At 61.1% G+C, this 57140-nt stretch carries 48 protein-coding genes and 2 tRNA genes (1 of these 50 running past the window's edge); 38 read left to right on the forward strand and 12 right to left on the reverse strand.

The features are described from left to right. The 3 genes from E4633_RS15375 to E4633_RS15390 all read right to left on the reverse strand — a co-directional run. Positions 1 to 1428, reverse strand: the 5' portion of a protein-coding gene (locus tag E4633_RS15375) for a phospholipase D-like domain-containing protein (protein ID WP_135871491.1). 105 nt of this gene lie to the left of the window's left edge; 1428 of the gene's 1533 nt are visible here — the first part of the coding sequence; the start codon lies at positions 1426 to 1428; its stop codon lies beyond the left edge, outside the window. Continuing rightward, positions 1425 to 2165 carry an endonuclease/exonuclease/phosphatase family protein gene (locus E4633_RS15380; protein ID WP_135871493.1) on the reverse strand — a complete coding sequence of 247 codons (741 nt, stop codon included), beginning with the start codon at positions 2163 to 2165 and terminating at the stop codon, positions 1425 to 1427. Before E4633_RS15380 ends, E4633_RS15375 begins: the two co-directional genes overlap by 4 nt. Before the next feature lie 236 nt (positions 2166 to 2401). Next, on the reverse strand, positions 2402 to 3874 hold the full coding sequence (locus E4633_RS15390; RefSeq protein WP_135871496.1) for a leucyl aminopeptidase: 1473 nt from the start codon (positions 3872 to 3874) through the stop codon (positions 2402 to 2404). A gap of 268 nt (positions 3875 to 4142) precedes the next feature. Here E4633_RS15390 and E4633_RS15395 point away from each other — a divergent pair, with 268 nt between their 5' ends. Further along, positions 4143 to 6122 carry a tetratricopeptide repeat protein gene (locus tag E4633_RS15395; protein ID WP_135871498.1) on the forward strand — a complete coding sequence of 660 codons (1980 nt, stop codon included), beginning with the start codon at positions 4143 to 4145 and terminating at the stop codon, positions 6120 to 6122. A 39-nt stretch (positions 6123 to 6161) separates the two neighbouring features. On the opposite strand, the gene E4633_RS15400 is transcribed toward E4633_RS15395, so the two are convergent. Continuing rightward, positions 6162 to 7514: a class II 3-deoxy-7-phosphoheptulonate synthase gene (locus tag E4633_RS15400; RefSeq protein ID WP_135871500.1), complete on the reverse strand. Its 1353-nt coding sequence runs from the start codon at positions 7512 to 7514 to the stop codon at positions 6162 to 6164. A gap of 220 nt (positions 7515 to 7734) precedes the next feature. On the opposite strand from E4633_RS15400, the gene E4633_RS15405 reads away from it, so the two are divergent. After that, complete coding sequence (locus E4633_RS15405) at positions 7735 to 9213, forward strand: C13 family peptidase (RefSeq protein ID WP_135871502.1); 1479 nt, start codon at positions 7735 to 7737, stop codon at positions 9211 to 9213. Between the two features lie 38 nt (positions 9214 to 9251). On the opposite strand, the gene E4633_RS15410 is transcribed toward E4633_RS15405, so the two are convergent. Beyond that, positions 9252 to 10634: a TldD/PmbA family protein gene (locus tag E4633_RS15410; RefSeq protein WP_135871504.1), complete on the reverse strand. Its 1383-nt coding sequence runs from the start codon at positions 10632 to 10634 to the stop codon at positions 9252 to 9254. Further along, positions 10619 to 10858 carry a DUF4911 domain-containing protein gene (locus E4633_RS15415; RefSeq protein WP_129126343.1) on the reverse strand — a complete coding sequence of 80 codons (240 nt, stop codon included), beginning with the start codon at positions 10856 to 10858 and terminating at the stop codon, positions 10619 to 10621. Before E4633_RS15415 ends, E4633_RS15410 begins: the two co-directional genes overlap by 16 nt. Before the next feature lie 214 nt (positions 10859 to 11072). On the opposite strand from E4633_RS15415, the gene E4633_RS15420 reads away from it, so the two are divergent. Genes E4633_RS15420 through E4633_RS15440 form a run of 5 tightly spaced genes read left to right on the forward strand, consistent with a single transcriptional unit; the run spans position 11073 to position 22111 of the window. Next, positions 11073 to 12284 (forward strand): COG1361 family protein, encoded by a 1212-nt coding sequence (locus tag E4633_RS15420; protein WP_246038167.1) that lies wholly within the window; start codon positions 11073 to 11075, stop codon positions 12282 to 12284. A gap of 33 nt (positions 12285 to 12317) precedes the next feature. Continuing rightward, positions 12318 to 18077 (forward strand): OmpA family protein, encoded by a 5760-nt coding sequence (locus E4633_RS15425; protein WP_246038168.1) that lies wholly within the window; start codon positions 12318 to 12320, stop codon positions 18075 to 18077. Next, entirely contained in the window at positions 18074 to 19312 is a 1239-nt protein-coding gene (locus E4633_RS15430) for a hypothetical protein (protein ID WP_135871508.1), read from the forward strand. Before E4633_RS15425 ends, E4633_RS15430 begins: the two co-directional genes overlap by 4 nt. Beyond that, positions 19309 to 21186, forward strand: coding sequence for a sensor histidine kinase (locus E4633_RS15435; RefSeq protein WP_135871510.1), 1878 nt, complete (start codon positions 19309 to 19311; stop codon positions 21184 to 21186). The genes E4633_RS15430 and E4633_RS15435 overlap by 4 nt, the downstream gene beginning before the upstream one ends. Beyond that, positions 21167 to 22111 carry a GGDEF domain-containing response regulator gene (locus E4633_RS15440; RefSeq protein ID WP_135871512.1) on the forward strand — a complete coding sequence of 315 codons (945 nt, stop codon included), beginning with the start codon at positions 21167 to 21169 and terminating at the stop codon, positions 22109 to 22111. Before E4633_RS15435 ends, E4633_RS15440 begins: the two co-directional genes overlap by 20 nt. Here the strand turns inward: E4633_RS15440 and E4633_RS15445 are convergent. Beyond that, positions 22108 to 23346: a peptidase U32 family protein gene (locus E4633_RS15445; RefSeq protein WP_342791908.1), complete on the reverse strand. Its 1239-nt coding sequence runs from the start codon at positions 23344 to 23346 to the stop codon at positions 22108 to 22110. The genes E4633_RS15440 and E4633_RS15445 overlap by 4 nt on opposite strands. A 439-nt stretch (positions 23347 to 23785) precedes the next feature. Between E4633_RS15445 and E4633_RS15450 the strand changes: the two genes are divergently transcribed. From E4633_RS15450 to E4633_RS15485, 8 genes are all read left to right on the forward strand, one after another. Continuing rightward, positions 23786 to 24787 carry a LysM peptidoglycan-binding domain-containing protein gene (locus E4633_RS15450; RefSeq protein ID WP_135871514.1) on the forward strand — a complete coding sequence of 334 codons (1002 nt, stop codon included), beginning with the start codon at positions 23786 to 23788 and terminating at the stop codon, positions 24785 to 24787. Between the two features lie 19 nt (positions 24788 to 24806). After that, complete coding sequence (gene dprA, locus E4633_RS15455; protein WP_135871516.1) at positions 24807 to 25886, forward strand: DNA-processing protein DprA; 1080 nt, start codon at positions 24807 to 24809, stop codon at positions 25884 to 25886. 25 nt (positions 25887 to 25911) lie between these two features. Beyond that, positions 25912 to 28251: a type I DNA topoisomerase gene (topA, locus tag E4633_RS15460; RefSeq protein WP_135871518.1), complete on the forward strand. Its 2340-nt coding sequence runs from the start codon at positions 25912 to 25914 to the stop codon at positions 28249 to 28251. 247 nt (positions 28252 to 28498) lie between these two features. Continuing rightward, complete coding sequence (gene trmFO / locus E4633_RS15465) at positions 28499 to 29806, forward strand: methylenetetrahydrofolate--tRNA-(uracil(54)-C(5))-methyltransferase (FADH(2)-oxidizing) TrmFO (RefSeq protein WP_135871520.1); 1308 nt, start codon at positions 28499 to 28501, stop codon at positions 29804 to 29806. Between the two features lie 45 nt (positions 29807 to 29851). Then, entirely contained in the window at positions 29852 to 30052 is a 201-nt protein-coding gene (locus E4633_RS15470; RefSeq protein WP_135871522.1) for a hypothetical protein, read from the forward strand. Positions 30053 to 30389: 337 nt separating this feature from the next. Further along, positions 30390 to 30968 carry a Maf family nucleotide pyrophosphatase gene (locus tag E4633_RS15475; RefSeq protein WP_135871524.1) on the forward strand — a complete coding sequence of 193 codons (579 nt, stop codon included), beginning with the start codon at positions 30390 to 30392 and terminating at the stop codon, positions 30966 to 30968. A gap of 10 nt (positions 30969 to 30978) precedes the next feature. Continuing rightward, on the forward strand, positions 30979 to 31674 hold the full coding sequence (locus E4633_RS15480; RefSeq protein WP_135871526.1) for a YggS family pyridoxal phosphate-dependent enzyme: 696 nt from the start codon (positions 30979 to 30981) through the stop codon (positions 31672 to 31674). A 14-nt stretch (positions 31675 to 31688) separates the two neighbouring features. Further along, positions 31689 to 31928 (forward strand): hypothetical protein, encoded by a 240-nt coding sequence (locus E4633_RS15485; RefSeq protein WP_135871528.1) that lies wholly within the window; start codon positions 31689 to 31691, stop codon positions 31926 to 31928. Here the strand turns inward: E4633_RS15485 and E4633_RS15490 are convergent. Continuing rightward, the gene (locus E4633_RS15490; protein ID WP_135871530.1) at positions 31925 to 32302 is read right to left on the reverse strand and encodes a hypothetical protein; all 378 of its coding nucleotides are present in this window, start codon (positions 32300 to 32302) and stop codon (positions 31925 to 31927) included. The two genes, E4633_RS15485 and E4633_RS15490, sit on opposite strands and share 4 nt — an antisense overlap. A gap of 342 nt (positions 32303 to 32644) precedes the next feature. Here E4633_RS15490 and E4633_RS15495 point away from each other — a divergent pair, with 342 nt between their 5' ends. The 3 genes from E4633_RS15495 to E4633_RS15505 all read left to right on the forward strand — a co-directional run bounded on the left by E4633_RS15495 (position 32645) and on the right by E4633_RS15505 (position 36283). Further along, positions 32645 to 34276 (forward strand): ABC-F family ATP-binding cassette domain-containing protein, encoded by a 1632-nt coding sequence (locus E4633_RS15495; RefSeq protein ID WP_135871532.1) that lies wholly within the window; start codon positions 32645 to 32647, stop codon positions 34274 to 34276. 108 nt (positions 34277 to 34384) lie between these two features. Then, complete coding sequence (locus tag E4633_RS15500; protein ID WP_135871534.1) at positions 34385 to 34759, forward strand: hypothetical protein; 375 nt, start codon at positions 34385 to 34387, stop codon at positions 34757 to 34759. 315 nt (positions 34760 to 35074) lie between these two features. Further along, positions 35075 to 36283 (forward strand): class I SAM-dependent rRNA methyltransferase, encoded by a 1209-nt coding sequence (locus E4633_RS15505; RefSeq protein ID WP_135871536.1) that lies wholly within the window; start codon positions 35075 to 35077, stop codon positions 36281 to 36283. A 6-nt stretch (positions 36284 to 36289) separates the two neighbouring features. On the opposite strand, the gene E4633_RS15510 is transcribed toward E4633_RS15505, so the two are convergent. Beyond that, positions 36290 to 36697: a bacteriohemerythrin gene (locus tag E4633_RS15510; RefSeq protein ID WP_135871538.1), complete on the reverse strand. Its 408-nt coding sequence runs from the start codon at positions 36695 to 36697 to the stop codon at positions 36290 to 36292. 102 nt (positions 36698 to 36799) lie between these two features. Between E4633_RS15510 and E4633_RS15515 the strand changes: the two genes are divergently transcribed. Continuing rightward, positions 36800 to 37396 (forward strand): hypothetical protein, encoded by a 597-nt coding sequence (locus E4633_RS15515; RefSeq protein WP_135871540.1) that lies wholly within the window; start codon positions 36800 to 36802, stop codon positions 37394 to 37396. Between the two features lie 312 nt (positions 37397 to 37708). On the opposite strand, the gene E4633_RS15525 is transcribed toward E4633_RS15515, so the two are convergent. Then, a complete protein-coding gene (locus tag E4633_RS15525) occupies positions 37709 to 38524 on the reverse strand; it encodes a polysaccharide deacetylase family protein (protein WP_135871543.1) in 816 nt (271 codons plus the stop codon). A gap of 159 nt (positions 38525 to 38683) precedes the next feature. On the opposite strand from E4633_RS15525, the gene E4633_RS15530 reads away from it, so the two are divergent. The 6 genes from E4633_RS15530 to E4633_RS15550 all read left to right on the forward strand — a co-directional run bounded on the left by E4633_RS15530 (position 38684) and on the right by E4633_RS15550 (position 43311). Continuing rightward, positions 38684 to 39130, forward strand: a complete 447-nt coding sequence (locus E4633_RS15530) for a thioredoxin family protein (RefSeq protein WP_135871545.1) — start codon at positions 38684 to 38686, stop codon at positions 39128 to 39130. Between the two features lie 112 nt (positions 39131 to 39242). Beyond that, positions 39243 to 39389, forward strand: a complete 147-nt coding sequence (locus E4633_RS20635) for a hypothetical protein (RefSeq protein WP_198419456.1) — start codon at positions 39243 to 39245, stop codon at positions 39387 to 39389. 58 nt (positions 39390 to 39447) lie between these two features. Further along, the gene (locus tag E4633_RS15535; RefSeq protein WP_135871546.1) at positions 39448 to 41298 is read left to right on the forward strand and encodes a sensor histidine kinase; all 1851 of its coding nucleotides are present in this window, start codon (positions 39448 to 39450) and stop codon (positions 41296 to 41298) included. Between the two features lies 1 nt (position 41299). After that, on the forward strand, positions 41300 to 41692 hold the full coding sequence (locus E4633_RS15540) for a response regulator (RefSeq protein WP_135871548.1): 393 nt from the start codon (positions 41300 to 41302) through the stop codon (positions 41690 to 41692). A 157-nt stretch (positions 41693 to 41849) separates the two neighbouring features. Continuing rightward, on the forward strand, positions 41850 to 42503 hold the full coding sequence (locus E4633_RS15545; RefSeq protein ID WP_135871550.1) for an outer membrane protein: 654 nt from the start codon (positions 41850 to 41852) through the stop codon (positions 42501 to 42503). Positions 42504 to 42519: 16 nt separating this feature from the next. Then, positions 42520 to 43311, forward strand: a complete 792-nt coding sequence (locus tag E4633_RS15550; protein ID WP_135871551.1) for a PAS domain-containing protein — start codon at positions 42520 to 42522, stop codon at positions 43309 to 43311. 60 nt (positions 43312 to 43371) lie between these two features. Here the strand turns inward: E4633_RS15550 and E4633_RS15555 are convergent. After that, positions 43372 to 43446 (reverse strand) — tRNA-Val (locus tag E4633_RS15555). A gap of 465 nt (positions 43447 to 43911) precedes the next feature. On the opposite strand from E4633_RS15555, the gene cobO reads away from it, so the two are divergent. The 12 genes from cobO to E4633_RS15615 all read left to right on the forward strand — a co-directional run bounded on the left by cobO (position 43912) and on the right by E4633_RS15615 (position 52841). Beyond that, on the forward strand, positions 43912 to 44442 hold the full coding sequence (gene cobO / locus E4633_RS15560; protein ID WP_135871553.1) for a cob(I)yrinic acid a,c-diamide adenosyltransferase: 531 nt from the start codon (positions 43912 to 43914) through the stop codon (positions 44440 to 44442). Between the two features lie 35 nt (positions 44443 to 44477). After that, on the forward strand, positions 44478 to 44882 hold the full coding sequence (locus tag E4633_RS15565) for a cobalamin B12-binding domain-containing protein (protein ID WP_135871555.1): 405 nt from the start codon (positions 44478 to 44480) through the stop codon (positions 44880 to 44882). A 330-nt stretch (positions 44883 to 45212) separates the two neighbouring features. After that, a complete protein-coding gene (meaB, locus tag E4633_RS15570) occupies positions 45213 to 46157 on the forward strand; it encodes a methylmalonyl Co-A mutase-associated GTPase MeaB (RefSeq protein WP_135871557.1) in 945 nt (314 codons plus the stop codon). Positions 46158 to 46239: 82 nt separating this feature from the next. Next, a complete protein-coding gene (locus E4633_RS15575; RefSeq protein ID WP_135871559.1) occupies positions 46240 to 47076 on the forward strand; it encodes a L,D-transpeptidase in 837 nt (278 codons plus the stop codon). Positions 47077 to 47441: 365 nt separating this feature from the next. After that, positions 47442 to 48089 carry a DedA family protein gene (locus E4633_RS15580; RefSeq protein WP_135871561.1) on the forward strand — a complete coding sequence of 216 codons (648 nt, stop codon included), beginning with the start codon at positions 47442 to 47444 and terminating at the stop codon, positions 48087 to 48089. A 258-nt stretch (positions 48090 to 48347) separates the two neighbouring features. Continuing rightward, positions 48348 to 49088 (forward strand): RNA methyltransferase, encoded by a 741-nt coding sequence (locus E4633_RS15585; RefSeq protein WP_135871563.1) that lies wholly within the window; start codon positions 48348 to 48350, stop codon positions 49086 to 49088. A gap of 100 nt (positions 49089 to 49188) precedes the next feature. Beyond that, positions 49189 to 49935 carry a 5'/3'-nucleotidase SurE gene (gene surE / locus E4633_RS15590; RefSeq protein ID WP_135871565.1) on the forward strand — a complete coding sequence of 249 codons (747 nt, stop codon included), beginning with the start codon at positions 49189 to 49191 and terminating at the stop codon, positions 49933 to 49935. A 59-nt stretch (positions 49936 to 49994) separates the two neighbouring features. Further along, positions 49995 to 50642, forward strand: a complete 648-nt coding sequence (locus tag E4633_RS15595) for a protein-L-isoaspartate(D-aspartate) O-methyltransferase (protein ID WP_135871566.1) — start codon at positions 49995 to 49997, stop codon at positions 50640 to 50642. 44 nt (positions 50643 to 50686) lie between these two features. Beyond that, a complete protein-coding gene (locus tag E4633_RS15600; RefSeq protein ID WP_135871568.1) occupies positions 50687 to 51676 on the forward strand; it encodes a sigma-70 family RNA polymerase sigma factor in 990 nt (329 codons plus the stop codon). Between the two features lie 16 nt (positions 51677 to 51692). After that, positions 51693 to 52208 (forward strand): adenine phosphoribosyltransferase, encoded by a 516-nt coding sequence (locus E4633_RS15605; protein ID WP_135871570.1) that lies wholly within the window; start codon positions 51693 to 51695, stop codon positions 52206 to 52208. A gap of 51 nt (positions 52209 to 52259) precedes the next feature. After that, a tRNA-Arg gene (locus E4633_RS15610) sits at positions 52260 to 52336 on the forward strand. A gap of 142 nt (positions 52337 to 52478) precedes the next feature. Then, a complete protein-coding gene (locus tag E4633_RS15615) occupies positions 52479 to 52841 on the forward strand; it encodes a hypothetical protein (RefSeq protein ID WP_135871571.1) in 363 nt (120 codons plus the stop codon). Positions 52842 to 53063: 222 nt separating this feature from the next. Here the strand turns inward: E4633_RS15615 and E4633_RS15620 are convergent, their stop codons facing one another. Further along, a complete protein-coding gene (locus tag E4633_RS15620) occupies positions 53064 to 53372 on the reverse strand; it encodes a hypothetical protein (protein WP_135871573.1) in 309 nt (102 codons plus the stop codon). A 607-nt stretch (positions 53373 to 53979) separates the two neighbouring features. Between E4633_RS15620 and E4633_RS15625 the strand changes: the two genes are divergently transcribed. Continuing rightward, positions 53980 to 57140 (forward strand): right-handed parallel beta-helix repeat-containing protein (locus E4633_RS15625; protein WP_198419457.1); only part of this gene is annotated, 3161 nt, incomplete at its 3' end.

The raw sequence follows: 57140 nt of genomic DNA on the forward strand, positions 1-57140 counted from the left end.
CGCCGGATCGACCACGCGGGCGATTGGCTCCAGCGCTTCGGGAAGCTCGCTGTTTTCAAAGGTGGGATCGGGCTGGTAACGGCACAGCCTAGCTTCGTCGTCGTCGGCAAGGGATTCGAGATGTGCGGTCAGGTGTTCCATGTCCTCGAATTTTCTTTCCTTACCGCAGCCGAAGAGGCCGGCATGCTCGGCCAGCAGCGAGGAGCGCAGGGCGCGGATGGCGTGGGTCAGCTCTTCATCGCATGGCGCGGGCGAGGCCTCCCATGCGACGTTCAACTCGGTATCGAGCCCCATGCTGCGATTGGTGGCATTAGCAGAACCGATGGTGAGGAAGCGGTCGTCGATCAGGAGGAGCTTACTGTGAATGAAGGTCATCTGCCTGACGTCGTGGTCCGCCTGGGCGGAAGAGTAAACGCTCAGCATGTGGCCGGTCTTCTCCGCCACCCGCTGCAGTGACCGGATCATGCGTATCTGAGGAAGGCCGAGGAAAAGCTCCTCGGTGAGCGGGAGCCGGTCCGGGAGCATCAGGATGATCTGCAGGCGTGGGCGCTCCGGCATGCTCATGCGTGCGACCAGCGACCAGAAGATAGCCTGCGAACTGAAATACTGGTTTTCCAGGTAGATGAGGCTTTGTGCCGACATGATGGCGTCCACGAAGAGACGGCGGATCTCCTGGATCTCCGGGGGCGTGGTGGGCGGGGTGGGGGCCACAGTCCTGCTTATGGCCACCTTCGTCGTCGGCATCTTGAACGCCCCGGACGGGACGGTCGGGACGAGGGTTCCGGCCTCGGGCAGTTTCAGCTCACCGGCCCCGGAGTCGCGCCAGCGCTGCCGGAACAGGGCGAGGAGCACCTGCACCACCGGTCCGGTGTGGTAGGTCTGGATGTCGTGGTATGAACCGTACCGGTGGCCGTCGACGTCGATGCGCTCCGGGTTTTCCTTCATGTGGTGGCGGTCGTCCCAGCGCGAGGAACAGATGTCCATGCCACCCAGGTAGGCGAGGGCCCCGTCGGCGATGACGAACTTCTGGTGGTGTGTCGCCCCTGGCGCATGGCTGCTGTCGAAGCGGAAGTGAATTCTCTTGTTGGAGGTCCAGTTGAAGATGACGCCCTGGAACCACTCACGCTCGAGCGAGAAGACGGCACTGAAGTCCCAGGCGAGGATGTAGACCTGCAGGTCGGGATTTCGTTCGCACAGCCGATCGAGAAAGCGCAGGAACCTGCCTCCCCCGAGCGCGTCCTGTTCATCCGTCCCGCGCAGCAGGCGCACTTCCGAGTCGAACTGCCACCCCGCCATGAGCAGATAGCTCCGGGCGGCCAGAGCCGTATGGTAGAAGGCGCGGTAATAGTTCTCGGCGTCGACCAGGACACCTGTCTCGTCCGCGTCGTAGATACCCATGCAGTTCAGGCCCGGCTTCAAAATGTTCATGGCAGCTCCAGTGTGACCACGAGCGGCAGATGGTCCGAGGCGACCCTGCTGAGAGGGGTCTTCGGAACGGAGACGTTGCGTACCTTCAAGTCACGGGAGACGAACATGTGGTCGATGCGCATGAAGGGGAGTTGGGAAGGCCAGGTTCCTCTGGGGAAGCGCCCTTTCACCCCGCGTTGGACGTCGTGCATGTGTTGGGTCAACAGGCGATAGACATGGGAGCCGGCCATGGCGTTGAAATCGCCGCAGAGGATGGCGGGGTGACGGCACTCGGGGTGGGCGAGCCATTCGTGGCCGGTGATGCTGCGGGCCTGCCGGACGCGTTCGCCCCGGTTCAGCCCGAAATGGGTGGCCAGCACCTGCACGCTGTGGCCGCGTAACTCTATTTGGGCCCATATCGCACCGCGGCGTTCGAAGGAGGGGTGCAGCGGGTCGGTAGGGACCGGGGCCGCCTTGATCAGCTGAACGCTGCCCCGGCTGAGTATGGCGTTGCCGTAGCCCCCTTCCTGCAGGTGGATCGAGGAGTGGAAGTGAAAGGACATCTCCAGGGTCATGGCGATGAGGTGGGCCTGGTCGATCATCCGGGTGCGCTGCAGCCCCGCGTCAAGCTCCTGCAGGGCGACGATGTCCGCGTTGCACTGGTCGATCACCTCAGCGATGCGCAGTGGCGACAGCTTGCCGTCGGTACCGATGCAACTGTGGACGTTGTAGGTCAGTACCGAGATCGTTTTCGACATGGGGGCTCCTGGCTGGGTTCTGTGACCCCATGGTTAAAAACTTTTAAAGGCTACCCGGCGGGCAGGGGGATGTCAATTTTTGGCGGGAATGCCTAACTGTCCGACTGAATGGTCCGCCTGGCCCGACGGAGCACTGTTTGAGGCTGGTGGCTCGCTGGCTGGGGGCTGGGGCTGGGGCTGGGGCTGGGGCTGGGGCTGGGGCTGGGGGCGCCCGACAGGGCGCCCCATTGCTTTGCTTAGCGTGCTTGCAGAAACTCGATCAGGAGCCTTACGCCGACCCCGGTCGCACCCTTGGGGGCGTAGGGGCGGGGCTTGTCGTTCCAGGCGGTGCCGGCTATGTCCAGATGGGCCCAGCGGGTCTCCCCGACGAACTGCTTCAGGAACCACCCCGCCGTAATGCTCCCGCCGTCCCGGCTCCCGGCATTCTTCAGGTCGGCGATGTCGCTCTTCATGACTTCGCCATACTCCTCCCAAAGGGGAAGCGGCCATACCCTTTCTCCGCTTTCCTCGCCGGCACGCCTTAGGGAGTCGATTAGGCGCTGGTCGTTACCCATGAGCCCGCTCGCCTCGTGTCCCAGGGCGACCACGCAGGCACCGGTGAGCGTGGCGAGATCCACCATGGCGGCAGGCTTGAACTGTTGGGCGAAGTGGAGCGCGTCGCAAAGGATCAGGCGTCCCTCTGCGTCGGTGTTGGTGATTTCGATGGTGGTCCCGGAGAGGGAGGTGAGGACGTCGCCCGGCTTGAATGCGTTGCCATCGGGCATGTTCTCGGCGGTCGGGATGATACCGACCAGGTTCACGGGGAGCCTGAGCCGCGCGGCCGCCTCCATGGTCCCAAGTACCGCGGCGCTGCCTGCCATGTCGGTCTTCATCGCCTCCATTCCGGCGCCGGGCTTAATGGAAATCCCGCCGGAGTCGAAGGTGATCCCTTTGCCGACCAGCACCGTGGGACGCCCCTTGCCGCCGTGGTATTGCAGCACGATCAGGCGCGGCGCGATCGCCGCACCCTTGCCGACCCCGATGAGGGCGTTCATCCCCATCTGCTCCAGCTCGTCCTGCTCATAGATCCTGCACTCGAGCCCGTTTCGGTCGGCCAACTCCCTGGCGGTATCGGCAAGGTAGACGGGGGTCACCACGTTCCCCGGGTGGGAAACGAGGTCCCGCGCGAGCGCGACCGCCTCGCAGAGGATCTCGGCACGGCCGGCTGCCTGCCGCTGCTCATCCAACTCGGCTTCCGACGCTACCAGCACGGTCGCCGTGTCGAAACTGAAGCGCTGTTCTTTCTCCTTGGTCTTATAGAGATCAAAGCTGTAACTTCCCAACAGCATGCCGACGGCAACCGCCTCGATGCCGTCTGGAAGCTCCCCGGCACGATGCAGCGCGCTACCGAAAGAGGCGACACGCGCAGTCCGCAGCGCCTGAACCGCGTTCCCAGCGGCCTGGCGCAGGCGCTCCCTGCCAAGCTCCTTTTTCTTGCCCAAACCTACGAGCAGAAGCCGTTCGGCGGGGAACTTGCCCAGCGTGTGGATGAGGCGCGACGTCCCCTTCTTGCCGGAAAACTCGCGGCTCTCCGCAAGTCGCTGGAGCAGCCCCCCGAGCGCGGCATCAAGCTCAAGAAACAACTGGTCCTGCTCGTCCTCAAAACATCCGACGACCAGCGCCGGGGTCTCGTATTGCAACGGGTTAGCGACGGATACCTCAATTCTCATGTGATGACCTCATTTCTTGGAAAGTGGGCGCGATGATTTTAATGGGCACCTCGTGCTGAATTATAGCGTCTGAACTCCCGGCGTACACCAAAAACTTCCGCGACCGCACAAGCCGCCACGGCGACAGACGCCCCTGACTTCACAAGCGGTCCGCACGGCCTTAGTGAGGCCCGCCAATCTCCTCTCGCCGCGCATTTTCTTTGCAACTTGAGATGAAAAAGGTTAGACTCCGCCAACTTATGTTTAATGCGCATATGTAGAGGTGAATATGAAGCGGCAGAAGCTTGCCGGTGCGGCTGATCCCGCCCCCGAAACCCTTTACCACCGATTCCGCATCCCGGTGCACCTGTTGCTGATGATGCTCCTGGGCATCGCCGCCTACAGCAACACCCTGCATTCCCCGTTCGTCCTCGACGACATCCCCTCCATCATCGACAACGAGACCATCAGGGACCTCTCCCGTTTCCTGGGAGGCGAGGGGAGGGCATTCAATCCCCGCCGCGTCGTCGGATACTTCACCTTTGCCCTCAATTACCGGTGGGGGGGCCTTGATCCCTTCGGCTACCACCTCTTCAACATCGCCATCCACGTCCTTACCGCGTGGGTGCTCTACTTACTGCTGCGGGTGACCCTGCGGACCCCCTTCTTCGGGACCGGAAAAGTGCACCGGAGCCTGGAACTGCTGCCGCTTTTTGCCGCGCTTCTTTTCGTGGTCCACCCGGTACAGACGCAGGCGGTGACTTACATCGTGCAGCGGCTGGCCTCGCTGGTTACCCTTTTCTACCTGCTGACCCTGTTCTGCTACGCCCGGGGAAGGGTGCTCCTTACGCCGGGGGGGGGCGGGGTGACCGGGCAAAGAAAACCGCTGGTTTCCTTCATGTACTTCGCGGCGGCGCTTTTGTTCGCACTCCTCGCGGCACAGACCAAGGAGGTGGCGGCGACGCTGCCGCTGGCGCTGCTTCTCTATGACTTTTGTTTCTTCAAGCCGAGCCGGAAACGTAACCTCCTTCTCGGCGCCGGGGCGGCACTTTTCGTTCTCGCTGCGGCTATCGTCGTGCTGAAGGCCGGAAAGCCTCTCGGTGAGCTTCTCTCGGACGTGAACGAGCTCAGCCGCGAGACGGTCAACATCTTGCGCGGCGATTACCTGATCACCCAGTTCAGCGTCATCGCGACCTACCTGCGTCTGCTGGTCCTGCCGGTAAACCAGAACCTCGATTACGACTACCCGGTGTACCACTCACTGTTCGCGCCTCAGGTGTTCTTCTCATTCCTGCTGTTGGTAGGGCTCTTCGCGGTCGCCATGGTGCAGCTGCGCTCCTCCTCCGTTTCCGGCTTCGGAAAAGGAGATGAGTTGGACGAAGACCGGCAGGTGAAGGGGGAACTGGGGAGGATGATCGCCTTCGGGATCCTCTGGTTTTTCGTGACCCTCTCCGTCGAATCGAGCGTCATCCCCATCGCGGACGTCATCTTTGAGCACCGCGTCTACCTTCCCGCAGCGGGCGCCTTCACCGCCCTTGTCGCCGCCATCCTGCTCGCATGCCACAACCTCCCGACGCGCGCCGTCTATGGGGGGACGGCGCTCCTGGTAGGTGTATTTGCCGTAGTTACCTGGCAGCGAAACACGGTGTGGGAGAGCCAGCTCAGTCTGTGGGGGGACGTGATAGTCAAGTCGCCGGAGAAGTCCAGGGCGAACAACCACTACGGCGTCGCCCTCTCCAAGGAGGGGCGTGTTCCGGAGGCGATGGAGTACCTCAAAAAGGCGCTGCAGATAAACCCGCGCAACCCGGTCGCGCTGTACAACCTGGGGAGGCTTCTCGACGAGACCGGGAACATCGACGCCGCGGTCAGCTGCTACGAGGCGGCCGTAACCCTGCAGCCCGATCTGGACGCCGCGTACAACAACCTCGCCGTCGACTGTCTGCTGAAGGGGGACGACAGGCGCGCCATCGATTATTACCAGGTCGTGCTGAAACGGAAGCCGAACTTTGCCGAAGCGCGCAACAACCTGGGCTTTGCGCTGCTTAGAAACGGGAAGGTGGACGAGGCGGTGGCCGAGTTCAAGACAGCCATCTCGGTGCACCCCGGTTACGCGAAGGCGTACAGCAACCTGGGCGAGGCGTACCTGGCAAAGGGAGAGCTGGATGCGGCGATTGCGCAGTTCCAGGAAGCGGTGCGGCTGAAACCTGAGGACGCCGTGGCGCAGGAAAACCTCGCGCGGGCGTTGCAGAAAAAAGGGGGAGGGCGCTAGGAGAGGGGGCCGTTCCCGTACCCCCTCCCCGGTATTGCGCTACTTGCAGGGGTGCAGCATCTCGGCGAGCTCGAAGGCGAGCTCGACACTCTGTTCCGCGTTCAGGCGCGGGTCGCAGTTGGTCTGGTAGTTCTGGTGCAGGTGCTTGTCGAGGAGCTGCCGGCTGCCGCCGGTACACTCGGTGACGTGGTCGCCGGTGAGCTCCAAGTGCACGCCCCCAGCCACGGTCCCTTCGGACTTGTGGATCTCCCAGAAGGTCTTGATCTCCCGGATAATGTCCTCGAACTTCCTAGACTTCTGCCCGAACTCGTTCTGGTAGGTGTTGCCGTGCATCGGGTCGCAGCTCCAGACCACCTTGTACCCCTCGCGCTGCATCTTGCGCAAAAGCTTCGGGAGGTAATCGGAAACCTTGTCCGCCCCGAAACGGGTGATCAGGGTGAGGCGCCCCGCCTCGTTCTCCGGGTTCAGCCGCTCCACGATCGCCTTGATGTTGTCGATGTCGTAGTTCGGGCCGATCTTCATGCCGAGCGGGTTTTTTACGCCGCGCAGGAACTCGACGTGCGCCCCATCTAACTGCCGGGTCCGGTCGCCGATCCAGAGCATGTGCCCGCTGCAGTCGTACCAGCCGCCGGTGGTTGAATCCATGCGGGTGAGCGCCTCCTCGTAATCGAGCAGGAGCGCCTCGTGCGAGGTGTACAGGGTGACCTGGTTCAACTGCGGGGTGTGCTGCGGGTCGAGGCCGATCGCGGTCATGAAGTTGATGGTCTTCCAGATCTGGCGCACCAGGTCCTCGTACTTCTGCCCGGCGGGAAGGGCATCGAGCGAGGCGCGGTGCCACGCCTGCACGCGGTCCAGGGCGGCGTAGCCCCCCAGGGTGAAGGAGCGGACCAGGTTCAAGGTCGCCGCAGCGCGGTAGTAGCCTTCCAGCATGCGGCGCGGGTCGGGTGTGCGCGCCTCCAGCGTCGCGTCCGGGAGGTTCACCATGTCGCCGCGGTAGCTTGGGAGCTCCACACCGTTCACGAGCTCCGTGTCGGAAGAGCGGGGCTTCGCGTACTGTCCCGCCATCCTCCCGATCTTGAGGACGCGCTTCTCCCCCGCGTAGGCGACAACGACCGCCATCTGCAGGATGACCTTCAGAAGCTCCCTTATGTCCGGCCCGGTGCAGCGCGAGAAGTCCTCGGCGCAGTCGCCGCACTGCAGCACGAACGCCTTTCCCTCGACCGCTTCGGCGAGCCCCGCCCGGAGGGTCTGGCACTCCCCGGCGAAAACCAGCGGCGGGAGCTGGGACAGCGTCTTCAGCGTGTCGTCCAGGGTCGCATCTCCCGGCCATACCGGCTGCTGCTTGGCGGGAAAGGAACGCCAGCTCGACTTGGACCATTTGTTGATCGTCATGGTGGAAACCTCGCTAAAGCTGTGGGAAGTGGGTTGCCCGGCGCGGTTATACGTACAGGCAGACGGCAATGGTAGCAGGATTGGAGCGATTGAAAAACAAAAAAGTTAATAAAATCAAGTAAAGCCAGCTTAAACACTCTTCCAAAGCTGTGGCTTCATGATATGATGCTCGACCATGCCCAATGAACCTGACATGCATAAGGCACCCGAAGCAGCGCCTATGACGGAAACGGACCGTCCCGACGCCCCGGCCGAGGATGCCGCGGCGACTGCCTGCGGGGCGGAGGATACCGGCCTCCCGCTGCAACGTCCTGAGCCTGCGCCGCGTCGTGCGCTTTTCGTGCAGCTCGGCCGTGACCTCCTCGACGGGGGGCGCGGCGTGCTCTTTCTGCGCAGCGGACTCGAGACGTTAAGCGCCCTACCTGCCAACCTGGTCATGCTGGTTTTGGCCGACTTAGCATGCAACTTGCTGGTCTCCTTCCTGCTCGTCGGGAGAAGCGGCAGTTTCTACTCGAACTCGCTGCCGTACTTCCTCTTTTACCTGCCGCTCTTTCTCTTCTTCGGGGTCGCCGCACAGCGGCTTCTCGCGCCCAGGTCTGCGGTTGTCCCCCTCGCGGCGGCGCTGGTTGCTTTCAGCATCCCGGTTGAGCTCTGCCACGGCGCACTCGAGTGGCTCGCGCAGTGGCGGCGCTTCGAAGTCCTCTCCGATTACCTCTCCGCGCCGCATTACTACCGCTTCTTCGGGTGGTGGGTTGCGGCGTCGCTCGTTTTTCTCCTGCGCCTTAAAGCACGCAGCTTTTCGCGCCGCGTCGGGATCGCTTTGCTGTTTCTCGCCCTTGTGGCGACCCCTTTGTGGTTTTTCCAGCGCGGCGACCTCTGGGCGAGCGGCGAGGGGGGCAACGAGAGCGGCGCGCTCACCATCGACGATGAGGTGCTGAGCGCCCAGCCGAGGCTTTTGGAGGGTGAGCTTTCCCGCTTGCGGCACGGCCGCCCCGGCGTCACTGACCTTTACTTCGTGGGCTTTGCCGGCGACGCGTCGCAGGACGTTTTCCTGAAGGAGCTGACCGTGGCCCGGCAGACCTTCGACGGCCGCTTCGGCACGGCCGGACGATCGGTGCTCCTGGTGAACAACCCGCAGAGCGCTACTGCGCTTCCCTTCGCCACGGTCGGGAACCTCGCGCGTGCCCTTGCGCGGGTCGGCGAGGTGATGAACCGCGACGAGGACGTCCTTTTCCTTTACCTCAGCTCGCACGGCTCGCGTGACCACGAGCTTGCCGTTGCCAACTCCCCCCTCGAGTTGAAGCAGGTCACCCCTGAGCTCCTGAAGCGGCTGCTCGTCAAATCCGGCATCCGTTACAAGGTGGTTGTCGTTTCCGCCTGCTTCTCGGGGGGCTTCGTCGAACCGCTCAAGGACGCGGAGAGCCTCGTCATCACCGCGTCGGACGCGACTCACGAGTCGTTTGGTTGCGGCTTCGGGGAGAACTTCACCTGGTTCGGTGAGGCCTTCGTAGGCCAAGCGCTGAAGGAGACCTTCAGCTTCACCAAGGCCTTCGAGAAAAGCCGGGAGACCATCGGGAAGTGGGAAGAGGATAGGGGGGAGACCCCGTCGAACCCGCAGATATGGATCGGCGACCGGGTCCTGCCGGTTCTGGAGAGGCTGCAAAAGGAACTCGAGCATAGAGGGGGCAGCTCGAGGTAGGAACGGTCGGAGCCTGCGCTCCGGCCGCGACGGCGGCGCTAGCGCGCGCCGCCGACGGTGATGGCCGGGATGAGGAGGGTGGGTTGCGCATCGGCGACCGGTACCCCCTGACCGTCCTTGCCGCAGGTGCCGATGCCGAAACCGAGGTCGCTCCCCACCATCGCGATCTGCCCGAGGACCTCCGGGCCGTTACCCGCCAGCGTCGCACCGCGCACCGGTTCCCCTATCACACCGTTTTCCACCAGGTAACCTTCCGACACCTCGAAGACGAAGTCGCCGTTCACCGTGTTCACCTGACCGCCCCCCATCCGTTTGACGAAGAGACCCTTGGATACGCTTTTCACTATGTCGGCCGGATCGCTTTTCCCCGGTGCGATGAGGGTGTTCGTCATGCGCACGATGGGGCGGCAGCGGTACGACTCGCGCCGCCCGTTGCCGGTGGAGGCGCATCCTTCCTTCATCGCCGAGAGCCGGTCGTAGAGATAACCCTTGAGCACCCCGTCTTCCACCAGGACGGTGCGCTGCGCCGGCGTCCCTTCGCCGTCGAAGCCGAAGGTGCCGCGCGCGTAGGGGATGGTGGCGTCATCGACCACGGTGATGAGCTCGGAGGCGACCTTTTGCCCCACGCGACCGCGGTAGACCGAGGTGCCCGCCTGCACGAGGTCCGCCTCGAGGCCGTGCCCGATCGCCTCGTGCACCATGGTCCCGCCCGCCTCGCTGGAAAGGACCACCGGCAGTCGTCCGGCGGGGGACTTCTGTGCGCCGAGCATCATCACGCTGCGCCCTGCCGCCGTGAGCGCGAGCTCCTCCGGCGACACGGCGTCGAAGAGCTCGAAGCCGCGGCCACCGCCTACCGGCTCGTATCCGGTCTGGGTCTCTTTACCGTCCTGGGCCACCACCTGCACCATGAAGACGGAGGCGCAGGCGTCGTCCTCGTGGAACTCACCGAGGGAGTTCACCGACTGGGTCTTCACCCGGGAGTCGCGGTACACCGCCAGCACCTGGCGGACGCGCGCATCGAAGCCCCGCGCGGCGACGTCGGCCCGGTTCACCAGCTCGACCTTGCGTGCGAGCTCAACCTGCTCCGGCGGCAGCAAAACTACCTGTCCCGGCGCGCGACGCGGCGCACAGAGGTTGAAATCGGGGGCGGGGAGCCCGGAACGGACACCGTGGCTCACCGTCTCGGCCAGCTGCAGGAGCGAGCGGTAGTCGAGCTGGTTCGTGTAGGCGTAGGCGGTGGAGAAGCCGGAGATGACCCTGATGCCGACGCCGCGATCCGCCGCGGCCAGCACGCGCTCCACCTTGCCGTCCTCGCAGGCGATATTTGTGTAGGCGCCGTCCTCGTAGTAGATGTCGGCGAACTCGCCACCGGCGGCGAGGGCACGTTTGAGAAGCGCCGCGCAGTCTATCCCTTCGAGCATGGCTCCCCCTCCTCGGTCACCTCGGTCACCGTGATCTCCCCGGCCAAGGCCCGCATCATCTCGTCCACCGTTTCGGCGAAACACACCGGGTAGTTGACACGGACGATGCCGCGCTTGCCGTCGACGGTGCTCATGGTGGTGAGCCCTTCGTGCGCCTCCAGGATGTACTTCATGTAGACGATGTCGCGGTTGGCCAACTGGTAGTAACGGCTTGCGGTTTCCATCTTTTCCCCCCTCGGACGCCTTCGCGTCCGGCCTTCGTTCATACCATCCGGACGCACAAAAGACAATTTTTCTTTCCCCGGTTGCCTCACGCCGATCCTCTGTTATTTTTTCATGGTTATGAAATTAATTGAAATTAATAAATATTACAGCGTCCGTAACCCTCTGATACGACTGCTTTCGTGGCTTCGTTACGTTCCCGTTATTCTGCTCTTCATGGGAAACGTGGCCGTCGCGGCGTACCAGCCCGACCTCATGGTCCGGCTCGCCAGCGAGTCCGATGCGTCGTACCTGGGGGGAGGCATCTACGAGGGGAGTGCTAGCCTGCAGTCGAGGTCGCAGGCCGCCTACTCTGGAATCCCGGCGCGTTTTACCGTGCTGCTCGTGAACGCGGGGGACCAGCCGGACCGCTTTCTCGTTACCGGGCCCGGCAGCGGCAGCGCCTTCAAGGTCAGCTACACCGACCCCGGCGGCGTTGACCGCGCCGCGGCCATCTCCGGCGCCGGCTACCTGACGCCGGAACTCCCTCCCGGAGGCTCAACCCTGCTCGTGGTCCAGGTGACCCCCGCACTCTTCACCCTGGGTGCCAGTTACCGCGTCCCACTCACCGCGGTATCCACCGGCGACGCGTTCGCCGTGGACCAGGTGAAGACCGAGACCGTCGCCTGCGGCCAGACCGCTGCGGTGACCGTTTCCGCCCCGCCGGATGGCGTGGGTGGTCCCGGCACCGTGGTGAACTACCCGTACACCGTCACTAACGTCGGCAATACGGTGAACAGCTTCGTCCTTGCCGTGAGCGGCGGGAGCGGGTGGAAAGGGGAGCTCTTCGCCGACGACGGAGCGGGAGGGAGCGTCGTCGGGGACGGGGTGCGCCAGCCCGGTGAAACGCGCATCTGTGCGACCACCGGGACCCTGGCGCCCGGTGCGTCCTTCCGTTTCTTTCTGGCGGTCACCGTCCCCGAGTCCGGCAGTGACGGGGCGCGCTGCGACCACCTCCTTGCCGCAACGGGCGAGGGGGCAAGCGGCAGCGACCAGGTGGGGACCCGTGCGGCCGCCCCGGTCGTAGGTCTTGCCGAAGCGGTGCGCAACATCACCAGGGGGGGCGTCTTCGAGGCGAGCGCCGAGGCGATTCCCGGCGACGAGATCCAGTACCGGATGGGGATCACCAACAGCGGCTCCGCCCCCGCAACGAAAGTGAACCTGGAAAGCCCGATCCCGGCGGGGCTTTCCGTCGCTGCCGACACCCTCTTCGTTTCGCTCTCCCCAGCGGGGGAGGGAACCCCATGCGCCGCCGCCGAGTGCGGCGTGGCCCGGATACAGGAAGGCGGCATCGTGGCCCAGCTCGGCCAGAGGGCGGGGGATGCGGCGGGAGGAAGCATCGCCCCCGGCAGGACGGTGTACATCTTTTTCAAGGCGCAGGTCCAATAGATGAATTAAATAATGCATTGATCGGGGATACCGATGAAGATCCCGACGTGGCGGTACATGGGAGGGGGGGCAATCCGGGCGTGCCTTGCGGGCTTGACGCTTATGCTCGCCCTGCCTTGCGTTTCTCTCGCGCTGACCCCGTCCGGCACGGTGATCACCCACGATTTCGGCACCCGCTATGCGGCACCGGTCTCCCGGCAGGCGCGCTCCAACCAGACTGTGATCACGGTGAAGGACCTGGCCGCACCGGACCTGGTACCCCCCCGAAACGCCACCACCCCGGCGGGCGTCCCCGTCGATTTTCTGCACACCCTCACCAACAAGGGGAATTTATCCGACAGCTTCCAGTTGAAGGCGACGCTCCAGGGGAGCTGGGGGGAGACGGTTTCCCTCCCTAAGCTGCGCTTCTACCTCCCCGACGGGGTGACCCCCGTTTCCGCCAATGCCGAAGGGGTCCAGGTGCTCGGCCCGGTTCCCGCCGGCGGCTCGGTGGACCTGGTGCTCAGGGTGACGCCGCCTGCCGGGAGCGAAGGGAAGGTCGCCGCCATCCTCGTTACCGCATCCTCGGTCGCGGTTTCCGCACGCTCGAGCAGTACGAACGACCAGCTGCAGGTCCCCTTTCCGGGGGGGCTCTCCTTCCTGAAGTCGGTGACCCCTGCGGGCGCCGTCCTTCCCGGGACGCTCCTTTCCTACCGGATCACGCTCGCCAACGCAGGGTCCGCGCCGTTGTCGGGCGTGCGCGTCATCGACCCGCTCGATCCGCTCCTCGATTACCAGGAGGGGAGCGCCCTTCTTCCCGCCGGCCTTTCCGGGACGGTGCGCTACGATGCCGCCAGCCGCTCGCTCATCTACGACGTCACCGAGCTTCCCGCCGGTTTCAGCGGAGCGCTCGCCTTCGACGCCGTGGTGCGTATGGACGCCCAGGGAAATGCCACCATCGTGAATACGGCCGGCGTCACCAGCAGCGTCAAACCCACGCCGACCCTCACCAACAGCACCTTCAACACGGTGCTCGCGCGCGCCCTGCTGGTCGCGAAAAAGGCGGGGAGCAGCGTAGCCGAGGCGGGAGACATCGTCGCCTACGCGGTGCGGGTGGAAAACGTCGGCGCGGCCGCCCTGGAGCACGTGACGGTGAGCGACCGGATCCCGAAGGGGTTCCGCTACCTGAAGGGGTCGAGCCACGTCGATGGTTTTTCCGTCGGCGATCCGGTCGGTGCTTCGCAGCAGCTCAGCTGGGACATCGGCTCGCTCGCCCCGGGAGCCGGGAAGACCCTGAACTACCGGCTCGTGCTCTCCGCCGAGGTGCCGGTGGGGACGAGCGTTAACTGGGCCCGTGCCTCCGGCGTGACCGCCGCCGGGAGCAGCAGCGTCTCACCCCCGGCGAGTACCGCAGTGAAGGTGCGCCCCTCAATCCTCGGGGACAAGGCGGTGATTCTGGGAAGGATCTTCAGGGACCATAACGGCAACGGCGTCCCCGATCCTGGCGAGCCGGGCGAGCCCCGGGTGCGCATCTACCTGGAGGACGGTTCCTTCGTTTGGAGCGACGCCGAAGGTAACTACAGTTTCACCGGCGTATCCGCCGGCGACCACGTGCTGAAGATCGACCGGAGCACCCTTGGGGCCGGGCTCAAGTCGGTGCCTTACAACACCGCCTTTGCCGGGGTGGGGTGGAGCCAGTTCGTGACGGTCCCCTTCGGCGGCCCGGCGCGGGGGGATTTTGCGCTGGTGCCGAGCGGCACTTCTGGCACTGCTGCTGGGGCTGCTGGGCCTGCTGGCCCTGCTGGCCCTGCTGGCCCTGCTGGGGCTGGGGCTGGGGCTGGCGTGGCTGGCGTGGCTGGCGTGGCTGGTGGGGCCGGTGGGGCTGGTGCAGCTCAGGCGCCCGGTCCGCCCGGTCCGCCCGGTCCGACTGGTCCGACTGGTCCGACTGGTCCGACCATGGCCACCCCCCTCGCCGCCAATGACCGGCGCGACTGGATCCTCGTCGGCCTCGGGACCGCCACTGTCGGCGCCAAGGCGACCAGCGGCAACCTCGACAACATCGGCAAGGACGACCGCTTCGACTCGGGCATCTTCCACGAGGAGCGCCTCGCCTTCTTTACCCGCGGCAAGCTCCTCGACAAATACCTCCTCACCGCCGCCTACGACTCGCACAAGGAGCGGCGCGACGGCGTCTTCCAGAGCATCGACCCGGAGAAGTACTACCCGGTCTACGGCGACGCCACCGACATCGGCTACGACGCGCAGTCGCGCGGCAAGCTCTACCTCAAACTCGAGTCGGGACGCTCCTACGTAATGGGCGGGGACTACCGCACCGACCTCTCGGAAAACGAGTTCTCCCGCTACGACCGCGCCCTGAACGGCGCGAAGTTCGAGGTGAACCGCAATCACCTCACCGTGAAGGGGTTCGAAAGCCGTACCGAGGAGACCATCATCCGCGACGACATCCCCGGTAACGGCACCTCCGGCCACTACCTCCTCTCCAAAAGGCCGGTCTTCGAAAACAGCGAGCGGGTGCGCATCGAGGTCCGCGACCGCTACCACTCCGAACGGGTCCTCTCCATCACCGAAAAGGTCCGATACGCCGACTACTCGATAGACTACTTGGCCGGCACCATCCTCTTCAAGGAGCCGGTCCCCTCGCTGGACCAGAACCTGAACCCGGTCTCCATCGTGGTCACCTACCAGGCCTCGGGGGGAGGCGAGAAGCGCTACGTCTACGGCGGCCGTGCCCTTCTTGATTCGGGGAATGGCTCTTACCTAGGGGGCACCGCGGTGGTCGAGGAGCACGCCCTGAAGGACACCACCCTCTTCGGACTCGACGCCGGGTGGCGCCTGGGTGAGTGGCTTTCCCTGAAAGGGGAGGGGGCGGTGAGCGAGAGCCTCGAGAAGGGAAGGGGGAGCGCCTGGAAGGCCGACCTCACCCTGCGACCCGTAGAGCCGCTTGCGCTTGCCTTTTATTACCGCAAGGTTGAAGCCGATTTCTTAAACCCATCCATGAGCGGTAACGAGACCGGGACCGAGAAGTTCGGCGGTCGCCTGGACTACCGCGCCGCGGTGAACACGCGCCTTTACGCGGAGAGCTTCGTGCAGCGCGATGAGCTGCGCGACCGCAGGCTCTTCGGCAACGAGATTGGCGCCTCGCGCAGGTTCTCCCTTCTGGACGCGGACGCGGGGGTGAAGCTCATCCGCGAGGACATCGACGGCAAGGAAGGCTCCTCCGACCTCGTCTGGGCCGGGATCAAGGCCCCCTTGAGCCCGAAGCTCGATGCGACACTCAGGCGCGAACAGCTCCTCTCCTCCTCGAGCATCGCCGAGTACCAGACGAAGACCTTCCTGAAACTCGACTACCGGCTGGACGAACGGACCCGCGCCTTTCTCACCGAGGAGTACCAGGAGGGCTCCCCCCTGGTGCGTAACGCCACCGTCTTCGGGCTCGACAGCACGCTCAACGACCGGATGCGCCTCACCACTGGCTACCGCCTCTCCAGCGGGGTCGCCGGGAGCACCGAGCAGGAAAACGTCGACCTGCACACAAAGCTCATGGAGAAGGAAGGCCTCAGCCTCGCCTCGCGCACCGGCTACCAGGTCGAGAACTCCCTCTCCGGGGAGCGCGGCCAGGCGATCCTCGGCCTGAACAGCCGCTACCGCCTGGCGCAGGGGCTCTTTGTCAACTCCACCTTCGAAAGGGTGCAGACGGTGCAGGGGAATAACGGCACCCGCACCGCCTTCACAGTGGCGGGCGAATACCTGCGCGCAAAGGACGTGAAGCTGACCGGCCGCTACGAGATCCGGACCGGCCCCGAGGAGACCGCTTCCCTGTACGGCGCCTATGCCGCCTTCAAGGTGAGCCCCGCGCTCACCCTGGTCGGCAAGGCCTCCCTCTGGGACCGCGACGCCGACACGGGGAACGACCTCGTCGTCGACAGCTATATAGGTGGCGCCTTCCGTCCCCCCGGTGGCAACCCGTGGCAGCTCCTCACCCTCCTGCGCTACAAGGTCGAGAAACGCGGCACCCTGAGCGGCGCCCCGGACAACCGGAGCCTCGTTCTCTCCGCCGAGCCCACCTATCGCCTGGTGAGCCGGTGGACCGCCCAGGGGAAATACGCCGGGAAACTGAGCTGGTCCGAGGGGACCGGAGGGCGGCTCGACACCTACACCGACCTCATCCTTGCCGGTCTCTCCTACGACCTCGCCGAGCGATGGGAACTCTCCGCCTACCTGAAGCTTTTGAACCAGTACGACGCCGGGATGCATTCCCTGGGCGCGGTCGGGAGCGCCGGTTACCGGGTCTACCGTAACGTGGTCCTCTCCGCGGGGTACAACTACGCGCGCCTGGACGACCGCGACCTGACCGGAGAGAGCTACCAGGGGCAGGGCCCATTCGTAGGGATCAAGGTGAAGTTCGACGAGGATATGTTCGAGAGTGCCGAGGCCCGCGTTACGCAGCTTCCGCCCCCGCCCCCGGCACCCGAACCGGTCGCGGTGCAACCGGCGCCGGTGCCCGAGCCGAAAATCGTTCCCGCCATGCTGGTCACCCTGGAGCGGATCGACGAGCCTCTTGCCGTTTCCGGGAGTGCGGAACTCTTCACCCTGCTCGTGAACGGCTCGCCGGCGCGCCTTCCCTCCACCGCAGTCACTCTCACCCGCGAGCGCCTCGCCTCGCTGGAACTAAAAGGTGGCAAGTTCGCCGTGCCGCTCGGGCTGTTGATGAGCGTGGAAGCGGCGGATGAGGTCGCCTCGTGGCACCTCGTCATGATGAACCGGGAAGGGGAGGTGCTGCGCGCCTTCACCGGGGTCGGCGCTCCGCCGCCGCGCGTTGCGTGGGACGGGGAGACCGATCGCAAGGAGGTGGTCGAAGGGGAGATCTACCAGGGACAGCTCCAGGTCACCTACCGGGACGGCTCCGTGTTCAGGACTGGCCGCGAGCTCTTCGGGGTGAACCGAAACGAGGCCGTGCTCCTCACCCTGGCCGGCGGCGCCTTCGTCTTCGACAAATGGGCGCTCACCCCCGAGGCGAAAAGGCTCTTAAGCGGTGCGGCGCGCGTGCTGCGGGAGCGCCCGCGCGAGAAGGTCATCGTGGAGGGACACACCGACGGCATCGGCAGCGTCCCCTATAACGTCGAACTCTCGCGCAAGCGGTGCGACTCGGCGGCGGATTACCTGGTCCGGGTGGAAGGGATCGATCCGCAGCGACTTTTAAGGCGCTGGTACGGCAAGTCGCGCCCGGTGGCCGACAACACGACCACCCCCGGCCGCAGGCTGAACCGCCGCGTCGAGCTGAAGGGGGATTTCCGGCAGGTGAAGGAAGTGGCACCGGACGACCGCTACCGCACCCGTCCCTTCGCGGTGATCAACGGGCGCGACCTCCCCGTGGACGGCTTCGGGCGCTTCGAGACCTCGCTCCCGGGTGCCACCGAGCGCCTGCAGATCGAGATGGGGGACGCCCAGGGGCGCTACCTCGCCACCGCGCTGCCGCTTCCGGCCCTGACTCTCGAATACCCTGCGGGTCCCGTTGTCATTCCTTTCGGGAGCTCCGCCTCCGGCGTGAGCGTCAGCCCGGACGGTGCGGTCGGGTGCCGCCTCTTGGGTGCCGTCGGCACCGGTGAGCGGCTCGAGGTGGACGGCGCCGCGGTCCCGGTGGATCAATCGGGCGGCTTCACCCTCGACCTGCCGGTACGAAGCGGCGACCGCGTCATGGGGGTCGTGCTCAGGAACGGGTCGGGGTGCTCGAAGCTTTTGAACCTGCGCCTGCGCTCCGCGAAGGAGACGCTGCGCGAGGAGGTGAAAAAGTGAGCACCGGTTCCCGTCTTCGCAAATGGGCAACGCTGGCCGCCGAGACCGGCGCGGCGCTTCTCCTCGTGCTCGCGCTCTTCTGGCTCTTCATGCTCCTTCTCTACGCCGTCTTCCCCTCCGGCACCCCCCTGCGCGAGCTGGTCGGGGACTCGGGGCGACCCGCGTCCCGGCAGGGTGGGGCGAAGAGCGCCGAGGCGGCCCTAACCACCCTGGTGCGGGACGTGCGCTGCCGGCCCGGCGATTCCGTGGCGTGGGGGGACGCCCGGGAAGGGATGCTCCTTTTCAACCACGACGCGGTGCAGACCTTCGACCGATCCGGGGCCACCATCTCCTTCACCCCCGGCGACTACCTCACTTTAGGAAGCAACTCCATGCTCGTCGTCACCCGCCTGAACGAGGGGGTGGGCGGCGCCGCGCGGGCTTATCGGGTGCACGTGGAAGGAGAGCTGCAGGGGTGCCTATCCGCCTCGAAGAAGGTGCGCATGGAGGTGGCGGCCGTGGGGCACCTGGCGCGGGTGCGGCCCGGTTCGTCCCGTTTCCGTTTTACCCCCTTGGGCGACGACGCCACGAGCCTAGTCGTCTACTCGGGACAGCTGCACGTGGAGGGAGAGGACGGCCCGGTGCGTGTTCCGGCGAACTACGGCATTACGCTGCGACGCGGCGTCGCGGCCGGTCCGGCGTCGCCGCTCCCTTCGCCCCCCGCGCTCAAAAACGACCAGCTCATATACCGGTTCCGGATGCTTCCCCCGAGGGTCCGCTTCAACTGGACCGGGGCGAGCGCCCTGTACCACTTCCAGCTCTCCAAGGAGCCCAGCTTCAAGAAGCCCGTCATGGACCTCAAGGTGACCGCACCCGAGGTGACCGCAGGCACCCTGGACGCGGGGAACTACTACTGGAGGGTGAGCCGTATCGAGGAGGGGCGCGAGGGTCGTTTCAGCAGGCCCGGGAACTGCCGCCTCCTGCAGGAGACCGAAGCGCCGCCGCTTGCCGTCGACTTCCCGCCGCAAAGCGCCACGGTCGGGGCCTTCCGCCTTACCGGAACTTCCCGCCCCGGCTCGCGCGTCTACGTGAATGGTGCGGATGCAGGCACCGCACCGACCGGCGCCTTCAGCCACGAACTCATGCTGAAAGCCGGGGTGAACCTGATTCGGGTCGAGGCGGTGGATGAGACCGGCAACGCGAGCTACGCCTCTCGGGTCGTGTACGGCAAACAGGCAGGGGAGGAGGTGAAATGAATACCAGACTGAAGTTCCCGCTCAGATTCAAGATCCTGCTCTCGCAGCTCCTCGTCGTCTCCGTGGTGCTGAGCCTGATCACCTTCACCATGGCGACACTGTTCCAAAAGGACAAGACCGCCTATATCCACGACCTGACCTCTACCATGGCGCTGCACAGCGCCGAGGAGGCGGGGACCCTGGTGACCGGGTACACCGAGAAGCTGAAGCTCTTCTCGCGCCTCATGGCGGACCGTGAGATGGGGGGGCGCGAGCAGGCGCTCAAGGGTCTCTTCGAGGAGTTCGGCGAGTTCGTCATGGTAACCCGCAGCGCCCCCGACGGCGACGAGGACGTCTACGACCAGGCGGCCCTCGATGCTGCCGGAGTGACCCGGGAGGATTTGCTGCGCGCCTTGGCGCCCTCTCCCGCGGACCGAAGCGCTACGGCGCGCAGGCCCGTCAAGGGAGGGGGAGGTGTTAACGCCGCTTCCCCCCGCGACTCCGGGATCGACCCGGTGACCGGAGGGGAGCCGGTCGTTGAGTTCGCCGCGGTCTCTCCTGCCTTTCAAGCCATGAAGGTGACCATCGCCGAACCTGCGGCAGATGGGGACGAGCCTGTGCTCACCTCCGCGGTGATCCGGCTCGATCGGCTGCAGCGCATCGCCACCCGCTCCAGGGTCTTCGACACCTTCGTCGTCGACGCCTCCGGCCGCTTCCTCGCCCACGCGGAGACAGGGCGCGTCGGGAGCGTTCCGGAAGGGGAGTGGTGGCCCTGGGTGAAAAAGGCGAGCCGCGTCTCCGGGCTTACCCGCGAGTATGAAAGCCGGGGCGCCGCCATCGTGGGAGGTTTCTCCCGCACCATGACCGGGGGGCTCACGGTAGGGGTGCAGATCAAGAAGAGCGCCGCCTTTCTCACCTCGCGCGCGCTGTTACTGGACCTCCTCGTCCTCTCCCTGGTCCTGCTCGTGGGGGCCGCGGTTTTGAGCCAGTTCTGGTCGCACCATCTCACCCGTCCCATCGAAAAGCTTTCCGAGGCGACGCGCATGGTGGGGCAGGGGCGCTTCGAGGTGGAGGTGCCGGCCTCCTCCGGCGACGAGATCGGCGCGCTTGGCGACTCCTTCAACCGGATGGCGACCGAGCTCAAACAACGCGAGCAGGCGCTAAAGGAGCTTTACGGGCAGCTCGTGCAGTCGGAGAAGATGGCGGCCTTCGGTGCGCTTGGCGCCGGGATCGCCCACGAGGTGAAAAACCCGCTCGCCGGCATCCTCGGCATCACGCAGCTCTCGCTGCGCGGCGTGGAAAGCGGGCACCCGCTGGAGAAGAACCTGCACATCATCGAGAAGGAGACCAAGCGCTGCAAGACCATCATCGAGAACCTACTTAAGTTCGCGCGCCAGGAGCAGGTCGAGTTCTCCGCCGTGGACATCGCCCTCGTATTAAGCGACGCCCTCGCCATCGTGGACCACCAGTTGGGGATCAACAGCGTGAAGGTGGAAAAGGAGGTGGAGGAGGGGCTCCCCCTTTGCCGCGGGAATGCGAACCAACTGCAGCAGGTGCTCATGAACCTGATGATCAACGCGCAGCAGGCCATGGGGGGGGCGGCCGGCACCGTGCGCCTGAGTGCGAAACGCCTGGACGCGGGCGGGGTAGAGGTCCGGGTGGCCGACGACGGCCCTGGCATCCCGCCTAAGATCAGGGAAAAGATCTTCGATCCCTTCTTTACCACGAAGCCCGCCGGGCAGGGGACCGGTCTCGGGCTCTCGGTGAGTTACGGCATCGTGAAGGATCACGGCGGCGATATCCGCCTGGAAAGCGAGGAGGGGGTGGGCACGACCTTCATCATCACCCTTCCCGCGAGGTCAGAGGAGGACGGACATGCATCTGCTGGTTGTTGACGACGAGGAGACTCTGAGGAGCGTGGTGTCCCAGGTGCTGACCGCCGACGGCTTCAAGGTATCCGAGGCGGCGAGCGGCGAGGAGGCGCTGGAGGTGTTTCGGTCCGGCTCGCACCAGTTGGTGATCACCGACATCCGGATGGGGGGGATGAGCGGCATCGAGCTTTTAACCAGGATCAAGGAGCACAACCCGGACACCCAGGTGGTGATCATGACGAGCCACGCCTCGCTGGATTCCGCCATCACCGCGCTGCGCGCCGGTGCCTACGACTACCTGGTGAAGCCGTTCGAGAGCCTGGACCTCATCTCCGCGGTGGCGGGGCGCGCGGCGGAGAAGGCGCGCCTCGTGGCGCAGAACCGGGAGCTCCTGGAACAGTTGACCCACGCCAACGAGGAACTCCAGGAGGCGAACCGGGCCCTGAAGGAGATGGCGGTGCGCGACGGCCTCACCTCGCTCTACAACCACCGCTACTTCCAGGAGTCGCTGGCCCAGGAGGTGGCGCGCTCGAAACGCTACGACAAGCGCTGCTCCCTCATCTTCTTCGACGTCGATCACTTCAAGCATTACAACGACACCCACGGCCACCCCGAGGGGGACCGCCTCCTGAAGGGGCTCGCCGGTCTGCTGACCGCGAACACGCGGGCGTGCGACCTGGCGGCGCGCTACGGCGGTGAGGAGTTCGTCCTTTTGCTTCCGGAGACCGGCAAGGAGCTTGCCTTGAACGTCGCGGAGGATCTGCGCAGCCGGGTGGCGGAGCACCCCTTCGCGGGGGGAGAGACCCAGCCGCTCGGGCGGGTGACGGTGAGCATCGGCGTCGCCGGGTTCCCCGAAGACGGCGCCGATGCGGCGGCGCTCTTGTCTTGCGCCGATCAGCTTTTGTACCGGGCCAAGAACGAAGGGCGCAACAGGGTGGTGGGAGGCTAGTCGATCTTCTCGCGCCGGATCAGGTCGAACTCCCCTGCGCCGGTCACCCCTTCGAGGACCACGCGCTGGTTCGCGTGCGCGACGCTGAGCGGCGTACCCTCTAGGTCCCGCATCCCGGTCAGGGTGAAGCGGCTGAAGCTCGCCCCCTGGCCGATCAGCTCGAGGACGTCCCCAACCTTCAGGCGGTTTCTCACCAGCACCTGCGTCCCTTCGGCGAGGCCCTCTTCGACGAGCGCCACGAACTCGTAGTTTCTCACGTAGCAGGAGAGGTACTCGTGGTCGACGTCGCGCGGCTTGCCGAAGAGAAAGCCGGTGGTGTAGCCGCGGTGGCTCACCTTGGCGAGTTCCTCGAGCCAGTGCGGCTCCAACCGGTAACCCTCCGGGTCCTCCCAGTAGCGGTCGAGCGCCTCCCGGTAGATCCGTATCACGCTCGCCGCGTAGTAGATCCCCTTCATGCGCCCCTCGATCTTCAGCGAGTGCACGCCGCTTTCCACGAGTGCCGGTAGGTGCTCGATCAGGCAGAGGTCCTTAGAGTTGAAGATGAAGGTGCCGCTTTCGTCCTCGTGGATCGGGAAGTACTCGCCCGGGCGGGTCTCCTCGACGATGGAATAGTTCCAGCGGCAGGGCTGGGTGCATTCCCCCTTGTTGGCGTCGCGCCCGGTCATGGCGCTCGAAAGGAGGCAACGCCCCGAGTAGGATATGCACATGGCGCCGTGGACGAAGACCTCGAGCTCGATGTCGCAGCGTCGCGCCGTCTCGGCGATCTCCTCGAGGGACATCTCGCGGGCGAGGTTCACACGGGTCACCCCCTGGGACTGCCAGAAGCGCGCGGAGCGCCAGTTGGTCGTATTGGCCTGGGTGGATAGATGGATGTCGCGTCCAGGGTGGCGCTCGGCGATGAGCGCCACGACGCCGGGGTCGGCGGCGATGAAGGCGTCAAAGGGGATGTGGGCGACCTCGTCTAGGTAGTGCTCGAGCTCCGGCAGATCGGCGTTGTCGGCGAAGGCGTTCACGGTGAGGTACACCTTGACGCCGTGCGCGTGCGCGTAGGCCACCCCCGCCTCGAGCTCCTCCCCGGTGAAGTTCCCCGCGAGGTTTCTGAGACCAAAGGCCTTTCCTCCGAGGTACACCGCGTCCGCACCGTAGCGGATCGCCACCTTCAGCTTCTCCATGTTCCCCGCCGGAGCGAGGAGCTCGGGCTTCATCCTCCCGCCCGCCGTCCTGCCGCCTTGCATCTTCTCCTGCAACGTCGTCTTACCCTGTTCTTCTTGCGTCACCTTCACTCCCTTGACCGTACGTGCCTGTGGATCTGTGAGGCTGCCGGCCCTGGCGCCGGTCCTGCACCGGGACAACGTAGCATAGAGCGCGGCGATAATGAACCCCCCAAAAGGTCTTTATTCTTGACATTGCGAGGCAAAACGCTTTAATTATGTTAAATTTTTCTCGGCTCTCACACTTCAGGCCGGGAAACGGCACTCTTGCCGACCCGCTCTCATCGCGGTTTTACCGGTCCGCTCCGGTCGTGTTACCCTTTCCAAGACGGCAAAGTACTAATGAATGATTCGGCCGTCCTGTACCGCCTGTTGTCATGAAGCCGTTGTATTAATTTGCAAAGACCTCGCGGCGCGCGTGCCCGAGTAGGAGGGTGGGGTGTTCACGCCCCTAAAGGAGCCTATGAGAAAATACCTTGGTCTGGCGGCACTGCTCTTCATTTGCCTCACCACCACCGCACCCTTTGCGGCGGCGCAGGAACAACCCACCATCTACACCATCGTCCCCGGCGACACCCTCTGGGGGCTGTCGCAGCGCTTCCTGAGAGATCCCTACTACTGGCCGAACCTCTGGGCGAACAACCAGACCGTCGGCAACCCGCATTTCATCTACCCGGGGCAGAAGGTGCGCATCTACTCCGACCGCATCGAGATCGAGCCCTTCCCGGCGCCTCCCAAGGCGGAGCAGCCCAAGCCCCAGGAGCCGCGCGAGGAGCCCCAGGCGGCGACCTTCGCAGTGAACGGCAGCGAAGGCTTTCTCATCGAGAACGGGATGAAGCCCTCCGGCATCATCATATCCCTGTACCAGAACCGTGAGATGGTCGGTGCCGACGACATCGTCTATACCGATATCGGGCGGGTAAACGGCGGCAACCCCGGCGACCGCTTCCTCATCTACAAGAAGATCGGTCCGGTGAGCCACCCGATCACCAACGTGATCCTCGGCCAGCAGGTGATGCCGCTTGGCGAGCTGCAGCTCTCAGAGGTCGAGGAGAAGGCCTCAAAGGCGATCGTCACCAGATCGTTCCTGGAGATCAGCGCCGGCTCCTTCCTGATGCCGTACCAGGAGCGCAAGCTGACCGTGCCGCTTAGAGCCGCCGACCGCGACCTCACCGGCTACATCGTGCAGACCCAGACCGGGAACCAGGCCCTCGCCGTGAACGACGTGGTCTTCCTCGATCTCGGCAAGGCGCAAGGGGTGCAGCCCGGCAACATGCTCTACATCGTGCGCGACGTGGTGCCCGACCAGCGCTACACCCAGGTGAAGATCGACAAGCTCCCGGTGGAGGTTGTCGGCGCGCTTGTGGTGGTTTCCACCGGGATGAACAGCTCCACCGCAGTGATCGTGAAGAGCGTGGACACCGTGTACCGCGGCGACCGCGTGGAGATGAAAAAGAGCAGGTGACGCCAAAGGGGGTGACCCCATGGATCACTACTACTGGTTCGCCCTGAAATCGGTCCCCCTAGTGGGAAACGTCACCTTCCTGCGGCTCCTCGCGCACTTCGGCTCGCCCGAGGCGGCGCTCAAGGCGCCGTACCGAGAGCTTGTCGCCGTGAAAGGGGTGAGTGCCGCCGCGGCCACATCCATCGCCGAGCACGACTTCGCCCCTTTTGCGCAGGCAGAGTGCGAGAAGGTTTCCGCGAAAAAGGTGCAGGTGGTGGACATCCTCTCCGGGCGCTACCCGCGCCTTTTGATGGAGATCCCGGACCCGCCCCCCTACCTCTATGTGATGGGGGAGCTGGACGGCAGCGAGACCGCGGTAGCCGTGGTCGGTTCCCGGCGCGCCTCGCATTACGGACAGAGCACAGCAACACTTCTGGCACGGGAACTGGCCGGGCAGGGGATCACGGTGGTTAGCGGCATGGCACGCGGCATCGATACCGCGGCCCACTGGGGAGCCCTCAAGGCGGGCGGGAGAAGCGTCGCCGTCCTTGGCAGCGGCATAGACGTTATCTATCCCCCGGAGAACGACGTCCTGTACCGCACCCTTTGCGAGAGCGGGGCGGTCATCACCGAGTTCCCGATGGGGAGCGAGCCCCTGGCCGAGCACTTCCCGAGGCGCAACCGCATCATAAGCGCCCTGTCGCGCGGTGTCGTGGTGGTCGAGGCGGGGGAGGCGAGCGGATCGCTCATCACGGCGCGCTACGCGCTCGAGCAGGGGCGCGAGGTGTTCGCGGTACCCGGCAACGTCACCGCGAACGGCAGCCGCGGCGCCAATGCCCTGATCAAAGAGGGGGCGAAGCTGGTGCAGCAGGTGGAGGATATCCTTGAGGAACTCTCCATCGAGCCCCGCTTCACCCATCCCAAAGGAAAGCCCCCGTCGTTCCCGCTCACCCCGCAGGAGGCCGAACTCTATGCCCTCATCTGCCAGGGGGTGCTGGAGATCGACGAACTCATCGCGCAGAGCGCGTTGACAGCCGGCGAGGTTTCCGCTACCTTACTGCGCTTGGAAGTAAAGGGAGTGATAACCCAGCTTCCCGGCAAGCGTTTCGCGCCGGTCTGAACCAATACCGTTACCAGGTGGTTACATGTCTCAGAATCTCGTCATCGTCGAGTCGCCCGCAAAGGCGAAGACCATAGAAAAATTCCTCGGCCCCGAGTACAAGGTGCTCGCCTCCTTCGGCCACGTGCGCGCCCTCCCGAGCAAACAGGGCTCGGTGGACGTGGAGCACGACTTCGAGCCGAAGTACGCCGTGCTCCCCGAAAGCAAGAAGCACATCGACGCCATCAAGAAGGAGATGAAGGGTATCTCCGCGCTCCTGCTTGCAACAGACCCCGACCGCGAGGGGGAGGCCATCTCGTGGCACCTGCTGGCGGCTCTCGGTCTCGACGGCAAGAAGAAGCCCCCCTTCGAGATCAAGCGCGTCGTTTTCCACGAGATCACCAAAGACGCCATCGTGCACGCGGTGCAAAACCCGCGCGACATCGCCCTCGAACTCGTTGACGCCCAGCAGGCCCGCTCCATCCTCGACTACCTGGTCGGCTTCACCCTCTCCCCGTTTCTCTGGAAGAAGATCCGCTACGGCCTCTCCGCCGGGCGCGTCCAGTCCGTAGCACTCAGGCTCATCTGCGAGCGCGAGAAGGAGATCCAGGCCTTCAAGGAGCAGGAGTACTGGACCATCGGCGCGAAACTCGAGACCGCCAAGAAGCAGGGCCTCACCGCGGCGCTGGTCGAGGCGGAAGGAAAGAAGCTCTCCAAGTTCGACATCCCCGATCGCGACGCCGCTTTCCGGCTCTTCGGGCTTCTGGGTGGACGCCAGTTCCCGCTCCAGGAGAGTGACGAGAAGGGTGTGCCGCTCGTGGTGCAAAAACCGGTCGACCCCGAATACAGGGTCGACAAGGTCACCAAGAGCGAGCGGAAACGCTCCCCGTCGCCGCCGTTCACCACCTCCACCTTGCAGCAGGAGGCGGCAAGAAAGCTCGGCTTCTCCGCCAAGAAGACCATGTCCACGGCACAAAAGCTCTACGAGGGTATCGACATCGGCGACGGGCACATGGGTCTCATCACCTACATGCGTACCGACTCCGTGGCGCTCTCCAACGTGGCGCTCGAAGAGGCGAAGAGCGTCATCACTTCGCTCTACGGCAAGGAGTACGCCCTGGAAAAGCCACGCTTCTTCAAGAATAAGTCGAAGAACGCCCAGGAGGCCCACGAGGCGGTCCGTCCGACCTACATCTCCAAGACCCCGATCGAGCTGAAGAAGTTCCTCACCTCGGACCAGTTCAAGCTCTACGACCTGATCTGGAAAAGGACCGTCGCCTGCCAGATGGCCGAGGCGCTCCTCGACCAGACCTCCGTCGAGATCACCGCGGGGCCAGGTTTCCGTTTCCGCGTCGCCGGCACCGTGATCCGCTTCGCCGGCTTCATGAAGCTCTACATCGAGGGTGTGGACGACGAGGCGGAGGACAAGGAGAAGGAAGGGATGCTCCCTCCGATGGCCGAGGGGGACATCCTGAAGCTGAACGACCTGCTCCCCGAACGTCACTTCACCCAGCCGCCGCCGCGCTACACCGAGGCGACCCTGGTGAAGACCCTGGAGGAGTACGGCATCGGGCGTCCATCCACCTACGCCTCCATCATGAACACGCTCACCGAGAGGAAGTACGCGCGCCTGGACAAGAAGCGCTTCTTCCCCGAGGACGTCGGGATGGTGGTCTCGGATCTTTTGACCAACCACTTCAACCAGTACGTCGACTACAACTTCACCGCGAACCTCGAGGAAGAGCTCGACATGGTATCGCGCGGCGAGAAGCAGTGGCGACCGCTTCTGCACGAGTTCTGGGGGCCGTTCATCAACCTTCTGAAGCTGAAGGAAGGAGAGGTGAGCAAGTCCGACCTGACCACCGAGGCGACCGACGAGGTCTGCCCCGAGTGCGGCAAGCCCCTCGTCGTGAAGCTCGGCAAGTTCGGCAAATTCTTCGCCTGCAGCGGTTACCCCGAGTGCCGTTACATCCGTCGTCTCGACAAGGAGACCGGAGAGGTGGCCGAACCGGTCGTCTCCGACGAAGTCTGCGACAAGTGCGGCAGCAAGATGCTCATCAAGGAAGGGCGTTTCGGTAAGTACCTCGCCTGCTCCGCGTATCCGAACTGCAAGAACATCCAGCCCCTGGTGAAGCCCAAGGGGACCGGCATTACCTGCACCGCCTGCGGCAAGGGAGAGCTGATCGAGAAGAAGTCCCGTTTCGGGAAGCTTTTCTACTCGTGCAACCGGTATCCCGAGTGCAAGTTCGCTTTGTGGGATCTGCCGGTGCAAAAGCCCTGTCCGAAGTGTGGCTTCCCGCTTCTGGTGAAGAAGGTGTACAAGCGCACCGGCGAGTTCCTGAAGTGTCCCAAGGAAGGGTGCGACTACCAGAGCAACAAGGAGTAGGGTAGGGAGTCGGTAAAAGCGTTGTTTTCGTGCGGGGTCTTCGGGCCCCGCTTTGATTTTCAGCAGCAAAAGGCATTAACGCAAAGACGCAAAGGCGCGGAGACGCGAAGGGAAAAAACGGGTTAAACCCGAAAGACCTTTCCAAGCCTTTGGACTTTGGTTTTGCAGTTTCCATCCAGAAGGTTTCTTTGCGCCTTGGCGGCTTTGCGTCTTTGCGTTGAAGCTTTTAAGGTTTTAGGAGAATTGAATGCAGCATGTAACGGTAATAGGCGGCGGTCTCGCCGGTTGTGAGGCAGCGTGGCAGGCGGCGAATCGCGGCGTGAAGGTCCGCCTCTACGAGATGAAACCGCACAAGTATTCCGAGGCGCACCACCTCCCCGGCCTCTCCGAACTGGTCTGCTCCAACTCGCTCCGCGGCGACGCCCTCGAGAACGCCGTTGGCCTTTTGAAGGAGGAGATGCGCAGGCTGCACACACTCTTCATGGAAGGCGCCGAAGCGACCAAGGTCCCAGCCGGCGGCGCCCTCGCCGTCGACCGCACGCTTTTCTCCGAGTACGTGACCAGAAAGATCGAGTCCCACCCGAACATCGAGGTGGTGCACGAGGAGATCACCCGCATCCCGGAAGAGGGGATCGTCATCGTCGCCTCGGGACCGCTTACCAGCGGCGCGCTCGCCGACGAGATCGGCCGCCTCACCGGTAACTACCTCTACTTCTACGACGCCATCGCCCCCATCGTCGCCGCCGATTCCATCGACTACAACAAGGCCTTCCGCGCCTCGCGCTACGGCAAGGGGGACGGCGACGATTACCTGAACTGCCCCATGGACGAGGAGCAGTACAAAAACTTCGTCCAGGAAATCCTCGCCGCCGAGAAGGTGGAGCCGAAGAGCTTCGAGAAGGTGGTGCACTTCGAAGGGTGCATGCCGATCGAGGAGATGGCGAGCCGCGGCGTCGAGACGCTGCGCTTTGGGCCCATGAAGCCGGTGGGGCTCGTCGACCCGCGCGTCGGCGTCGAGCCCTACGCCGTGATCCAGCTGCGCCAGGAGAACATGGAGGCTACCATGTACAACCTGGTCGGCTTCCAGACCAAGCTAACCTGGCCCGCGCAGAAGCGGATCTTTCGCATGATCCCGGGGCTCGAGAACGCGCAGTTCCTGCGTCTTGGCTCCATGCACCGCAACACCTTCATCAACGCGCCTAAGCTTTTGCTCCCCACCTGCCAGTTGAAGGAGGATTCCAGGATCCTCTTCGCCGGGCAGATAACCGGCGTGGAAGGGTACGTCGAGTCCGCCTCGAGCGGTTTCGTGGCCGGCGTCAACGCCGCGCGCCTTGCCTCGGGAGAGACGCTCATCGTCCCTCCCGCCGAAACAGCCATAGGCGCCCTGGCACGACACATCACCAACACCGAAGCCGAGCACTTTCAGCCTATGAACGTGAACTACGGGCTTTTCCCGCCCCTGGTCGGGCGCATAAAGAAGAAGGAAAAGCGCGGTCTTCTGGCCCAGCGCGGTCTCGAGGCGCTGGAGAAATGGCTTCCCGAGGTGGCGGCTTAGCTGTCGTAATAGCCCAAAGCCGCCGCTAGGGATGGGGAGGGCGCCATGACTGGAAACAAGGAGAGTCAGGAAATAAGCGTGGTTGGCAGGCTCTTGTCGCTCGAGGCCCTGGTCTTCGTGATGGGTGTCGCCTCCCTCGTCTACGGTCTAGCCACCGGCAGCCACAAGAGAACCGCCTTAGGCGCCGCCGCCGTCCTCCTGGTCGTTCTGGTCTACCGCCTCTGCCGCCGGCGTAAAGGCGAATGATTATTCGCCCAGCAGACGAGTAGCCACGCAGCCCACGCAGCGCAACATGTGACCTGAGGTTCCCCCCTTTGCGAAGGGGGGACAGGGGGGATTTGCCTTCGTCAGACAACGAAGCCCATTCTGACTCGGTGACCGCCCCGCTGCACAATAGATTCCGAAAAACCATGGTTCCTCCGCGATGGAAGCAACACAACAAAAAGCAAATCCCCCCCGTCCCCCCTTCGCAAAGGGGGGAGCTTAAAGGCCACCTTCTCCAATAAGGAAGCGTGCCGGGTCGGTAGCAGCTTCCGAACCTGGGGTTGACAGTTTCTCGATGTAAATTGCAAGGAGTACCGATATGAACCAAACCATAGTGCTCGCCTCCGCCTCCCCGAGGCGCAGCGAACTCCTCGAATCCGCAGGAATCGCATTCCGCGTCCTCCCGGCCGACATCTGCGAGGACCCGTTTCCGGGCGAGGAACCGGTGGACCACGTGCTGCGCCTGGCCGAAGGAAAGGCCCGCGCGGCATCGGAAAAGACCGACGGCCGCTTCTTTCTCGGCGCCGACACCATCGTCCTTTGCGACGGCGAGATCATGGGCAAACCGAAAGACCACGACGACGCCTTCCGCATGCTGAAGAAACTCTCCGGCGTGCCGCACGAGGTGGTCACCGGCTTCGCCATCTACGACCGTGAACGCGACGGCGCCGTCATCGAGGCCGTGCGTACCAAGGTGTACTTCAAGCAACTGCGCGACGAGGAGATCGAGGCCTACATCGCCACCGGCTGCCCCTTCGACAAGGCTGGCGCCTACGCCATCCAGGGGGGCGCCGCCCACATGGTGCAAAAGATCGACGGCTCCTACACCAACGTGGTCGGGCTGCCGCTTTGCGAGGTGGTGGAACAGTTGAGGGTAATGGGCGCGTTGCCGCAGTAAGGAGGGTGCCATGGGCGAGATAACCGAAAACCTGAAAGCGATCGAAGGGCGTATGGCGCAGGCCGCACTCAGGGCCGGACGCGATCCGAAGGAGGTCCGGCTCGTCGCCGTCTCCAAGACCAAGCCTGCCGCGGCCATCGCCGAGGCATACTCCTGCGGCCAGCGCATCTTCGGCGAGAACTACGTGCAGGAACTGGTCGGCAAAGTCGATGAGCTGCCGGAAGGGATCTGCTGGCACTTCATCGGCAACCTCCAGAGCAACAAGGTGCGGCAGATCGCCGGGAAGGTCGAGCTGATCCATTCCGTGGACCGCGCAAGCCTCGCCAAAGAGATCGACCGCCAGTGGGGCGCCTTGGGCCGAGTGTGCGAGATCCTCATCCAGGTGAACATCTCGCGCGAGGAAACCAAGGGCGGCACCAGCAGCGAGGAGCTCATCGACCTGGTGCGCGAGGTGGCGCAACTGCCGCACGTGAAAATCGTGGGTCTCATGACCATGCCCCCCTTCTTCGACGAACCGGAACTTGCGCGCCCCTTCTTCAGGAAGCTGCGTGAACTCTCCGAAGAGGTGGCAGGCGCGCGAATAGAGGGCGTCGAGATGCGTGAGCTCAGCATGGGGATGTCCGGGGACTTCGAGGCGGCGATCGAGGAGGGGGCTACCCTGGTGCGGGTCGGCTCGGCGCTCTTCGGCGAGCGCCAATACCACTGAGGCCGGGAAGGGGAATGAACGTGCAACAAAAGGAAAAAACGGTCTCGAAACTAAGACGCCCCTTCGTGGCGGCGGGCGCCATCGTTGGGGCGGTTGCAAGCGGCTTCTATCTCTACCACAGCGCTGCGAGGGCGACCGTCGTCGCCGATCCCATCTGGACCAGGTTCGTCAACGTCGCCCTCATCATGTTCGTCTCCATTTACCTCGCCAACCTGCTCAGGCGAGGGGTGGAGCGCTTCATCAGGAAGGACTAGTCCTTTTCTTCCCTCACCGCGACCGGCGCCAGGGCAAGGGCAAGGTACGCGGCCACCTTCTGGGCGATGAGCGATTCCAGCACGGCGAAGAAGAGCGAAACCGTGGCGTAGCACGCGAGCGTCATCTCCATCGAAGCCGGGATGCCCAGGTCGTTCGGCGAGTTGTGCGCCATCCAGATCATGGCGACGGCGAGGGTCGCGCAACCGAAGTGGCGCCAGACCCAGCGGTTCTGCTCCGCGAGCAGCTGCTCCAGTTGATCGATCTCAGCCTCGTCGCAATGCTGCGCCGTGATCCAGGAAAAGTAGATGCGAGGCAGCATGACCGCGGTCATGATCATGGTTACGGACATCATCAGCGCGCTATAGATGTTCATATTCCCCTCCCTGTGACAATCAAGGCTTCATCTCGCTGAAGCACAAAGAAGGCCCAAAATCCCGCTTGCGACATTATCTCTCATTAACGCCACTTCTCTTGCTATTACCGACACTTATCTGCCATGTAGCTCTTGGCTGCCGTGCTCGCCGCTGCGCAGCTCCCTGTTCACTGTCCGGCATTTGCACACTAGCTGTCCCATCTGTACGCTAAATGGCGCACACCACGCGTCGTCTAAGCGGGATATCAACCACTCTCCCCTGCACCTTGACAAAAATTAAGTTGTCACTGCCGCGCGTTCATGCTAACGCTGGAAAGTTCAAAATCGGTCCAGGGAGAAAGCATGATCCACCTTTCCAACATCACGAAACAGCACGGCTCGCAGGTACTTTTCCGCGACGCGAGCTTCCAGATACTTTCCGGCACGAGGACCGGGCTTGTCGGTCCCAACGGCGCCGGCAAGACGTCGCTTTTCCGTATCATCACCGGTGAGGAAGAGGTGGATGCCGGTGAAATCACCGTAGGCAAGAAGACCAGCATCGGTTACTTCTCCCAGAACATCGGCGATATGGCGGGACGCTCCGCCCTTCAGGAGGTGATGGCGGTCTCGGCGGAGACGGTGCGCCTTGCGGGTGAGCTTAAGCAGATGGAGGAGCAGATGGGGCAGCCCATGTCCGACGACGACATGGCGAGCCTTCTCGAACGCTACGGTGTCGCGATGGAGGAGTTCGAGCATCGCGGCGGCTACGATCTCGACTCCCGCGCCCAGGAAGTCCTCACCGGCCTCGGCATCGGTCCGGACCGTTTCCACAACCCCGTTGAATCCTTCAGCGGCGGCTGGCGCATGCGCGTGGCTCTTGCCGGCATCCTCACCCTGCAGCCGGACGTGCTTCTTCTGGACGAGCCGACCAACCACCTGGACGTCGAATCGATCATCTGGCTCGAGGAGTGGCTCGCCAGCGAGTTCAAGGGCGCACTCCTCATGACGAGCCACGACCGTGACTTCATGAACCGCGTGGTGAGCCGCATAGTCGAGGTGGCCAACAAGACCGTGACCACCTACGGTGGCAACTACGATTTCTACGAACGCGAGCGCGATATCCGGCGCGAGCAGCTTTTAGCCAGCTACAAGCGTCAGCAGGAGATGCTCGCCAAGGAAGAGGACTTCATCGCCCGCTTCGCCGCCCGGGCCTCCCACGCCGCACAGGTGCAGTCACGGGTGAAGAAGATCGAGAAGATCGACCGCATCGAGATCCCCCCCGAGGACAAGGTGGTCAAGTTCGTCTTCAACGAACCGCCGCGCAGCGGCGACGACGTCGTCATCATGGAGAACCTCGGCAAGAGCTGGCCCAACCCGGACGGGAGTGAGCACTCCATTTTCTCCGGAGTGACCGGCGTCATCAAGCGCCTGAGCAAGATCGCCGTGGTCGGTGTGAACGGCGCGGGCAAGTCGACCTTCTTGAAGACCATCGCCGGGCAGACCGAGGCGACCACCGGCAGCGTGGCGCTCGGCGCCAACGTGGAGCTCGGCTACTTCAGCCAGCACGCCATGGAGATCCTCGACCCGAAGAAGACCATCTTCGAGACGGTGCAGGACGTCATTCCTCTCGCCACCATCGGCGTCATACGTAACCTTTTGGGTTCCTTCCTCTTCCAAGGGGACGACGTCGACAAGCGCATCGAGAACCTCTCCGGCGGCGAGAAGAGCCGCGTCGTGTTGGCCACGCTCTTGGCGCGCCCGGTGAACTTCCTCGTCCTCGACGAACCTACGAACCACCTGGACATCCGGTCGCGCGAAATCCTGTTAGACGCCCTTTCGGGATTCCAGGGGACCGTCATCCTGGTAAGCCACGACCGTCACTTCCTGCGCGAGCTGGTGGACCGGGTCATAGAGGTCGACCACGGCGAGATGCGCCTCTACGAGGGGGATTACGACTACTACCTCTCGAAGACCGAGCACCGCCACCACGTCTGAATCGGCGGACATTAGCGCCCTTTACATTCTTGTTTGCCTTCCGGGGGCGCTCCGTGTTATAAGACGCATGCCGTTATTCAATGCCATCAGCCAAAGGAGAGCAGCCGCATGTCCAAACAGAACGAAATGACCTTTAAATACATCTTCACCTACGACTACAACCCCGTCTACGTGAACGGCGCCCACGGCGGGATCTCCCCGCGCGGTGAGCTCGTCATCAACTTCTACCTCGAGCGTCAGCCGCTTCCGAACGCCATCAGCCACGAGATCACCGCGACCGGCCAGATCGGTCAGGAGACCGAGGTTGAGCCGTCCGATCTGGGCAGGAGCCTCGTGCGTCAGGTCATCAACGGTGTCGTCGTGAACCACCAGACTGCCCGCGAGCTGCACTTCTGGCTAGGCGAGAAGCTCAAGGAATTCGAAGCGATGGAGCAGGCACGTGGCGCCATGGTCGCAGAGCAGGCAGGTCAGGTAACCCACTAGGGTAGGGCTTTCACAGGTCGTCTAAAAGGGGCGGGGTTCCTCACAGGAGCGCCGCCCCTTCTTTTGGTTCATAGGACGGTGAAGCAGCTTCAATTCAGGATGCTCCCGGCAAGGCCGCGAATTCCGCGGAAATGGCTTTTTACTGCCCCGCGAAGCGCTGCCCTCGCCTCAGCGTCCCCCCCTTTGCGAAGGGGGGACAGGGGGGATTTGCCTTTTGCGTTGATAGTTCCACCTTCCCGAAGATACGGAAAAGACTAGTTTAAGCAGGCAAGCAGTAAGGGAATCAAGGGCAGCCCCCATCCCAAAGGAGCAAACGTGTCAAAGAAGTGTGTCGTTGGAAGCGAGTCAGTGCGGATGATAGAGCTTGGGCACCCCTGGATCATCGCCGATGCCTATACCAAGAAATGGCCCGCCGGCGAGGCCGGGGACCTCGTGGAACTGGTCGATGCCTCCGGCGCCTTTCTCGCCACCGCTCTCCTTGACCCGGCAGACCGCATCGTAGCGCGGGTGCTGTCGCGTGAGCGGATGCGCCTGGACCGCGCATGGGTGCTAAAGCGCCTGGAGCGTGCGGTGCAGCTCAGAAAGCAGCACGCCGACCTGGAAGATTCCGATGCCTACCGCTTGGTGAACGGCGAAGGGGACGGCCTTCCCGGCCTCACCGTCGACCGCTACGGCGATTACCTCATGGTGCAGATCTACTGCTCCGGCTGGCGCAGGTACCTCAAACTTATCACCCAGGCGCTCGAAGATCTCCTCGCACCGGCCGGGATCTACGAGAAGGTCCGCCCCCAGAACACGCGGGAGCTCGAGGCCGCCAGCGACAGCAAGAAGTACGGCCATCTCCTCGCCGGGACCCCGGCGCCGGAACCGCACCACGTGCGCGAGAACGGACTCGTCTTCCAGGTGAGCCTCGAGCGCGGCCTCAACACCGGGCTCTTCCTCGACATGCGCAAGAACCGCCGCGAACTCGTGGCGCGCGTGAAGGGAAAGCGCTTTTTAAACCTCTTCAGCTACACCGGCGCCTTTTCCGTGGCGGCGGCCGCGGCCGGGGCGAGCCTCGTCACCAGCGTGGACGCCTCTCCCGGATACATGGCGCAGGCGAGGGAGAACTTCAACCTGAACCGGCTGAACCCGAAACGTCACGAGTTCCTGGTGGGGGACTGCTTGACGACGCTCGACGACCTCGTGCGCCAGAAGAAGGTCTACGACGTGATCCTCATGGATCCCCCCTCCTTCTCGACCACCTCCAAGAACCGCTTCACCACGCGGGGCGGGACTTCCGACCTCGTCGCGTCGGCGGTGAGGCTCATAAAGCCTGGTGGGCTCCTCATTACCTCGTCGAACCACCAGAAGGTCGATCTTGCGGATTACCTGAAGGAACTGCGCAGGGGGGCACTGCAGGGTGGGGCGGAGTTGCAGGTGATTGCGGTCACCGGGCAGCCGGAGGATTTTCCGTACCCGGTGACCTTTGCTGAAGGATGTTATCTGAAATACGTCGTAGCGGTGAAAGCGGTGAAAGGGTAGGGGCCGCTAGCTCACGCCACAGTCGCGCAGGTACTTCGCGTAGCGCTTGTCGGTGAGCTCGATGTGGTTCAAGACCCAGCTGGAGAGGAAATTCAGCAGTTCCAGAGCGAGCCCCGGCTTGTTGCTCCCAAGGCGCTCCTTGAAGGCGAACGCCTTCGCGATGAAGCGCTGGTGCTCCAGCTCGTGCAGCGCCATCTCCGGGTACTTGTGCTTGCGGAACAGCTCCTCCTCGACTGCGAAGTGCGCCTGGGCGTAGTTGAACAGGTTCGTCAGCACGTCCTCCACCGCGTCCGCCCCCTGATTCTTCCTGATCGCCTCGTCCAGTTCTTCCATCATCTGGATCAGCCTTTTGTGCTGCTCATCCACCTTCGATATGCCGAGGCTGAGGCTATCCGACCATGCCACTATTTCCATGAACGTCTCCCTTCGGGTTGCGCCTGCCTTTTGATGCGTGCCAAATCACGGTACTCTGTGGTATCTTTTGCCGACTGTCATTGCCGCGGTACCGGAGCCTTCATGCCACACCCTCCAACAAAGCACTTGGAGATCTTTCACCAGCAGATACTGCTTCCGGACAGCTCCGTCTTCTCGGTCCAGTGGATCGACCTTCCTGCTTCGGTCTCGCTGCGCGCCGCTCCCCCGTTCCTGCTCGAGCATTATTTCAAGGTCGTGCGCCGCGCCACCTTCGGCATGATCACCCCGGTCGCCGACGCCGACGGGGTGCGCTTCCGCGTCACCGGTCCCGGTCTCTCCCTGCTTTCTTTCGCACCTCCCAGCTTCGAGACCATCGAGGGGGCGCGTGCCGTGCACCTCTACATCTGCGGCGGGTTCCTGGTTCAACCGGGTGAGTGCGACAACGGCATGTTCTCGCTGGTGACCGCACCGGCAGGGGATGGTGTCCGTGTCACGGTGCGGCTCTCCGATTACTGCCCGCTGCTGCTCGGCAGTCGCACTCCGTCGAGGCTCAGAAAGCTCCTCTACGGCTGGACGCAGTCGTACCTCCACAAGGTGGTGACCGTGCGCTACCTGGCCTCGCTGTATCGCGAGCTGACCGGTGTCACGCCGCACGTTAGGGTGACCAGGGTGCAGGTGCGGCAGGGGACCGACATCTGATTCAACTTTCTCTTCGGACGGGGGAATGACTACTTGAGGATTTTAAACGGCGCTTTTCGTGAATCGGGGATGTTTCAGGCGGGCTTCTTCCGGTTCAGTGATTCATAAAGGGCGATCTGCTCGGCGATGGAAAGCTTCTTCTTGCCGCTTTGCTTCCCTCTGCACATCCTGCACCTGTCATCTGAGCACCACTGACAGAAATTGCAGTCCTCGCACGGGTGCTTCTTGCAGTCTTTCCCGCACCCTTCTTCTTTACTCATACGGATCACCGAACATATGCGGGGAGCGGCGTTACCACCGCTCCCCTTTTTGTCAGTAGACGATGTTGCGCTTCGGTGCGGTCCCTTCGACGATACGGGCGAAGGACTTGCCCTGGTCCGCGTTGATGAGGAGGTAACGCGGCAGCTTCATCACCTGGTCGTTCGGACCGGCGTGATGCGCTTCGATGGTGAAGGTGGCGACGTAGCCGGCCTCGGCGGCACGCTTCAGGAGGTAGTCGTCGTAGATGCCGAAGGGCCAGGCCAAAAGGTCTACCTTGGTGCCGAGCTTCTCCTCGAGGCGCGCCTTCGATTTCTTCAGCTGGATCTGGACCGACTTCTCGAACTCGGCCGGAGCCATCTTCTTCCTGTCCTTCTTGAAGTTCGGATGCCAGAAGGTGTGGGACTGGATGTCGAAGCCGTTTTTCTGCAGCGTCTTCAGTTGTTCCCAGGTCATCGCGTACTTGGCGTTCGAGATGGCCGAGGGGTAGACGAACACGGTGACCGGGACGTTGTACTTCTTCGCCAGCGGCAGCATGTCGCTGTAGACCGACTTGTGGGCGTCGTCCTCGACGATGACCACGGATTTGGGTGCCGGCGCCGGTCCCTTTTTCAGGTAGTAGTCCACCAGTTTCCTGAGCGGGATGACGGTATAGCCGTTCTCCTTCAGGTACTTCAGGTGTTCCTCGAATACCGAGGTCTTTATCGTCATGCCGTCGGCCACGGTGGGGCCGAAGCGGTGGTAAAGAAGGATCGGGACGTGGACTCCCTGGGTGACGGCGGCCGGGGCGGCCTTTGCGGCGGGCGCCGCCTGTGCGCCGGTAGCGGCGAAGAGGGCGGCAAGGAGAAGGAACAGGATGCGGAACTTCATGCGGAACAAGACCTCCGTTATAGTTTCCCTTTGTAGAGGGGCGAAGCAAACGACCTAACATAGCAGAAACTTCGCAAATTTGAAACGAGAGAATCCTCCTGAATCATATCAATCTGCACCGAGACCGCGGGATGGTAGAATACCAACAGGAGGTGTACCATGCAAAATTTCGAAGTCAGGTGTCCCTCATGCGGCGCCTTAAACCGCGTCCCCGCCGACAAGGAAGGCATCACCGGCAAGTGCGGCAGCTGCCGCGGCGAACTTCCTCCGCTTTACTCCCATCCATTGCAACTGGACGACTCCAGTTTCAACACCTTCGTGTCCTCCTACTCCGGCCCGGTACTGGTCGAATTCTGGGCCCCTTGGTGACCCCACTGCGTCTCATTCGCACCGGCGGTGCGAAAAGCTGCAGAACTTCTGGCCGGAAAGGCCGCTGTAGTACAGGTGAACTGCGATGACAGCCCGACCCTGTCGGCACGCTTCGGGGTAAGGGGGATCCCGGTGACCCATCTGTTGCGCGGCACAAAGACCGTGGACCAGATCTCAGGCGCTCAATCAGCCGAAGCGCTCCTTGCCTGGTTCCGGCGCTGGGAACCATCAGCTTAACGCCACTTCATCTTGTAATCCTTCAGCTTTTTTCCTTCAACGTGCATTGACAGAAAACGCGCCTTTGGCAGAATTGGTGTCGGCGGCTCCGATAATGAGAAAAGGAGGAAGGATGACCAGAGATCAGTTGCAGATTCTTGAGAACCAACTGGTAGCAAACTGCCAGTACAAAGGGATTCAAACGACGCTGCAGAAACTGCTGGAAAGCCTTTACCTGGGAAAGAGCCTCGACGCTATACTTACCGAAATGCTCGAGTGACGCTGCACCCGGCAGGGAAAGCGCCGCTGAGACAGTAACGGCCCAGTAAAGGACCTCAATGCCGGAAAACAAGAAGTCCACAATCCGCCTACAACTCTGCTTTCTGGTCGCTGCGTGCGTGCTGCCCGTGTGGCTTTTGGCCGCCGTGATGGTGCGCCACGCCTACGTGACCAAACTGGACCAGGTGAACCGCGACATGCTGGTGAACGCGCGCGCCATGTCCCTCGTGGTGGACCGCGAACTTGCCAACGTCCAGGCGTCGCTCGCCGCTCTCGCCACATCCCCATCGTTCAGGAACAGGGACCTCCCCGCGGTTTATCAGCAGTGCAAAGAGGTCCTACGGAACTACCCGGGTGTGGACATCGTCATCGCCGACCGGGACGGGCAGCAGCTCATCAACACCTATCGCCCCTTCGGGAGCACGCTTCCCAAACGCAGCAACCTCGCCATGGTGCGGCGCATCTTCGGGACCGGACAGCCGCAGGTGAGCGACCTTTTCACCGGGGCCGTCACCAAGCGACCGCTCATCGCCATAGACGTTCCCGTCATCATCGACGGCAGCGTCGCCTTTGATCTCTCAATGACCTTCTCGTCCGAAAAACTCTCCACGATTTTGCAAAGCAAGAACGTCTTCAAGGAGTGGTACGGCGCAGTGTTGGACCGTAACGGCGTCATCACCGCACGCACAGGGAATCTTGGCGATGTTGTCGGGAAGCGGGCCGGCGCAGAGCTGCGCCGTGCCGCCGCGGCGGCGGGCGAGGGGAGTATCATGCAGACCTTCCCTGCGAAGGAAGAGGCCTTCACCGCCTTTGCCAAGTCTTCCTTCTCCGGCTGGACCGTCGCCTTCGGGGTGCCCAGGGAATTGGTACTGCACCAGATCTACCTCTGGGTGGCGTGGACCGTCGTCGGGGTGGCCGCCATTTCCATGCTCGGCATACTTTTGGCCACCTTTATCGGGCATCGCATCGCCAGCGACGTGCTGAGCCTCGTGGAGCCCGCGCTGGCCATAGGGCAGGGGAGGGTGGTGACGAGCATACGCAGCGAGTCGGTCAAGGAGACCACCGAGGTGGCCGAGGCGCTCGTGCAGGCGTCGCATCTGTTGCAGCGACGCGAGACGGAGCGCGATCTTGCCGAGCGGCAGCTCTCCCTCGCCATGGACGAGCTGCGTAGCGAGACCGCCGAAAAGATCCGCGCCCTCGAGGAGTTGCGCAGGCAGGAACAGCTTCTCACCCAGCAAAGCCGGCAGGCGGCCCTGGGGGAGATGATCGGCAACATCGCCCATCAATGGCGCCAGCCGCTGAACGCCCTTGGCCTCATGGTCCAGCAACCGCCCCTTTTTTACGAGCTTGGTCAGGTGAACCGGGAATACCTGGAAGAGCATGCGCGCAAGACCATGCAGATCGTGAAGCACATGTCGCAGACCATCGACGATTTTAGGAGTTTCTTCCGCCCGGATAAGGAGAAGGTTCGCTTCAGGATCGCCGATGAGGTCGGCAAGACCCTCTCCCTCGTGGACGGAGGGTTGCAGTCCCTCAACATCGCCGTGGAGTTGAAGCAGGAAGGCGACCCCTGTATCGAGGGGTATCCGAACGAGTTTTCCCAGGTGCTGCTGAATATACTGCTGAACGCACGCGACGCCATCGTCGAGCGTGCCGTCGAGTCACCGCGGGTGATCATCGCCATCGGGGAGGAGAAGGAGAGGTCGGTAGTGGTGGTCACCGACAACGCGGGGGGGATCCCGGAGGGGATTATCGACAAGATCTTCGACCCGTATTTCACCACGAAGGGGCCGCAGGCCGGAACCGGGGTAGGGCTCTTCATGTCCAAGACCATCATTGAAAAAAACATGGGAGGGGTGCTCACCGCGCGTAACGTCGCGGGCGGCGCCGAGTTCAGGATCGAGGTTTGATATGAAGCTTAGAATGATGGTCGTTGAAGATGACAGGGACACCCTGGAGATACTGGGCGTGGTGCTGCAGCGCAAGTACGTCGACATGGAGATCCGCACGGCGAACAACGGCAGAAAAGGGGTCGATCTCTTCACACAGGAGAGCTTCGACATCGTGATCACCGACGTGAACATGCCTGAGATGGATGGGATAGCGATGGTCCAGGCCCTCCGGGCCATGAAACCGGATGTGCAGTTGATCTTCATCACTGCCGACACCGGCAGGGCAACCGTCGAACACAGTGTCGGAACCGGGTTCCACCTCGATCATTACATAGCGAAGCCGGTGGACTACAAGGATCTTTTCGTAGCCATAGAAAAATCACTGGAAGCTGTCAACGCCTGCCGTGGCTGATAAAGAGGCTCCCGCTATTGCATCGGAGAGGCTCGCTGTATTCCATTGTAGATAACGAAAACTGTACAAAGTGCAGCAGGACGCTGTATACTTCACCGCGTGTCTGTTGTTATTGCTGTTGATTGAGAAGAGACCTGCAAACAGAAGGAGGAAATCCATGAAAAAGACAACTTTAGCAATCCTCGTTGCTGCTTCACTCGCACTTCCGGCCATGGCATCGGCGGCTCCTTTCCGCCAGGGACCCTACATCGGCGGCTTCGTGGGCGTAACCATCCCCGATAAAACCGATGCGACCAGTTACAGTGGCGGTTCCGTGTTCAACGACAGGATCTCGTTCCAGCCCGGCGTCAACGTGGGTGGTGTCATGGGGTACGATTTCGGCGGGGTGCGTTTCGAGGGGGAAATATCCTACAAGGACATCCAGTTCGACACGGTAACCGACAACCTAGGCGGCAGGTACAACATTGTTGATGGGAGCATAGACACGACCGCCTTCATGGCCAACGTGTTTTTCGACCTGCACAACCAGACCCCGATAACCCCCTACATCGGCGGCGGGGTGGGGTTCGCTGCCCTGCACCTGAACGACACCCACGGCTTTGACAGTAACGGGGCCGAGCTTTCCTATCTATCCGACGACGACGTCGTCTTCGCCTACCAGGTGGGGGGCGGTCTTGAGATTCCGCTGAACCGTCAGCTTTCCCTTGACCTTGCCTACCGTTACTTCGGTACCACCGAGGCAAACTTCTTCGATACGAAAATGGAACTCACCACACACAATGCGACCGTAGGTCTCAGGCTCAAGTTCTGATAGTTCCGGGGGCCGCATGGCAGATTCCAACGCCCAAAATAATGAGCTGGAGCGGCAGAACCAGCAACTGCTGGACGCCTACACCCAACTGGACCGCGCCATGGCCCAGTACGCGGAACTCTACGACAACGCCCCCGTCGGCTATCTCTCCACCGACTTCGACCGGCGCATCGTGAAGACCAACCTCACCTGCTGCTCGCTTCTGAAGCGGGACCGGATCGTCCTGCAGGGGATGGATTTTCTCGATCTCGTGGCCAAGGGAGACCGCTCCTCGCTTCTGGAGTGCCTGGAGCGTGTGCGGCATCGCAAGGGAAAGCTCGAGTGCGAGGTGAGGCTGTTAAACGGGACTCCGGTGCTATTGGCGATGGAGGCCTCCGCCGCGCATCAGGAGTGCCGCATGGTGCTTTTGGACATCACGAAGCAGAAGCAGGCCGAGGAAGCGCTTAGGGAGAGCGAGCGGCGCTTCAAATCGCTCGTCGAGGTGACCTCCGACTGGGTATGGGAGGTGAACGAGAAGGGGGTGTACAGCTACGTGAGCCCCAAGGTGTACGACCTTTTGGGCTACGGTCCCGAAGAGGTACTCGGGAAGACCCCCTTCGACCTCATGTCGCCCCACGAGGCAGAGCGGCTGCTCATGGTCTTTGGCGACATCGTATCAAGGCGTGAGCCTTTCCATAACCTGAAGAACGTGAATCTACGCAAGGACGGCAAGGAAGTGCTTCTAGAGAGCAGCGGCGTTCCCATCTTCGACGATGACGGGAATTTCTGCGGTTTCCGAGGCATCGACCGCGACATCACCGACCGCTGATCAAGTTGCAAGGACAAAAGAAAAAGGCCAAGTCATTCGACTTGGCCTTTGCTTTTTTCATGGTGGGCGATACTGGGTTCGAACCAGTGACCCCTGCCGTGTGAAGGCAGTGCTCTCCCGCTGAGCTAATCGCCCGATGTGCTCTGTGTATGTATCAGATGGCCCAATCTATGTCAAGACAGTTTATCGCCGGTCAAGCCGCACTCACGGCCGATAAAGGACAAGTATTGACGCTGGCGCTGATACTTATTCGTCCTCGTCAGATACGAAAATTTCCTGATTGGCTTTCTCCTTCTGCATGGCTTCCTCTGTCTGCGCGTCATAGGTCTCCCATCTGCAAACAGGTCGCGAAATGCACGATGGGCGGATGGAGGCATGTGCGGGGTGGGGTAGGGCAGACCTGACGGGACGGGTCTACGCGAACCGGCATCGTCGGCTCTTTACGCGCTAACATCGTTCTAGATTTTACCTATTTCGCCTTGACACGGTCCTTTGGCTGTTGCTATAGTGCGGCGTCTCGAGGGGCTTCCGTTAGCGTCAGCGCAAACAGTTTCTTCCCCTGCCAATAGGGGCCCCGCACAACTATCAAGAGGTGTCGTTTTGAAACTGGAACGCGGTCTTATTCAGGTGTATACCGGCAACGGCAAGGGGAAAACCACCGCTTCGCTGGGACTTGCCCTGCGTGCCGTCGGTCGCGAGCTGAAGGTCTGCATGATCCAGTTCATGAAGGGGGGCGGGCCCTACGGTGAGCAGATGGCCGCCGAGAAACTCGCGCCTTTTCTCACCATCATCCAGACCGGGCGTCCCGGCTGGGTGAACAAGGACAACCCGCACCAGGCCGACAAGGATCTCGCTGCAGAGGCGCTCGCCCTGGCCGCGGAGAAGTTGCAGGGAGGGGAGTACGATCTCGTCATCCTCGACGAGGTGAACGGCGCCGTCTCCATGGGACTCTTACCGGTGGAAGCGCTGCTTGATCTCATGGCGAAGAAACCGGAAAAGGTCGAGCTCGTTCTTACCGGCCGTAATGCACATGAGCGCGTCATCGAGGCGGCCGATCTGGTCACCGAGATGTGCGAGATCAAGCACTACTACAAGGCGGGCGTCAACGCGCGCGTCGGCATCGAGAAATAACTTACCATTCAATATACTGATAGCGGAGGTTTGCCATGGCAGAAAGAAGAGTTCGCGTGTTGGTAGGAAAGCCCGGTCTGGACGGGCACGACAGGGGGGCGAAGATCATCGCCCGTGCCTTCCGTGATGCCGGTTTCGAGGTGATCTACACCGGTCTGCACCAGACCCCGGAGCAGATCGTATCCGCCGCCATCCAGGAAGACGTTGACTGCGTCGCTCTTTCCATTCTTTCCGGCGCACACAACACCCTGCTTCCCGCGGTGAAAGAGATCCTCGTTGAGAAGGGAGCTGCCGACATCGTGCTCATGGCAGGCGGCGTCATTCCCGAGGACGACATCCCCGGGCTGAAGAAAGCCGGCATCGCCGAAGTCTTCACCCCCGGCACCTCCACCGAGACCATCGTAGGCTGGGTGCGCGAAAACATAACGCCCCACGCTTAAACCCAACTGACGTTCAACGTTCTGCGTTCTACGTTCTACGTTACAAACCGAGACCAACCATGCGCCGCGCAGTTGCCAAACAGGCAGCCCGCGGCGTATCACTTGGTGCACTCGTTTGGGTGAGGTTTTGAGGCCGGATTAACATTGAATGTCGACTGTGAACTCTCTATCTTAGTTTGAAGCCAGGAAAGCGTGGCCAGAAATTGAATGCTGAACGCTGGACGCTGAACGTATAGCGCGCTGTATCTATCCGCCAGGAAAGCGTCGGCCCCAACCGACCAAGCAAATCGAACGTTGAACGCTGAACGTTGAACGTTTTTTGGAGTCCTTATGTCCTTAGCCGAACGTGTGCTCGACGGCGACATCCGTGCCGCCGCGCGTCTGATGCGCGACATCGACGACCGCTTCAAAAGCGCCGTCGAGGAGCTGAAAACCCTCTACCCCCATACCGGCAACGCCTACATCATCGGCATCACCGGTCCTCCGGGAGCGGGGAAGTCGACCCTCGTCGACCAGATCGTCGCGGCCTACCGGAAACGCGACCTCCTGGTCGGCGTCGTCGCCATCGACCCGACCAGCCCCTTTTCGGGGGGCGCCATACTCGGTGACCGCATCCGCATGAACCGCCACGCCGACGACGCAGGCGTCTTCATCCGCAGCCTCGCCACGCGCGGCGCCCTGGGCGGCCTCTCCCGCTCCACCATGGACGTGGCAAACGTCATGGACGCCATGGGGATGGACGTCATCGTCATCGAGACCGTCGGCGTCGGACAGGACGAGGTCGATATCGTAAGCACCGCGCACACCACGGTCGTCGTCATGGTCCCAGGCCTTGGCGACGACATCCAGGCGATCAAGGCGGGCATCCTCGAGATCGGCGACGTCTTCGTCGTGAACAAGGCCGACCGCGACGGCGCCGAGCGCACCGCGCGCGAACTCACTACCATGCTCGAGATGAAACACCCGGACGACGACGGCTGGTTTCCCCGCGTCATGAAAACCGAGGGTAGCAGGGGCGTCGGCATCGAGGAACTTGTCGAGGAGTTCGACGCGCACCGCACCTACCTGAAAGAGTCTGGTGCCCTGCAGCGCCTGATCGAGGAACGAAACGCCAAGGTGTTCGCCGATACACTGAGGGACGAGCTCTTCGACAGTGTCATGAGCGCCATCAGTGCGGACGGCACCTACCAGGAGATCCTCACCGGGCTGCGCGACAGGAGTACCGATCCCTACAGCGCGGTTCAGAAAGTCATGGCGGGAAGCGCTTTTACTTGACCGGCCACGGCAAAAGTGTTAATTAACACAGAAATGGGGCCTAAGGCCCCATTAGTCGTTTTCCGGTTGGGAGTAGGCAAGAATGTTACGTAAGCTTCTGGCGTTCGTCGTACTGGCAGTCCTTTTTTCCATCGTTGTATATAACCCCTCCGCTATCTCCTTACCCGGAGCGAACCCCCAAGATCCAGCCAAGGAAGACCTGACCCGCGTGGAGTACCCGAGCCTCGCCAAGGTCGCCTGGCGCGGGCATTTCATACAGCCCAGCGAGACCCTGGAGTCCCTCTTCGGCGAGGACTGGCCCGTCGTGGCGCGCTTCAACCGCATCGACCGGCGTCACGTCTATCCCGGGATGACAATCAAGGTTCCCGTTGATATGGCCGCCGCGCGCAGTTACACCCCGATGCCCGCCGAGTACCCCGAGGCGAAACGCTACGGGAAATACATCCTCATCGACATGACCGAGCAGTGGATGGGCGCCTACGAGAACGGCAAGCTTCGCTTCTCCGCCCCTGCCGCCACCGGCGCGCCCGGGCATGAAACCCCCGTTGGCATCTTCCGCATCGATGCACGGCACCGCACCCACACCTCCTCCCTGTACAAGACCGAGGACGAAACCGGTCAATATCCGATGGACAACGCGATGCGTTTCCACATCGGTCCCGACAACGCCGCCTACTGGATCCACGCCCGCGATCTGCCCGGCAAGCCCGCCTCTCACGGCTGCGTAGGTCTCTATGACGAGGCGATGCAGAATCGCGTCTACGGCATTCCGGCCAAGCCGGTGCTTCTCGATTCCGAAAAATTCTACGCCTGGGCCGTCGGCGAGAATGACTATGAAGACGACACCGGCAATCTCGAAGAACTAGAAGACGCCCCCGTAGTCGAAGTCAGAGGTCAAAACCCCGTCTACCGCAAGTAGCCCTTCTTTCAGCAATTCCAAGCGGTCGAGTATGTTTGCCACGAAGCGCCGCAGAAGCCCCCGCGTTCCCCCCCTTGCGAAGGGGGAGCCTGCCCCCCGTAGCGTTCCGCGAAGGGGGGACAGGGGGGATTTGCAGCTCTGTCTTAGTCCAACATCCTCCCGCCCAGAAATTATTCCTCACCCGAAACGCCAGCCCGTCCTAAACCATTCCCACGAAGCACGCACTAGCCCGAGCGTTCAGTGGGGATTTGCCGTCCCGCACTCCCCCCAACATCCAAGGGGGGACAGAGAGCGATTTGCGGTATACTCTCCAAGATGCCAGTCACTGAATCAGTCGAATCCCCACTGTCATAACTGGAGCTGCCGTGCAGGAACTGTTCAAGGAATACCTGCAGGTTCACGGTTACTGGGTGCTCTTTCTAGGCACCTTCCTTGAAGGAGAAGCCGTCCTCATCTTCGCCGGCTTTCTCGCCTTCCAGGGATACCTCGACATATACCTGGTCATCCTCTCCGCCCTGGTCGGCTCCTTTCTGGGCGATCAGTTCTACTTCCAGATAGGGCGCCGGAAAGGGGCGCAACTCCTCCGGCTTTTCACCACCATCGCCCGTAAGTTCCGTAAAGCCCTGCGGCTCATCGAGCGTTACGGCACCTTCGTTGCGTTCGTCTCCCGTTACACCTACGGTTTCCGAATCATCCTCCCGATCATCCTGGGCATGACCACCTTTCCCTCGCGTCGCTTTCTGTTTCTAAACCTGCTCTCCGCTCTTACCTGGTCCGTCATCTTCTCCCTTGCTGGCTATCTCTTCGGTAAGACTGCATCCCTCTTCATAGAAGATCTGGAGAGTTACGAGCCGTACCTGATGCTCGTATTAGCCGGTGTCATCGCCTGTTTCTGGTCCAGTCATTTCGTTGTGCACCGTTGGCGCAAGCGGCACGCGCGAGCCCGCCTGAACCGCATCAAGTCCCGCCCCCGACACACCAGGCCCACCCCCCACCACGCACCTGACCCATAGGGACGGAAACCTCAAGACTCACCTCTTTGGGGGAAGCTTGCTGGGACATTAGCTTAAGAGATAGTGTTGCGTTGAAGAACGCTGCTGCCATTGCGTCCCCCCCTTTTGCGAAGGGGGACAGGGGAGATTTGCCTCTAACCGCCCAAAGCCCCCCGCTGTCAATCCTCAATTGCCAATTGTCAATCACCTCCCTTTTATGGTCTAATGCCCGCCGCGCCCAAACCGGACGCCATTCCGCACAATGAACAAAGGTACCGCATGGATTTGAAGCAAAGAGTTTCCGTCGTCCTGGTAGGGACCCAGAGTCCCGGCAACATAGGCATGGTCTGCCGTGCCATGAAAAACATGGGTCTGGCCGATCTGCGCCTGGTGAACCCCTGCCAGGTGGACCACCTGGACGCGATCAAGTTCGCCGTCTCCGCGCGTAATCTGCTGGAGGGCGCCCGCATTTTCACCTCCCTCGAGGATGCCATCGCCGACTGCGAGTACTCCGTCGCCACGACGCGGCGCCACGGCAAGTACCGCAGCGAGATCAGCACCCCGCCCGAGATCGTCGAGAAGTTCGCCGCCTGCGCCCCGACAAGCCGCCTGGCCCTCGTCTTCGGACGCGAGGACAGCGGGCTCACCACCGACGAGGTGGCACTTTGCCGCTGGCAGTCCACCATCGAGACCGCGGACGAGTTCGGTTCCCTGAACCTCTCCCAGGCCGTGCTCATCTTCTGCTACGAGTTCCTGAAAGGCGTGGCAGCTCCGGTCCCGGTAAAGGAAGCCCGTGAACTTGCCGGTTCCGCGTCGCTCGAGCCGATGTACGGCCACATGGAAAAGACCTTCCTGAGGATCGGTTACCTGAACCCGCAGAACCCGGACCACATGATGCGCACCATGCGGCGCATCTTCTCCCGAGCCGAACTCGACGAGCGCGAGGTCGCTTCGCTGCGCGGTCTTCTTTCCCAGATCGACTGGGCCTGCGCCGAGTTCAAGGGGAAGAAGGGAGCCTGAGTGCTCTGCGAAATTAAAAGAGGTTAAAGTTTGTTCCCGGACGGCCGATGCAGGATGGGTGTGCAGCGCGCCGGGGATTACGACCAGAGAGGGAACCACCGTGAAAGTGTTGCTTACCAACGACGACGGCGTCCACGCCCCCGGGCTCGCCGCACTTGCCAGGAGGATGGGCGAGGTAGCCGAGGTGGTCGTCGTCGCCCCGGACCGTGAACAAAGCGCCGTCTCGCACGCGCTCACGCTGCACCATCCCTTAAGGGCCGCCCGCATCGCCGACAACATCTTCTCGGTGGAGGGGACGCCGACCGACTGCGTCAACCTGGGCATCCACAACCTTCTCTCCTTCAGGCCCGACCTCGTCATCTCCGGCATCAACCGCGGCGCCAACATAGGCGACGATGTCACCTATTCCGGCACCGTGGCCGCCGCACTGGAAGCCACCCTCATGGGGATCCCCGCCATCGCGGTCTCCCTCGTTACGCGCGGCGCGGGCGACAACTACGACGCGGCAGCCTCCTTCGCCGCCCGCCTCGCTCAGTCCGTCGCCGAACGCGGCCTGCCGCGCGACACCTACCTGAACGTCAACGTCCCCGATGTCCCCGCCGAAGCCCTTCTCCCCGCGCTGGTCACCCGCCAGGGGAGACGGAGCTACGAAGGGACCATCGTGGACAAGGTCGACCCGCGCGGCAGGAACTACTACTGGATCGGCACCGTTGATCTGAGCTTCCAGGACGTCCCCGGCACCGATTATCACGCCGTTTCTCGCGGGCACATTTCCGTCTCACCGCTGCAGATCGACTTCACCAACCACGCCGCAATTGGACAGCTGGAGGCGTGGGAATTGCCGTGATGCTGGACTTTTAGCACGTCATTTGCTATATTTCCCCGCTGCTAAAGATCGGGGGTGGAATGAATTCAGCTGTAGCACGCAAGAGGATGGTCGCAGAGCTGGTGAAACGCGGCATAACCGACCAGCGAGTGATCAACGTCATGCTCGAGTTGCCGAGGCACATTTTCGTCGAAGAGGCGATGTCGGCCCAGGCCTACAGCGACGGGTCGCTCCCGATCGGAGAGAAACAGACAATATCGCAGCCCTACATCGTGGCGCGCATGACCGAGCTTTTGGCGCTCACCGGGCGCGAGAAGGTGCTTGAACTAGGCACCGGGTCCGGCTACCAGGCCGCCGTACTGGCGACCCTCGCCGATCGCGTTTGCACCGTGGAAAGGATCAGGCCCCTGGCGCTGAAGGCCCGCAAGGCCCTCGACAGCCTGAGGCTTTTGAACGTAAACCTGAAGATCGGCGACGGCACCGAAGGGTGGCCCGAGGAAGCGCCCTTCGACGCCATCCTTGTCACTGCCGGCGCGCCGTTTCTTCCGGAGTGCCTCATCGAGCAGCTCGCACCGGGCGGACGCCTGGTGATCCCGGTCGGTGACCGCGTTGATCAGAAACTGTTGGTAGTAAGAAAAGGAATAGACGGCAGCGTGACCCGCGAAGAGGCGGACGACTGCAGATTCGTGAGACTGATCGGGAAAAACGGCTGGAGCGACGAAGCGTAGGCAGGACCTGTACACACACCTAACCCTTGCCAAAGGAGTCTTGCATGGAAAACGACGAACTGTTGGAGGAGAAGGAACCTCTCTTTCTTGACGGCGAGCAGGACCCCGACGCGGTAGAACTTGAACGGGTCGAGGAAGAGGCGGACGAAGAGGCCGAGGTAGAAGAAGAGGAGATCAAGGCCGTCGAGGTGGAACATTTCGACGACGCCATCAAGCTCTACCTGCGCGAGATCCAGAAGACCAAGCTGCTCACCGCGGACGAGGAGAAGGAACTGGCGGCGCGCATCGATCTTGGAGACAAGGCCGCCCGCGACCGGATGATCGTCTCCAACCTTCGCCTCGTGGTGAAGATCGCCAAGCGCTACATAAACCGCGGGCTTCCCTTCCTCGACCTGATCGAAGAGGGGAACATGGGACTCATCAAGGCGGTGGAGCGTTTCAAGCTCTCCAAGGAGTGCCGCTTCTCCACCTACGCCACCTGGTGGATCAGGCAGTCCATCGAGCGTGCCCTGGTGAACCAGTCCCGCACCATCCGTCTCCCCGTGCACGTCTCCGACGACATCAACAAGATGCTCAGGGTGACCCGCGAGCTGGTGCAGAAGATGAACCGCGAGCCCTCGGTGAAGGAAGTCGCCGACGCCCTCGAAGTGAACGTCACCTACGTGCGCCGTCTCATGGTGCTTTTGAAGAAGACCTACTCGATCGAGCGTCCCATGGGGGAGAACAACGACTACTTCCTCATCGACACCATCGAGGACACCTCGACCATCTCCCCTGCGGTGCTGCTCGAGGACCTTAACAAGTACGAGCTGGTATCCCAGTGGTTCGAGACCCTTTCCGACGCCGAGAAGAAGATCCTGACCCTCCGTTTCGGCTTGGACGACAAAGACCCGCAGACCCTGGACACCATCGGGCGCAGCTTCGGCGTGACCCGCGAGAGGATCCGCCAGATCGAAGCGAAATCCCTCGAGAAACTCAGAAAAATTGTGGAAGCCACCGACATAATGGGGCGCAGTGCTACTAATGGAAAATAAGGAGCGGCCGTTGGACATGGAAGATCTTAAAAGCATCATCAGAAACATCCCGGACTTCCCAAAGAAGGGGATCCTCTTCAAGGACATCACCACGCTTTTAGGAGACGCCAAGTCGTTTCAGCGCATGGTAGACCTCATGTCGCACCGTTACGTCGGGCAGAAGATCGACAAGGTAGTCGGAGTCGAGGCCCGCGGCTTCATCATCGGCGCGGCCCTCGCGTACAAACTGGGTGCCGGCATCGTGCTCGTTAGAAAGCCCGGCAAGCTTCCCTCCACCACCGTCAAGAAGACCTACGACCTCGAGTACGGCACCGACACCCTCGAGATCCACACCGACGCCTTCAACAAGGGTGACCGCGTGCTGATCGCCGACGACCTTCTGGCCACCGGCGGCACCATGGCCGCCGTCGTCGACATGATCACCAGCATGGGCGTAGAGCTCGTCGAATGCTGCTTCATGGCCGAGCTTGAGTTCCTTGAAGGGCGGAAGAAGCTGCCCGAAGACAAGGTCTTCTCGCTGCTCAAGTTTTAACAAAACATCTTGCAAAACAGATGGTGCTGTTGTATAAAGTCCGTCTGACTTGTCCCCGTAGCTCAGCCGGATAGAGCACTTCCCTCCTAAGGAAGGGGTCGGACGTTCGAATCGTCTCGGGGACGCCACTAATAAATAAAAGGGTTACAGCATCTGCTGTAACCCTTTTTTGTTTTGGCAGACCTTACGCCGCTCTCTCGTTGCCTTAAAGACGCTCAGAAAACTTACAATCTTATATGTGTCCCTTTGTGCCACATTGATCTGAAATCTGTGAGAGAGCTCGACCTAGTGGTGTATGCGGGGTATCCAGGTTCACTTAAACAGCATATAGTGCCTAGGCTTGCGACCCTCAAGGCTTTTACATGTGTTGGAGCAATATCAACAGTTGAACAGGATCAGTTTTCCGTGCGTATAAGTGAGGCCATGTGGGAACAAGAGGGAGATGTCAGTGATGACTTCCAACCTGGAGGTATAAGCGGAGCACCAGTTTTTAGCCTGTTCGATTTCTGGGATCGCAAGGTTAAGCGAAGGGAGCCCAAACTCGTGGGTTTCATCCAAGAGGGAATGGCTTGGGCATCGTTGCAACAAAAGCACTACGCGGTGCACGCAACGGTGTTAACCGGCATGCTTTAATACGAAATCAGGAAAGCTCCCTATAGCTGTTAATCGGCATCCAATTTTAACCCACCATCGGCATCTTGAGACCCACCCCTCAACCTGTAAAGGCCCAATATTTCACAGGGGATGGGTCACCGTTGGACGCCGGTACTGGGTTAAAATTCGAAGCGATGGCGATCAGGTACATGAAGCCCTCCCCAGTGCATTGTGCGTGACAGCTCAGCGTCATGTACTGGGTTATTTTGGCAGCGCTGCCGCGAGGGCAGGAAGCCAAGTAGATAAGAGGTTGCCGCTTGCACCACCAAAAGAGGAGATTATATAAGCCTTGAAGTCCTCAAAGGCAGGATTACTTTGGTGTTGGATGATAGACATGAGGCCAAGGATGACCTCCTTATCTCTTTCCCCGATTCCGACCTCAAGTCGTGCCGAGAGCTCGGTGATCGCCGTCTTTGCCGCTCCATCAAGAGAGTGTGCCTCAATTACCTTGGCAAGAATATCGTGTGTCTGTGATTCACGTTTGAATGCTTCAGAAATCTGCACCCTCAAATGGGCAACCTCTTCTTTAAGCCCAGAGATCTCTCGGTGATGGCTGTCCTTTGCATAGTCGAGAAGCTCTCTGAAATGTGTTCCCGCTCCAGTTCAAGTGAAGGCGGGGTGAGAACTCAAAAGCAGGAAAACGAAAAATAAAGCCCCGCACGGGGAAACCCAAGATCCTTTCGACTCAGGGGGGATCGAATCTAAAAGCAGGATGAGTAGAACGAATACGCAGAAACGAGGACACAGCGGGCGATACACAGAACGACATGAATTCTAGAGGTCGCCTTTGGCAAGGGCGACTCGCAGTTGACCGTCAGAGGAAAGACTGCAAATTGTATACTTTATTGTTGACTGCCCGAGGAACAGAATGCTAAAAGACTATAAAATCCATGATTGTAGCTTAATTAATTATTTACTTTCTGCGCCCAGGGAGGAGAAGGATGAACCTTAGTATGCAACCTATTCTTAGCTCTAGCAACTCCATTCCCGATGCAGGCGCTAAGCTGCTGATGGATAATTAATTTTGCTGGACGCCAAAACCACAGCTGGCGCTGCTTTGAAAGCCATGGGACGGCAGTGAGTTGTGCTCATTTTTAATTCTGTGACGGAGGGCGTAATGTTTCGGTTTGATAGAGTCATATATTTTCTTATAATTTTATTTAGTTTATTTTTTCTTGCAGAAGAAGGATTTGCGTTCAAGCAACTTGACGGTTGTGGGGTCTGGCTAGATGCAGATATACCTATATCGTATGTCATTGATACGAACGCTTTTTCTAATGATGAAGCCGCTGCAATTGAAAGGGCGTTCAATCGTTGGGGTTCAATACCAGGATCGAGTTTGAGATTTAAAAGAGAAATTTATAACGGCCAGAAACTTGTAGATGATCCTTTTAGTTATCCCATTCCTAATTTTCATTTAATTACCAAAGCCAGTGTAACTGACGTCCCTGACAAATACAAAGATATATTATATAAATCTGGGGGGGCTGCAACATACCTCACCTATGCTCGCACGATAGAAAATGGCCGTATTTTTTCTGGGAGCATTATATTTAGAACAAGGCCTACAGCAGATACTAACTGGAGCACCAGTTATAGTTTAACAGATACGGCCTATATGGACCTTGAAAGCGCAGCTTTGCACGAGATTGGACATTTTATAGGATTAGCTCACCCGGATGGCAGTTTTTGGGAATGGTTAGGTGGGTATGTTAAGTATGCAGAAGAAGCCCAGACAATATTAGGGAATATACCTAAAGGCACAACGGTCAGAAAACTCTACGTTGACGACATACTAGCTGCACAAACTCTTTATCCTGCACCCTCTCCTGTGATTAGCCAAAACGAAGAATCTGGAGTTGCAGGAAACGTTACATTTATTCAGTCCGGATCTGGTTTTACGCCAAATGGATTTGCAACTCTTCATTTTTGTAAAATTGGAACTACTGTAGAAACAACACAATATATGGCTATTGATACAACTGGCTGTTTTAGCATAGCATATCTTGTTCCGGAAAGTGAGGAAGCGGGTTCATATGAGTGGTGGGCGGTTGATAATTCTACGGGAAAAGTTAGCAATCATTTGTCCTATACCATACTTACTACTCATGATTCATCGATAGATCAAAAATTTCAACAGGCTTATCAATCAGAAATGGGAACCCCACAGGGGATCCATCAATGGGAAGGGTATTGGGTACAAAATTACATAGATACATCAGGTTTTGAATCAATAATGATCTACAATCCAAATAAAGATAAAGTCTATTGGGTTCACGGGCAGATCTGGTCGACTGTTTATAAACCTTATGGTGGAATTTTGCAGTTTGGCCTTCCCACTAGCAACGAGTATTCTTATCCTGTTTCAGACAGTCTCAATAACGTGAGGCAGGATTTTGAAAGATTTTTTGTTACTCATAAACCAAATTCTGATCCTTGGTGGCAGCCATATCCGATTAGCTTGTCTACGAGTGTAAACCCGATAATTGCCCAAACTGACACGGGCATGTATCCCCCTACTTTTTCACTTGGACAAACATTCAGACAATGGGGCACAGATTTTACTCCGAACGGCTATGCGACGCTGCATTTTATGATGCCTGATGGTTCTGAATATCCAACGATGGTGCAGCGGCTTGATTCGATTGGGCATTTCGATATTAGTTATACACCCCCATTGGATAAGCCTTCTGGAAAGTATACATGGTGGGCAGTTGATAACAGCACAGGAAAACAAAGCCTACCAATATCATATTATATAGGGTCTACAACTGCCCCGACACGAACAATTACACTTGTATCACCAAACGGCGGGCAAACATTATATGAAGGATCAAAAAATAATGCAATGTACTGGCAAACTACAGGAAATGTAGAAAAGGTAAAGGTTCAACTATATAGAAAAGATACCAAAATATTAACATTGACTGATACCTTTGACGGAGGCAGTGTATTAAATGACGGGAATTTTTTTTGGGATATATCAGGAATTGATGATTATAGTGAAAGCTACAGAATAAAGTTGATTGCATGCGATTTAGCAGGAACGTGTGATTATAATGTTTACGATTATAGTGACTTTTATTTTACAATTGTTCGCAAAGCCCCATCAAAAGTTACTGGTCTTAATATTCCTAACAGTGCGGTTAATCAGCCTATCAATAGCAACATAAGCTGGTCAAAAGTTTCAGACGCGACGAGCTATAATGTATATTTCGGTCCTTCATTAGTTTACCAAGGAAACCAAACATCTACCACTTTTGATCCCGGAACTCTGCAATACAATACAACTTATTATTGGCGTGTTGATTCTAGAAATGAAGGCGGTGTGACTACCGGCAGCACTTGGAGTTTCACTACCGAGAAAGCTCCCCAGCTTTCCGTTAGTACCACTGATCTTGATTTTGGAATGGGAGAGGCGGGTACACCGACAACAACAACTACCTTCACAATCAAAAATAGCGGTGGGAGTGTCCTCTCCGGTTATGTAAATAAAAGTGCTGGATGGTTTGATTTTTCCACGCAAACTTATTTTTCCTTACGATCAGGCGAGCAACAGACGATTGTTGTTTCTGGGAATTTCCCCATTCCTCCCGGATGGTTTGAAACCAATATTAGTATCACGTCGAACGGAGGTAATAGCCAGGTTAGGGTGCATGGTCTGTCAGAAGTTTATATAAAATGGTCATTAGCAAATAGCCCGTATACGGTGACTCAAAATACCTTGTTTGGCGTAGGTTACAGGTTGATTATCGAGCCTGGTGTTGTTGTCAAATTTGATAAAGACAGAGTTCTTCAGATCAATGGTACCTTGGTAGCTCGTGGGACTTTTGCCCAGCCAATAATATTTACATCGGGGCAAACGTCGCCTGCTGCTGGGGACTGGGGGCGTATTTACTTTGATGCTACGAGTACTGCTGCCGTCTTCGATCCTACTGGTAACTATTTAAACGGCAGTATCATCGAGCACAGTATTGTCGAATACGGAGCAGGGCCAGATGGTATTGTCTATCTAAACCAGGCATCGCCATACATCAGCCGCAGTGTAATTCGGAATAGTTTAGCCAGCGGCGTATTCTCAAGTAATGCGGCAAAAGCCGTCGTTCGCGATAGTGAGTTGTACGGTAATGGTGGCTGTGGCATAACTGGTTTTAGTTTTGGAAGCGCTGTAATGAACGTTAGTGGAAATGTAATAAGAAACAACCAGTGTGGGATATCTCTCGGGAACGGAGTTGTAAATAACAATATTATTGCTGGTAATAGTATTGGTGTTACTGC

Origin of the sequence: Geomonas terrae (assembly GCF_004791675.1) — a bacterium.
Taxonomy (GTDB): Bacteria; Desulfobacterota; Desulfuromonadia; order Geobacterales; family Geobacteraceae; genus Geomonas; species Geomonas edaphica.

Excerpts from the sequence above, each read along its gene's own strand:
- E4633_RS15395 (WP_135871498.1), top strand. The coding sequence starts at position 4,143 with ATGAAGCGGCAGAAGCTTGCCGGTGCGGCTGATCCCGCCCCCGAAACC.
- E4633_RS15595 (WP_135871566.1), top strand. The coding sequence starts at position 49,995 with ATGAATTCAGCTGTAGCACGCAAGAGGATGGTCGCAGAGCTGGTGAAA.
- E4633_RS15535 (WP_135871546.1), top strand. The coding sequence starts at position 39,448 with ATGCCGGAAAACAAGAAGTCCACAATCCGCCTACAACTCTGCTTTCTG.
- E4633_RS15450 (WP_135871514.1), top strand. The coding sequence starts at position 23,786 with ATGAGAAAATACCTTGGTCTGGCGGCACTGCTCTTCATTTGCCTCACC.
- E4633_RS15440 (WP_135871512.1), top strand. The coding sequence starts at position 21,167 with ATGCATCTGCTGGTTGTTGACGACGAGGAGACTCTGAGGAGCGTGGTG.
- E4633_RS15475 (WP_135871524.1), top strand. The coding sequence starts at position 30,390 with ATGAACCAAACCATAGTGCTCGCCTCCGCCTCCCCGAGGCGCAGCGAA.
- E4633_RS15390 (WP_135871496.1), bottom strand. The coding sequence starts at position 3,874 with ATGAGAATTGAGGTATCCGTCGCTAACCCGTTGCAATACGAGACCCCG.
- E4633_RS15435 (WP_135871510.1), top strand. The coding sequence starts at position 19,309 with ATGAATACCAGACTGAAGTTCCCGCTCAGATTCAAGATCCTGCTCTCG.
- E4633_RS15495 (WP_135871532.1), top strand. The coding sequence starts at position 32,645 with ATGATCCACCTTTCCAACATCACGAAACAGCACGGCTCGCAGGTACTT.
- E4633_RS15405 (WP_135871502.1), top strand. The coding sequence starts at position 7,735 with ATGACGGAAACGGACCGTCCCGACGCCCCGGCCGAGGATGCCGCGGCG.
- E4633_RS15540 (WP_135871548.1), top strand. The coding sequence starts at position 41,300 with ATGAAGCTTAGAATGATGGTCGTTGAAGATGACAGGGACACCCTGGAG.
- E4633_RS15470 (WP_135871522.1), top strand. The coding sequence starts at position 29,852 with ATGACTGGAAACAAGGAGAGTCAGGAAATAAGCGTGGTTGGCAGGCTC.
- E4633_RS15550 (WP_135871551.1), top strand. The coding sequence starts at position 42,520 with ATGGCAGATTCCAACGCCCAAAATAATGAGCTGGAGCGGCAGAACCAG.
- E4633_RS15510 (WP_135871538.1), bottom strand. The coding sequence starts at position 36,697 with ATGGAAATAGTGGCATGGTCGGATAGCCTCAGCCTCGGCATATCGAAG.
- E4633_RS15525 (WP_135871543.1), bottom strand. The coding sequence starts at position 38,524 with ATGAAGTTCCGCATCCTGTTCCTTCTCCTTGCCGCCCTCTTCGCCGCT.
- E4633_RS15515 (WP_135871540.1), top strand. The coding sequence starts at position 36,800 with ATGCCACACCCTCCAACAAAGCACTTGGAGATCTTTCACCAGCAGATA.
- dprA (WP_135871516.1), top strand. The coding sequence starts at position 24,807 with ATGGATCACTACTACTGGTTCGCCCTGAAATCGGTCCCCCTAGTGGGA.
- E4633_RS15485 (WP_135871528.1), top strand. The coding sequence starts at position 31,689 with ATGAACGTGCAACAAAAGGAAAAAACGGTCTCGAAACTAAGACGCCCC.
- E4633_RS15380 (WP_135871493.1), bottom strand. The coding sequence starts at position 2,165 with ATGTCGAAAACGATCTCGGTACTGACCTACAACGTCCACAGTTGCATC.
- E4633_RS15575 (WP_135871559.1), top strand. The coding sequence starts at position 46,240 with ATGTTACGTAAGCTTCTGGCGTTCGTCGTACTGGCAGTCCTTTTTTCC.
- E4633_RS15445 (WP_342791908.1), bottom strand. The coding sequence starts at position 23,346 with ATGCAAGGCGGCAGGACGGCGGGCGGGAGGATGAAGCCCGAGCTCCTC.
- E4633_RS15605 (WP_135871570.1), top strand. The coding sequence starts at position 51,693 with ATGGAAGATCTTAAAAGCATCATCAGAAACATCCCGGACTTCCCAAAG.
- trmFO (WP_135871520.1), top strand. The coding sequence starts at position 28,499 with ATGCAGCATGTAACGGTAATAGGCGGCGGTCTCGCCGGTTGTGAGGCA.
- E4633_RS15415 (WP_129126343.1), bottom strand. The coding sequence starts at position 10,858 with ATGGAAACCGCAAGCCGTTACTACCAGTTGGCCAACCGCGACATCGTC.
- E4633_RS15585 (WP_135871563.1), top strand. The coding sequence starts at position 48,348 with ATGGATTTGAAGCAAAGAGTTTCCGTCGTCCTGGTAGGGACCCAGAGT.
- E4633_RS15420 (WP_246038167.1), top strand. The coding sequence starts at position 11,073 with ATGGGAAACGTGGCCGTCGCGGCGTACCAGCCCGACCTCATGGTCCGG.
- E4633_RS15425 (WP_246038168.1), top strand. The coding sequence starts at position 12,318 with ATGAAGATCCCGACGTGGCGGTACATGGGAGGGGGGGCAATCCGGGCG.
- E4633_RS20635 (WP_198419456.1), top strand. The coding sequence starts at position 39,243 with ATGACCAGAGATCAGTTGCAGATTCTTGAGAACCAACTGGTAGCAAAC.
- E4633_RS15565 (WP_135871555.1), top strand. The coding sequence starts at position 44,478 with ATGGCAGAAAGAAGAGTTCGCGTGTTGGTAGGAAAGCCCGGTCTGGAC.
- E4633_RS15480 (WP_135871526.1), top strand. The coding sequence starts at position 30,979 with ATGGGCGAGATAACCGAAAACCTGAAAGCGATCGAAGGGCGTATGGCG.
- E4633_RS15400 (WP_135871500.1), bottom strand. The coding sequence starts at position 7,514 with ATGACGATCAACAAATGGTCCAAGTCGAGCTGGCGTTCCTTTCCCGCC.
- meaB (WP_135871557.1), top strand. The coding sequence starts at position 45,213 with ATGTCCTTAGCCGAACGTGTGCTCGACGGCGACATCCGTGCCGCCGCG.
- topA (WP_135871518.1), top strand. The coding sequence starts at position 25,912 with ATGTCTCAGAATCTCGTCATCGTCGAGTCGCCCGCAAAGGCGAAGACC.
- E4633_RS15500 (WP_135871534.1), top strand. The coding sequence starts at position 34,385 with ATGTCCAAACAGAACGAAATGACCTTTAAATACATCTTCACCTACGAC.
- E4633_RS15600 (WP_135871568.1), top strand. The coding sequence starts at position 50,687 with ATGGAAAACGACGAACTGTTGGAGGAGAAGGAACCTCTCTTTCTTGAC.
- E4633_RS15410 (WP_135871504.1), bottom strand. The coding sequence starts at position 10,634 with ATGCTCGAAGGGATAGACTGCGCGGCGCTTCTCAAACGTGCCCTCGCC.
- E4633_RS15490 (WP_135871530.1), bottom strand. The coding sequence starts at position 32,302 with ATGAACATCTATAGCGCGCTGATGATGTCCGTAACCATGATCATGACC.
- E4633_RS15545 (WP_135871550.1), top strand. The coding sequence starts at position 41,850 with ATGAAAAAGACAACTTTAGCAATCCTCGTTGCTGCTTCACTCGCACTT.